Here is a 57,671-nt window from a genome sequence, read left to right on the forward strand (position 1 = left end):
ACATCTTGATTCCTCCTTTTGGATTGGTTCGCCAAATTAATTCTAAAGGATTTCAAGGTGTCTTTTCTATTGTTTTGGAAAATAAAAAAGATATTGGTGGAATTCCACCAACATCAAAAAGTATAGAGCCTCCTATACGAGTATATGTGTAGTTTGTCTCAAAGCTTTCATAAAAAATCACTAGGCAATCTGAACCGAACAACAGCACATCTCCCTTTTCAATCTGGACTATTCTTTGTGGAGCTGTCGGTAAGGCTTTTGATAGGTAGGCATATTTTTCATTTTGGTTTAGGTCTTCCAGCTCTAAAGAGAGAGGAAACTGAGCAGTCAACTCCTCTACAGTCTCATTTTCTTCCAGCTCAAGCTGAAAGTCTTGATTATCCAGCTTCAGTTTCACTATACGTAGACTTTCCTTTCCATCTATTTGATTGCTGCTTTTGGGAGCCGCTGACAACTGATCCTCTGATTCAATAGCTGAAATTGGCACAGCAGCTTCCTTGGGGGAACAGCCGGAAAGAAAAAACATTGCTAATCCTATCACATAAAACAGCCGGTAAACTCTTTTCAGCTTTCTATCAAGCATAGCATCTTCACCTTTCAACTTCTTTTCTTTTTCCATTCAAGAAGGAAGCTTCTTCATCACCCTTGCCGGACTGCCGGCTACAACGGTATTATCAGGAACATCTTTAGTAACTGTTGAATCAGCTGCCACAACTGCATTTTTTCCTACGGTTATTCCCGGCAGAATTGTAACATTCCCTCCAAGCCAGGCATTCTCCTTGATTAAAATGGGAGCCGCTCGGATTCCTCGCCTTTTTTCAGGCTCAATCAAATGATTGACTGTAATCAACCTTGAATCCGGACCAATCAAAACATGGTCTTCAATTGTAATACCCCCTAAATCTACAAAAGTGACGTTCTTATTGATGAAAACATCCTCTCCTAATTCAATGTGTCCCCCAAAGTCACTATAAAAGGGCTGCGAAACTGTTGTTGAAGGAGCTAAGCTGCGACCGGTTATTTTTTCAAGATACGAGAGCATTTCCATATTTGTATGGTAGCTTGTATTCATTTCTACTAGTAATTGTTCGTTTGCTTCCTTAACTAAATGAATCTCTTTAAATAATGGTGACCCAGCAACTATGTCTTGATTTTGGATTTTTTTCAGCAAATTTAATTTCTTCATCTTTCTTCTCCTTATTCTGAATTTCTTACCTTTATTGTACGCAAATGAGTTATACTTAACCAATACTTATATTGAATAGCTAATTATAACTATTTTCTATATGAAGGAGGAATAAAAATGGAATTAAGAGTACTGAATTATTTTTTAACTGTGGCTAAAGAAAAAACCATCAGTAAAGCAGCTGAAGTGCTGCATCTTTCTCAGCCGACCTTATCGAAGCAGCTTAAAGATTTAGAGGATGAGCTGGGTGTTACACTTTTTAAACGGGGCAACCGAGGGATCGTCTTAACCGAAGAAGGCCTCTATTTGGCTAATAAAGGCAAAGAAATTTTGTCCCTTGTTCATTCAACAACCTCAAATCTACTTCCTGATGGACAAATTAGCGGTGAAATCGCCATTGGCGGCGGGGAGACAAAAGCATTTGAATTCGTCGCTGTTCTTTTACAGGAGTTGAGAATACAGTATCCCAAGATAACCATCCGGTTATATAGTGGAAATGCGGACGATGTACTGGAAAAAGTTGATAAAGGGCTGTTAGATTTTGGTCTTGTTATTGATCCGGTTGAAAAACAAAAATATGAATATAAGCGCCTGCCGTTATCTGACCACTGGGGAATTTTGGTAAATCATACACATCCGTTAGCAAAAAAACAAACGGTCGCACCTAATGAAATTGCCGGTACGCCGTTATTAATTTCTAATCAGTCCTCTGTTGACAACCAGCTGGCCGATTGGCTGGGCAGCAATCTGGAACATTTCAATGTAGTGGGTACATATAACCTGCTTTACAATGCCTCACTCCTGGTAAAACAGAATATTGCAAGTGCACTGTGTATTGATGGTGTTCTTTCTACGGAAAATTCAGATTTAGCTTTTATTCCTTTTTCACCGCCATTAACTGCCTCTGTTAGTATTATCTGGAAAAAGGATCAGTTTTTTTCTAATGCAGCGAAAGCTTTTTTACAGCTGCTAAAAAATGTTGACTAACGACAAAAACTGCCAACGCCTCTGCTGAAAAGCTATATCGTGCCAAACAGCAGCAGGCACAGCAGCGCTCTCAGCAATCCTCTCTCGTGAATAAGACCAAGTGTGCGGTCGTTGCGATTTCGAAAAAACAGGGTTGGATGCAGCCCTGTTTTTCAAGTAGTCGGGGAGCAGCAGGACTTGAACTATAGCTATTTTCCTGTCACATTTCGTTTTTTCATAACAATCTTCTCCCTGATTCTGATGCTTAATCAGCTAGTCAAAAATTTCCTTCGCCATTGAAAAAGCAGTCCAAGCCTTAGGCCAGCCTGCATAAAAAGCCAGATGAGTAATCAGTGCCGTAATTTCCTGCTTAGTCACACCATTTTCCTTTGCGATTTTTAGATGAGCTTCAAGCTGAGGAGCGCCTAGCGCCAGTAAAGCAGAACAAGTAATCATACTTCTGTCATGCAGTGAAAGCTCTTCTTCCTTTGCCCATACCTCTCCAAATAACACATCATCATTCAAGGCCGCAAACTGCGGCGCAAATTCGCCCAATTGGTTTCTTCCTGCTGTCTGTTTTTTCATGTCATATGACCTCCCTATTGTTTTAAACTGTTGTACCAGTCATCATTTACTGCTTCCAGCCATTCAGGCGTTCCGGCGGTAATGGCCAGATGTTCAAACCAGCTGTCCTTCGCAGCGCCATGCCAATGCTTCACCCCATCATGAGTTACCACCACATCTCCTGTTTTGAGAAATCGAGCCGGCTGTCCTGCTTCCTGATACCAGCCTTCACCACCAGTAACAAGCAATAGCTGAAAACCGTCCCGATGAACATGCCAGTTATTCCGACAGCCAGGTTCAAAAGTGACATTACCAACTCCCACATTTATGGCTGTGTCAGCAACCAAGCTTTGTAAATAGCTTTGTCCAATAAAATATTGTGCAAATGCCTGATTCTTTTCACCCACGGGGAAAATCACTCCGTTTTTTACTTCTTCATGCTTCGTCATCCTCTATTCCTCCATTATTTTTTATTTATGCTACCTTCTAAAAAGAAAGCAGCCAGTTTTTTATCGCTGTATCCGACAGCTCAGTACGCGAACCGCGGATGGGTAAACCGGTTTTAATCTCTGCGCCGGCACAGGCTTTTTCTAAATCCTGCATACTTGATCCAAAAGCACTGCCTTCATGTGTGCAAAAAGGAAAAATAATCTTGTTTTCCCAATTCATATCCTCTAAAAATGTCCCGACTACTCTAGGAAAGCTGCCCCACCAGTTGGGAAATCCAAGAAAGACATGCGTTACATCCTTAAAATTAACGGGCAATTTCTCATAGCAAATTCGCAGCGACTGCTGTTTTTCCTCTGCGGCTAGCTGAACCACTTCCTCATAGTCTTTCGGGTAGGGTGTAACTGGCAGTAAAGGATACGCTGGAATCTTCAATTTAGCACTTATCTTTCTTGCGACAACCTCAGTGTGTCCGACTAAAATATATTGTTTTTTTCCTTTAACAAAATTTTCTCCAGCCCGTGAGAAAAAAATAATGACCGCTGTCATAAGCATCCCTCCAAAAAAATGAGCGGTACAATAAACACATGTTTATCGTACCGCTCATTTTATTCTATGTCTAATACCTATTATTACATAAGACTATAGTTGAAAAGCATAGTTAAACCGATTAATCAACTCTTGAACAGCAGGTGTCTGAACCCTTTTCTTCCATACTAGAACACAGCTCGTTTTGACTGATGGGCTCAGCGGAACAAATAGTGTCTCTGCTGAATTTCTATTGGAAACAGCCCCTTCAATTGTTAACGCTGCACCAACCTTATTTTCAACTAAAGAAAATACATTAAAAATCAAATTAAAATGACCGACAATATTTAAGTTGGTAATGGGTACGCCCGACCAGTCACTCAATAGACGCTGTACCTCTTCTCGATTGGAGCATAGAATAGGCAAACCAAGCATATCTTCTGGTGTCAGCTGCTTCTTTTGAGCGATAAACAGCTCTTTTGATAAAAGAAATCCCCAAGTTTCTTCTCTGGGTAGTCTTAGCATTTCAACTTCATGTAAAGAGACTGGCTCCAGCAAAATCGCTAAATCAAGAATTCCTTTTTCTAAGCGCTCGGCAATATCTTCACTTGTTCCAGTGACAAGATTAAATCGAATTTGCGGGTAGTCACTTATCAGCTCCTCCAGCAGCATAGCTAGGGTATCCGAGTTGTCTGCCTCGACACAGCCGATAGTAACACAGCCGCTTAAGGGCTTCTTCCGCTGCTCTGAGAAAGCATGTTCTAATTTCTCATCCAACAGCAATATTTCCTCAGCACGTTCTTTCAAAAAAAATCCGTCTTGAGTCAAAGTCAGCCTATTTTTTACTCTATGAAATAAAGGTACCCCTATGCTTTCTTCAAGCTCTTTTATTTGCCGGCTCAGTGTTGGCTGTGTAATATTCAATAACCTTGAAGCTTTCGAAATATTCCCTTCCTGAGCAACTGTCCAAAAATAACGTAAAAGTCTGATTTCCATAAGCATCCTCTTTGCTTTTTTCTTTAACTATACCAGATTTACAACTTTTCGTCCGAAAAATAAAGATTGCTTAGCCTCTCTGTCTACTTCATGTATTCGTCATTCCTTTGTATATCTACAGCAGTACGCTCTTAATCAACATCAATCATCAAATCTGCTTATAGAAAGGTCACTGTTAATTGGAAAGGTAATCACTGCGATTCCCCTGCCTTTAACAGTTCAAATGATTAGTGAAGTCTCATACGCTGGTAGAAAAAAGCTTAGAATAAAACCAGAAAGTTCCTGATTTTAATTCCAAGCTTTATGATTTTATTCAGTTTTTGTCCTACCAGCATAGCTTAACATAGCCTTAAAAAAAACTCCCCGCTTAAACCTTTTCATCAGGGTTTTGTCTCAACTTATGAAGCTTGCTGCTGTTCAAATAAATTAGTCCGCCCAAAATGGATGGAGCGAGTAAATACCCAAACTGTGGTTTCAAAAGCATAAAACCTAGGATAATTATCAGCAGTAAACTGTTGAGTCCAGTTACATACCATTTTCTAAGTGCATAGTAAAAACTGATTTTGTAAATCTCTTTTCTGCGAGCCAGTGGATTTTTAAGCTGAAAATAAACAGCATTCAGAAAGACCCCCAACCCCAGCACTCCGATAATAAAGAACAAAGGACTGATCCATTGAAACCATGAAGTTGCTGCAAAGAACCATAAATCTGCCCCAATGATAATCATGCAAATTAGTGCAGCCAGCCAATAGCCGGTTCCTTTTAACCAGCCTTTACGGACCTGACGAAAGAACACCTTGAAGGGCTCGCTTTCTTTTTCCTGAATAAACTGCTCCAGCGATCCCAACAGCGCAGCAAACGCGCCGCCAAAGGGTAGAGCTGCTATGAGAAAAAAGAACAGGTTGCGCAAATCAATGGCTAACAGATTGAACGCTAAGAATAAAGGCAGGTTCAACAATGTAAATAAGAGATTGAACGTCAGTAAACAATACGCCCAGTGAAATGCTTTCATATAGATATTATTTTCAAATGTACGCATCGACTTCATCCTGCTCACCTAGCCTTTCATTCCTGAAGTTGCAATTCCTTCCACAAAGTATTTCTGCATAGCAAGGAACACAATAGCTACCGGTAAAATAGATAGAACCGATGCTGCCATAATCAGCGCATATTCTGCATCGTACAGACCAACAAACATTTTCAGTCCCAATTGAATCGTTTTATTCTCAGTCGAGGTCAAATAGATGAACGGTCCCATATAGTCATTCCATGTATTAACAAATGTAATAATTGTCAAGCTGGCAATGGCTGGCTTGGTTAACGGCAGAATAATTTTTCGGTAAATGCCCCATTCAGATAATCCGTCAATTCGAGCGCTTTCACACAACTCATCCGGGATACTGCTGTAATATTGCTTAAGCAGAAAGACACCGAATGCACTAAAGGCCTGCAACAGAACTAACGACCATAAAGTATCAGTTAATCCCAGCTTACGCATCATAATAAACTGCGGAATCATGTAAGATTGCCACGGAACAGCAATCGTTGCAATATACGCTAGAAACAGTACATCTCTGCCCTTAAAGTACATCTTGGAAAAACCATAAGCAGCAAAGCTGCTGGTAAACAGTTGGATCAAAGTAATCAGTACGCTTAAAATACCTGTATTCTTAAAGAAAGTCATTAAAGGGACCCGCTCCCAAATGGTTGCATAGTTTTCCGGATGCCATTCCTTAGGAATCCATTGGATTGGAACGGTATAAACATCATTATTCGCCTTAAAGGATGCTGAAACCATCCAGATAAACGGAACCAGCGTTATTAATCCCAAAATAGTCAGGATTACGATTAAAACTCCTCGTTTGACCGCGCCGCTTTTCTTTTTCATTTTTTTCTCTGGTGCATCCAATAGTTTGGTTTTTGCAGTCATCTGCATCTCGCTCTTCTCCTTTCGCTAAGCTCTTTCCTGAATCTGATTCCATTTAAATTGAACAACCGTAATCATCAGAACGATAATAAACAGTACCAGTGCAATTGCTGAAGCATAGCCGAAATTAAATTTAACAAAGGCTTCATTATAAATGGTATAAACCAGTACGTTTGTAGACCTGCCTGGACCGCCGGCTGTCATAACCTGAACTAAATCAAAGATTTTAAAGCAGTTGATTACCAGCATAATTGTGACAAAAAAGGTGGTCGGCTTTAGCGAAGGCAACGTAACATTCATAAACTGCTGCCACTTATTGGCTCCATCCATAGATGCTGCCTCATACAATTCTTTAGGAATACTTTGTAGACCAGCTAAATATAAAATCATATAATAACCCATACCACGCCAAACACTAACAATAATAATTGCGAATAATGCCCATTGAGAACTGGATGTCCAGCCCGGTGGATTATCAATAATCACTTTCAGAAACTGATTAATTGGTCCCATGGTTGGATGAAACAGCATATTCCAGACAACTGCGATAGCTACCAGCGACGTTACATAAGGGAAAAAGAATGCTGTTCGAAAGAATTTCATCCCTTTAACTTTCTGATTTAACAAAATGGCTAAGCCCAATGAAAAAATCAGCGTCAGCGGCACCACGCCAACTGTATACAATATGGTATTTTTAAAAGAAATCCAGAACGTTTCATTATTCATCATTTTGATAAAATTATTTAATCCGACAAACTTTGGTGTTGAGAACGAATCCCATTCCATAAATGCTAGAATTAGCGAAAAAACAACCGGAATTAATGTAAAGATGAAAAATCCGATAAAGTTTGGTGCGATAAATGAATAAGCAGTCAATAAATTTTTTCTTTTCAAGCTTTTTGAACGACGCTGTTTAACAGACTCCATTATTTCCCATGCCCGAGCCAAGTACTCAAGACATGTCCCCCCTTACTAAAGTTCATTTTTTATTTGTTCAGCTTTGATAAACCCATAGTATTCTCCATAAACTGTTACCTGTTCCGCCAGCTGCCATTCACTGTCAGAATAATTAATTACCTGATACCGCTGTCCTTCTGCTTCTAGAATAAAGCGGTCATTTTTTTTGACTGACTGTCCATCACCATTATCTGTGACCGTAATGAAACCGCTGAGCTGAATAAGAGTATTCGGAGGTACATCGCCATTTTGAAAAGCCTCCGCAGAATAGTGCTTATAGATTGCCGCTGTTTCTTCTTCCACCTGCCGGTCAAAAGAATGCAGGCGCTCCTGCTCTCCACAGGAAGAGAGGAAAATAATAGTAAAAAAAAGCAAGAATAGCAGATATTTTTTCATCGTATTTTCCCCCTCATCTGTAGACTAAGACACGATTACCAAAGATCCATTTCAGCTTCCTTTAGCTTCAGCAAAGCTTCAATCAAAAAGTAATCTGCATAAACCAAGCCAACGTTTTTACCTTCTTTCCCGTGGTAGTCAACTGCTCCACCGCTTACTAAACCATCCGTTTCAATTGAAAAATCCGTATAGCCTTCCAACACTGCTGTCAGCATTTTTTCTGCTGCAGCTTTATAGATTTTCCCTTGTTCCTTCGGCAATAACCGGCTTAGCTCCAGCAAACCGCAGGCGGCAATCATTCCTGCACTCGTATCTGTGTCTTCTTCAATCGCTGGCGCCTTAAAGTCGACTGCTGGTACATCATTCGTTTGCGAAATATTTGCTAAAAAGTAATTGGCAACCTGAATCGCTGTATTTAAATAGTCATCATTATTCGTATGCCTATAGCTCAACGCAAAGCCATAGATTGCCCATGCCTGTCCTCGTGACCAGGCAGAATCACTGCTAAAGCCCTGTCCGCCAATCCATTCAATGAAATCTCCGCTTTCCGGATTAAAGCTGCCAATGTGAGCTGATGAGCCATCCTTGCGAATAAGATACTGTTGAACCGTATCCGCATGAGCAATAGCAAACTGCTTAAAGCGCGGATCATTGAGTTCTGCGGATGCCCAATGCAGCAACGGAATATTCATCATGCTGTCAATGATAATCCAGCCGGTTTTATCTTCATTCCATGCTCGAATGAACTGCCCCTTACTATTAAAACGACTAGCCAAAACAGAAGCTGCCTTTAACCCTCGAACTCTGGATTTCTCATTCCCAGTTGCACGATAGTTAGCTACCGCTGTGTGAAGCCACATAAAACCTACATCGTGATGCAGCTCAACGAACTCATCCAATGCCTGATCCAGTCTCACTTCAATACGTTCTGCATGAGATTTGAAGGCTTCTTTCCCAGTATGGTGATAGAGCTGCCAGAGCAGTCCTCCAAAAAAGCCATTGGTCCACCAGGCAATATCTTCCTGCCCCATATCTGTATAGCGCCCATTTTCCGGAATATAAGGAATGCCCTCTGCTATTCTGGCTGATTCGCTTAAAACCTTCGTTGCGATTTTATCCAAGTAGTCATCAATTTTTTCCATCGTCTTCTCCTCTACTCCTTAAATGAACGGTAAATCGATTGTTTTTTGCTCTTGTCCCACAGTTAGAACTGCCTTGTTATCAGAAACAACGGCCTTCGGTAAGTCTTGGATCTCGCTGCTCTTCTTTTGACCATCTCCTAAGAAAGCATTACAGATGATTGTCTCTCCTTTAGAAATATCCTGATTCAGATAAGGAAATACAACGTTGTTGTATAAAACATTGACATTCGCTAAACGAGCTGAAATGCCTGTCTGTCCTTGACCAGAGAGATTAACGACACCAGAGACCCCGATGGCTGAATCTAAAAAGCTGCGTGTTTCTGTCTGTTGGATTTGTACAGTTTCTGCCCCATCATAAGGAACCGAAAATCCGCCGTCACGAATATTCAATGCCCTTTCGCTATTGATTTTGTGGATGCGGAAATGCCATTGTCCAAACGGAATAATACAGGATTGAATAACCACATCAGCCCAAGGCTGCCAAGTAACAGCCACATGTGTATTTTCCGTATGGTAGCTTTCAAAGGCTGTACGGACACGATAAAAGTTGTCGCGTTCTGAAACAGCCAGCACATTGTCAAAGCCGCCTTTTTCATAACCAACCAGCCCTTTAGATACATTGAAGCCGAATAATGTAGAGTATACGAACTTTCCATATTTTGCTTCCCCATGTGTATGCAGCTCGACAAACTGACCCACAGGAAAGGCTTGAACCTCTTTGCCGTCAGAGCTTTTTTTCAACAGCATTCTGGCTTCCTTTATCAGGGTTGGCGCTGTGTCCGCTGATGATTCTGAACAAGCAGCAGGCAATGACCAAGTTGAATCATCTTCCGGCAACGCCAGAACCAGAAACGCCTTTAATGACCAGTAGGGAGAGCCGGGAGCATTATACTCCTCCGACATCACCAGATCATCATAGCAGTAGCCGACTCGCAGCAAGCCTTCTGGAGAAAAGATATCCTGTGAAAGCCAGAAAGCCAAATTTTTACTTAATAAGCTTTTGGATTTCTCCGGAGCGAATCCCTCCACCTTAGCAAACAGCATCGCTGACCAGAAAGAGCTTTGGGCAAAACGGTAGGTTAAGCTCCTTCCAAAAGGAATTCCCCGTCCCTCATCATCAAACCAGTGCTGAAATGTCTGCGCGAATTCTGCAGCCCGTTCCTTCAAAATTCTGCTGCGTTGAGGATCTTCTGCTTCAAATAGAACGGAATACAGTAAAGAATAATAATGAATTGCAAAGGAAATGTAGTAATCAATCTGAACCTTCACCCCATCGTAATACCAGCCGTTTCCTAAATAGAAGGTCTCAATCTTGGCGAAATCCTTTTCAATTTGAACGAAGGTATCCATTCCGTAATTTTTATGAAGGCAAACATTCACCAGAACCCTGAAGAACAACCAGTTATTTTGCGCCGTATCAAATGAATTAATTTGGTTCATCCATTCAACTAAGTAGTGGTGCTGTCTTTCCGACAGCCGTGAGTCAACCTTTTCTTTATTCATCACAAGAAAAACTGCCAAAGGAGCCATCTCCACCATTAGCTGATCTACGTGACCAATTTTTCCCCAGTAATCTGGAGAGTCTGGATTGACTCCCTCACAGATGCCCTTCAACAGCTTATCAAAGGTTTCATCTGCCGGCTGCTGACTATAGAAGGGGCTGTAGCCCCACAGTAGCCGTAAAAAACCTTCTGCCTCTCTTGTTTTTTTACTGTAAATTGCTCCAGCAGAACCGATATCCAGCAGCCCTGGATGCCGTTCATCCAATGCTTGCACAGCCGGCTGTGCAATTTTTTGAAAAGCTGTAGTAAATTCTTCTTTCGTTTTCATGACTGAGTAGCTAACTGAATTCATCATTTCCTCCTCAATTATCTTCTTCCAACACTTCCTTCGCACGCTTATTCAATGCGTCAATTCCTTTTTTCACAGAGTTATCTTCTACCATAATTAAATCGTATTCTTCATTAATGATTGAGTTAATTTCTGCACTCTTTGGATCCGGCAGCATTTCCCAGCCGTTTTTATCTGGATTCAAAGCACGCTTACTTTCTTCATCCTGCGGCATGCCTTCAAGATTATAAAGGACATCCATCACTTCCTCTGACTGATAAGCTGGCGTCATCCCAATCCCGGCAACTGCTTTCGCACCTTCCTCACCTGAACAGAAGCTAACGAATTTTTTAGCTAGCTCCGGATTTTTCGATCCTTTGTTAACAGCAAATCCAGAAGGGCCGCCATACGTACTAACACTTCCTTTTTCGTTCTGCGGCATCGAAGTAATTCCCCATTCAACAGTCGTACGGTTTTCTTTGGCAGCGTTCAACAGTTTGCCTAGATAAAAACTGCCCATCGGCATCATAGCAGTCTTCTCTGTTTCAAATTGCGAAGCATAAGTTACACTCGCTGTTTTTATGGATGAATAGTCCATTGCATACCCTTCATCCTGCATGCGGATCCAGCGATCCAGGTATTCTTTTGTAAAGCCATAATCTCCATCCAGCAGTGAGCTGTCCGTTTGATTAGCTGCTGTACATAACAGAATCGGATACCAAGTATGATGATACGTGCCATAGATTTTTTCTCCGTCTTTATCAGTTGTCAGCTGTTTCGCCAGTTCTTCATACTCATCCCAAGTCAGTTCCTCTGGATAAGCGACATTGTTGTCATCAAAGATTTTTTTATTATAAAAAAGCATATAAATATCTTTTCTAAATGGTAATGCATAATATTTACCGTCCAGTTTGTATCCTTCCAAATTGCCCTTGAAATTGTCCGGATTTTTGATATTGTCTGCATCCTCTGAAAGATCCAGCAGCTGTCCTTTAGTTGCATAGTTGACGTAGCTTCCTACTCCTTTAATTGCCAGCACATCTGTCGAATCACCAGCTGAAAGCATCGTTGTTACTTTGTCTTCATATTGATCAGCAGCAATATCAACGATTTTAATTTTTACACCATCGTTCTCCTTTTCAAAGGCTTCCACCATCGCTTTGAATTCAGGGTTGGCATCATATGCCCAGGCTGCGACAGACAATTCATTCGACTCTTTTCCCCCGCTTTCTTCCCCGCCTTTACCACAGGCAGCTAATCCAGATAAGATGCCGACAAACAAGGTAGACAATACTGCGAGCTTTAGAAATTTTTTCATCTTAATAATCCCCTTCTTGATCAAAGAGCTGGTGAAAAACTCTTTGACTTTTCTTTTTTTTACCTTACAATGTGATTATAATATGAATTAAAAGCGCTTTCTTTGCGTTTGTAAACATAAAAACATGCAAAAACAAACTTATAGAGGAGTGTTACTCATGGAATATCTTATTGAGCATTTCCACAAAAAGATTGACTGCTATTACAATATTAATATCCCGAAAATCAAATTGCATCTTCATAATCACTTGGAGCTATTTCTTTTTATCAGAGGAGACGTCCGCTATTTCATCGATGGAAAAGCGATTGAGCTGAAGCCAGGGCACCTGCTTTTTATCAACAATAACCAAATTCATGGTCCAAAGCTTTTATCTGATGCCTTGTACGAACGAATTTCCGTTCACTTTTCCAATAAATTTGCTGAAGTGCTGTCCACAGAAAAAACATCTCTTTTGAAGACCTTTAATGAACGGGTCTCATTAATCCAGCTTTCTGACAACCAACTTCAGCATATGATTAATCTAATGAAGGAACTAACCAATGAATACAACGCTCCTTCTGCTTATGGTCATGATTTAGAGATGTCCTCTATGCTGATTCGAATCCTACTCTATGCCAACCGCTGCGCAGCGAACAGCGAAGAAGCAGTCTTGGACAGTCATTTACCAGAGCTGGTTAAAAATATGCTGATTTTCATTCAGGAAAATTTGGATTCTTCAGAGCTGTCTGTTGATATGCTGGCTCAAAAGTTTTCTCACAACGGCATCTATCTAAACCGTATTTTCAAAAAAGAACTCAGCAGCAGCATCTATCACTATATTTTGCTGAGCCGGATTTCCGCAGCCAAAAAGCATTTGGAAAACGGCAAGGATGTTTTAAACACCTGCTACCTTTCCGGTTTCAATGACTACTCCAACTTCATTCGTACCTTTAAGAAAATTACCGGCGTTACACCCAAACAATATGCCAAGAAATTCAGGGAGCATAATTAAAAAAGCGAGACAATCAGCTGAAATACTCTTTGCTGATTGTCTCGCTCTCTTCTTGATAAACTGCAAAACGAAATTCGTTTTGAATCCTGAATCAAAGCTATTCTTTTTCTAGTCAACATTATTTTCTCTATCTTAATAATGCTCCATGATAATTTGCAGCGACATATTTTTGTTGTCTGTATCAACTACCTGCTACAAAAAAACTATTGGTTATATCAAACGGTCCTTAATTTTTTCCTGACGCTTTTGGTGAAGATAACCGATGGCTACAACAATTAAGGTTCCAGCCAGATTGACCATGATGTCTTCCATCGTATCGCCTAACGCTTCATGACCCGAAAGAATCTCTCCCTCTACTGTCATAAATTTCTGCATGTTGGTCTGTAGAATATGATCTGCTAAATATTCATAAACTTCCCAAAGCACACCACAGGTTGTCGCAAAACAAAAAGCAAACAGACTAACGAAGAACGGACTGAGATGGACATTGGTTCTTTTACTTCTACTGATTAAATCAACAATTAGAAAACCTAGTGCACTGAGCATACCAGCACTAAAGCCGTGTAGAATCATATCCCAAAATGGAATCTTGTAGTAAAAATTCTGAACCTCACCTAAATAAATCGCGCAAAAAAGAAAAATAAAGTAGATGATTTCCATCAAATCGGGAATATCAATTCCGTATATTTTTTCTACTCGATAGGGAATAAAAATGACGATCATTCCAACAACACATTGCAGAATCATTAGAACATAATCACTTTTAACTAGTTCATACTCTTTATTTGAACTGCCTGAAGGGGCACTTTGCAGCATTATCACTGCATAAACAACAGATGCTGCCAATAAACAAAAGACAATAATAAAGATTAGATTCTTCCGTTTATCCAACTTTGATTTCTTCTCGATGATTCGTTCACTCCTTTTTAGCTGTCTTTTCTTAGCGGAACATAGATAGCCTTGAATCTTTTTCCAAGTATCCCTCAAAAACGGCTGCTATTCCGTTTTTTTCTGCTGCAGCTGATTAATAATCTCTAACGCCTCTTGATAGTCTTCATTTTTACTGCCGTCTATATTTTCAGGAACTATTTTATAACCCAATCGTTCATACAGCTTGACCGCTGGATGGCTCCACGTTTGTGTATGTAAATAAATATCTTCATTTGGCTCAAGCTCAGCCAAACGCACTGTCACCCCTGCTGCTAAAGCCGCTGCCAGCCCTCTCTTTTGAAACTTCGGCTTAACCGCTAACCAATGAAGCAACGGTTTCGTTTTACCATCCACTTCTTTCCACCACGCTGTACAGGTTGCGGTTTTTTCTCCGGTTTCATCTTCAATAAACAGCATTCGTTGCGAAAGCGCCTGCGGAAATGGTGCGAAAGCTCGGCTAAAATAATCCAGGGCTTCCTCCTCATCTGAAAATTCGAATACTGAGGTTTCAATTTTTGCCCATTCAGCCTCATCTCCCTCTTGATAGAAAGCAAAATGAAACCCTTCCGGTAAATTGATTGCCGGCACTGGTTCTTCCTTTGACCGAACCATCCATATTTCACGGTAAGGTATACTCTTATCCAGCATCTTATATTCTCTCCTCATCTGTAAGCTTTGCAATTCAGTTCATGCTTATTATACCATTGATTTCTAACTTTATAGAGAATTTCCCTAACCGCCTAAATTAAAAATGAACTGAAGCCCTTTAATTCCCAAGGGTTTCAGTCCATTTAATGTTGCTGTTATAAATTGTTTGATTTTAAACTTATACAGTCAACGAGCAATTTTATTTTGCTGCTTTCATTGCATCGATGATTGCTTGTAGATAACCTGCTGTATCAGAGAATGTTGCTCCTGTTACTACATCTGCTGGACTATCATCTTCTCCTAGACCATCTAATTCCTTAACTGTGTCTTCCAATTCAGAAGTTGTTTTGCCTAAAGCAAATTTGATTACTGCAGACATATTATCTGCGTAAGGATTAGTTGCTCCGCCTTTGTCTGCCATCATTGCTGAATAGGCATCATTATTAGCTTCTTTTGAAGATAATACTAGGCCTTCTTGAACATCTGCTCCGAAATCAGCATTAGAATTTGGTACACCACCAAAATCAGCTGGATCAACATATTGGAACTCATCTAATGAAGCTGCTGCTAATTTATCTCCATCTAAAGCAACTGTTGTAACAGAGAATGATTTATCTCCATGAGGTGCGCCTAATACTTGTGTTTCCTTCAAGTCTTCTGTAGAGGTTTTGATGCCTTCTGAAATCATACCAGTGTTTGCTGTATCGATGATTGACTGCAGGTAGCCGCTAGTATCAGAGAATGTTGCTCCTGTTACTACATCAGCCGGATTGCCGTCTTCACCTAAGTCGTCTAATTCTTTAACAGTGTCTTCCAGTTCTTTCGCTGTTTTGCCTACAGCAAAAGCTGCGATTGCATCCATGCTGTCAGCCCAGCCTTGAGAAGCGCCGCCTTTATCTGCCATCATTGCCGAATAGGCTTTGTCGTTGCCGCGTTTGCTGGATAATACTGTATCGGTTGGATAGTTTTCACCAAATGCACCATCAGAATTCGGTACGCCTGTGAAGTCATCAGGAGACACATATTGGAATTCATCCAATTGCACTGCTAAAATCTTATCTCCGTTCATTGTTACATTGACTACAGCAAATGATTTTGTTCCATGAGGTGCTGTAAGCAGTTGTCTCATGTACACAGTTCCTTCAGCAGGTGCTGAATCTTTGGTACTGCCGTCCGCAATTGTGATATCTGCTGCTGCCGCTGAACTGCTGCTTTCTGTAGTTACTGAGCTGCTTTGTGCAGTAGAAGAACTTTCTGCAGTTTTCTTGTCATCAGAAGAACATCCTGTAGCTGCTAGTAATGCCAATAAAATAGCCGTTGTTAATGTAATCTTTTTCATATAATTGCCCCCTAAAATAATTGTTTTACCCGTTGCTCATTATATCACATTAATATGGCTGGCTCTACCTTATTTAAAGCGTTTTCGTTCATTAAAAAGAGTTTTCTGTTAACAGAATAATTAACTGAATTTTCTGTTATTTTTACTTTCTTTATAGGTGTGCTTGTTGTTCTTCTTTTTATCTTTGAAAGTTGATTAACTTTCTGAATACTCTCTGCTTTTTTTATAAATGAAAAGCTGCACAAACAGAATATCAGCAAGCTGTTGGTACCGTATAAAATTTCCCTTCATTCCTCATATAAAAAAGCGAGCGGCACTGCTTGTTTCGCAGTTGCCGCTCGCTTTTTTTCCTTTACCAACTAACTGCCTCGTATCATTGATAATGTTCTTCCAAATATTGAACAACTCCGCCAGCTTTTTCTGTAGCTGTACCGTTTTCTCTTGAGTTTTCAGACATAATAAGCCCCATGAAATTACGATTATCCACATCGAAAAACAATAAAAAGCTGTTCTCTGTACCTAATGTATCCTGCTTTTCTTTTATTTCAGCAGTTCCTGTTTTAGCAGCCAATGTAAAATTGGGATTGTTTAAGCTATATACATATCCTTCCGGCGAGGCAACACTGTCAATTAAATCATTTAATACAGTATTAGCCGCGTTAGCACTGACAACTTCGTTTTTACTTTTTATTTCTTGATCCTTAACAATTTGAGGATACACAAGAGCCCCGTCATTCATAAATACACTGTACATTGTCAGTTGAGAAATCGGTGAAATCATTAATTCACCTTGTCCATAAGCTGTATCGGCCAAAAGAATTTCAGAGTGAAAAGTTTCTTCATTAGAAATACTTGCAGGTTCAATATAGATGGGTAAATCCAATTCTTCACCAAAAATGAACTTATTCAACCCGCTGCGAAAAACCTCCTCCCCCATTTCCAAACTCTTTTGCGCAAAGAAAATATTATCTGAAAAGACCAATGCTTTTTTTAAATCAACCGCAGGTGTTTCTTTCACCCGTGTCGTCCAAAAACCGCCCCAGCTTGCATCCTTTTGCCATTTCAAACCATTAATTTCCCGTTCTTCTGTTGTATTAATGTGCCCTGAATCCAAACCAATAGCTGCAGTAATTGTTTTAAAAGTTGAACCTGGTGCATAGCGATTGGCATAGCGAGCCATGAATGGCAGATTTGTATCATCTGCATAGACTTTATACTCTTCTTCAGAAATTCCCAAAACCATTTTATTGGGATTATAAGATGGCGCACCTGTCGCCACCAGCAGTTCACCTGTTTTAGGACTTGAAATAACAGCCGTAGACGGCTTACCTGCTAAAGACTCGTAGGCAATTTTCTGTGCGCCGCTATCAATTGTCAATGTGATATCTGCTGGCTGAATCTTTTCAACCGCTAGCAAGTTCTTCTTAACTTGTCCATTCTTATCTAAGATATCAACACTTACACCGTTTTTACCTCTTAGCTTCTCGTCGAAAGCCGCCTCTAAACCAGCTTTTCCGATATAGTCATTTTCCGATAACGCAGGATTTTCCTCAATATCCTCTGCACTGACTTTACCCACATAACCTAATAAATGTGCTGTCGCTTCCCCATAAGGATAATGTCTCTGATTGATTTTACCAATCGATGCTCCCTGAGGAAGCGCTGCTATTTCCTCAAAGCTGATACTGCTTTCCAGTGTTTTAAGAGGGACAAACAAATCATCCTTCACCCATGTTTGATTTAATTTTTCATTGATTATTTCTGTCGAAATAGCGAACTTCTCACTAATCGCCTGTATGTGCTGGGCCCGTTGTTCGCCCTCACCTAATTGACCAGGAGTTATTCCCAGCTGCTGATAATCATAGTTCTCTGCGATTTTCTTGCCATTTCTGTCGAGGATTTCCCCTCGTGTTACCTCATCATTAGCCACACTGACTGTATCCTCAGCACTCATTTCCGGAAATAGTAAAGAAGGCTGCCACTCAAATGAATAAGCTTCGTCTGTTTTTTTCATCGTTACTTGATATTTTTCTGTAGAGATTTCACCAAACTCTGTGTCCAGCTTTAAGGTATAGGATAGTTGATAATGATTCTTTTCCTTCTCGGTTGTTGAGAGATTCTCCACCTTAACATTTTTTACACCAATCCCCGAAAAGATTGACTCATACCTTTGGATCGTTTTATCCTTAGAGGTTGAATATTCAGCAAAGGATTTTTCTGTAAATAATTCATTGTATTTTGAAAAATCCTGCTTTGCTAGTGCCTCTGTGTACTTATTAACCGCATTAGCAACATCCTTTTTTTCCTGTTGATTTTTTAAAATGAAAAAACCTGCTGCCGAACAAACCACCACGCCAGCAGCCAGCGCACCAACAAGCAGCCTATTCCTCTTTTGCTTAGTCATTGTTTCCCTCCCAAACTGTTGTTATACCGATAGTAAAAATAAAATCGTTCTTACTGCATTTTATAATGTCGTTTCAAGTAAGCATAGATACTTTTGTAAAAGTTATTATTTATTTATCAGATTCTTAATAGTTTATCTTCATAAAATTTAGCAACAAGTATAGCCCGTCAATGAAAGAGAGCATCGTTAAAAAAGAGATACCCTTTCATTACTATACTCTTCATAAACCATTAAATCCTCAAAAATCTCAAAGACAGCTAAACCTATTTCAGTTAGCATCCAGCAAATTTTATGCCGCAAACTTAATAAGATTTTCATACAAAACTTAGCTACTTCCAACTATCACATGATGATTGATCTTTGACGCCTACCAAACTAGTCCGGTTCTTTATGAGGTTCTCTTTAAATCAAAAACTTTAGTTTTTCTTTTGAAATATTTAAGGATTCACTAGCGACTAAGGTAAAAAAATAACTCTACCTCATAAGAAGTAGAGTATATCAATAAAGGGTCTAACACTGTGGGTTGTTAAACACGATATAATAATATAATATACATATTTCCAAAATAAATCAAAACAAATGTTGTACAATCAAACAATTAAACTAGCTTCATCAACCTTTATTCGTTAGAATGATTTAGTTTTATCTTTTTCATCAATAAATTAGCAACCTATCATGCTTGATTAAAGTTTCTTTTACTCATCTAATTTTCTTATATCTGAGCAGAAAAATAGAATATTTTTATCAAATTTATTGTAAAAAATCTTTATACGCAGTTACAACTGCTTCAGTAGTAAAGCCATATTCTTCAATAATTTTATCTCCAGGAGCACTGGCTCCAAAACAATCGATTGATATTGCCTTCCCAGCCTTGCCTACATAGCGATCCCAGCCAAAACTTGAACCAAGCTCTATAGAAATACGTCTTTTTACAGCTTCAGGCAGTACCTGTTCTTTATATTCCTCTGATTGTTCTTCAAACAAATCAAAACTAGGCATTGAAACAACGGAAACCTCAATTCCTTCTTTTGATAACTCCTGTTGTGACTGAACTGCCAATTGCACTTCTGATCCCGAAGCAATCAGAATCCCATCTAAAGACTCGCCATTTTGCGGGGAAATAACATAGCCGCCTTTCGCAACTTTCTCATCAGCCAATTGCTTCGTCCCCTTAATAACAGGCAGATTTTGACGGCTCAATACTAGAACCGTTGGCTTATCTTTTGTTTCCATTGCAATTTTCCATGCAGCTCTCATTTCATTTCCATCAGCTGGACGAATAACTTGGACATTTGGCATACAACGCAAGCTTGCTAGATGTTCAACCGGTTCGTGGGTAGGTCCGTCTTCACCCACAGCAACAGAATCATGTGTAAGTATATAAATTACTGGTGTTTTTTGGATAGCTGCTAAGCGAATCGCTGGACGTAAGTAATCTGCAAATACAAAGAAGGTACCACCATATACTTTTGTCCCGCCATGTAATTGAATACCATTCATAGCAGCTGCCATCGCAAACTCGCGAACGCCAAACCAAATATTGCGCCCTTCATATTGATTAGGTTCAAAGTCCAGCTCATCCGCTATCATTGTATTGTTAGAGCCAGATAAATCAGCTGAACCACCCCAAAGATAAGGAACTGTTCTAGATGATGCCTGAATCATCTCTTGACTCGATACCCGGCTTGCCTGACTTGAACCAACATCATAAGAAGGTAATTCAGCAGCCCAATTTTCTGGTAATTCTCCTGTAAATGCTTGCTTGAATTGCTCAGCCAATACAGGATAAGTACTCGCATATGTTGAAAATAAGCGGTTCCATTCATCTTCTGCTTTTTGACCATCTTCAATCATTGTTTTTCTAAATCGACGGCTTACTTCGACTGGTACTGTAAATTCAGGATAGTCCCAGCCATATACAGCTCTAGCTGCTGAAATACCAGCTTTCCCTAAAGGTGCACCATGAACAGCTGATGTTCCTTGATTAGGAGCTCCATAGCCAATAACCGTTTTTACCTCAATCAATGTTGGTTTTGTTGTTTCTAATTTTGCTTGCTCTATTGCTTTAGCAACGTCATCCAAATCATTTCCATCATTAACTAGGATATGCTGCCAGCCGTAAGCTTCAAATCTTTGCCCCACGTTTTCTGTAAAAGCCTTTGCTGTGGGTCCGTCTAAAGAAATATCATTTGAATCATACAGCACAATTAACTTTCCTAATTTCATATGTCCAGCCATTGAGGCCGCTTCTTGTGATACACCCTCCATTAAATCGCCGTCTCCGCAAAGCGAATAAGTATAATGGTCAATTACATTGTATTCCGCTCTATTAAATGTTGCCGAAAGGTGGGCTTCTGCCATCGCCATTCCTACTGCCATCGCAATCCCTTGACCCAAAGGACCCGTAGTCGCCTCTACCCCATCGGTATGATGGACTTCCGGATGTCCGGGAGTTTTACTTTGCCACTGACGGAAATTTTTCAAATCATTAATGCTTACCTCATATCCAGAACAATGCAGCAAGCTGTATAGCAGTGCCGATCCATGCCCGGCAGATAAAATAAACCGATCACGATTAATCCACTTTGTTGAAGTTTTTGGGTTTACTTTCAAATACTTTGTCCATAGGACATAAGCCATTGGAGCAGCGCCCAGAGGTAATCCAGGATGACCTGAATTGGCCGATTGAATAGATTCAATACTTAATGTCCGCAGTGTGTTAACTCCTAATTCATCAATTTTATCAAACATTCTTTTCCCTCCAAGAAAGGGTTCGGGACAACGTAATATGCCCAAACCCTTTTTCTCTAAAATCTAAATAAACGGTGAGACATCAGAACAAGAACTTTTTTGTCATCGTAGTGACTTACAACCTCCGGCTACACAAGGAGGTCGGGATATGAATCAATTTCCAGATTTTTAGTACACCTAAATCCGAATAATCGTTGGAACAGAAACAATTAGCTCATATTAATAAACCCTAATTTACCCAAATGATTAAATAAGTTCTTTTGAATTTTATCTTACAGCCGAGGAAATAGCTGCTGTCTTAACTTTAAATTTCTGATGGCATTTTCTTTCCAGTCATCTCTTCGTAATCAGTACTCATAATTTTCCAGGCTTTTTCAATATCTTCATCTAGTCCAAATAACCCGCTTCTTCCGACAATATAAATGTCTGGTCCTGCTGCATCAATCCGTTTAAATGATTTACGATTTGACGATCCATCCATTTCGATTACATAATTATAGCCCTTTTCTTTACGTAATTTGCGTAAATCAACAATTTTATCAAGGGTACTTTCAATAAATCTTTGTCCCGCAAAGCCTGGGTCAATTGTCATGATTGTGATTTTATCCAGTAAATCAATATAAGGGAAAATTGATTCAATTGGTGTTTCAGGATTAATGACAATTCCCGCTTTGAGGCCTGCATCATGAATCTGATCAATTAAACGAAAAGCCAAACCATCTAAAACCTCTGCATGCATACATATCCATTCACATTTAATATCCACAAGCTGCTGAACCCAAAAGCTTGGGTCTGTCACCATTAGATGAGCAGACATTGGCAAATCTGAAATTTTTCTTAACTCCTCAATAAACCATGGGGATAAGGTAATGTTTGGTACGTAATGACCGTCCATTATGTCTATATGATAGGAAGCAACACGAGTATTCAAAAAAGTAATCTGCTGCTTAAACTTGTCCAAATCCATCGTCATTAATGATGGAGAAAATTCAACTTTACTCACTCTAGCTCTCAACTCTTTCTTTATACTATTTTATAACTTTGCTATTCTTTCATAACTAGCCATTCTTCTGTGTGTGAATGGCGTCTAAAAAAAATCGGGACAGCTAAAAGTACCCAATCTGTGCCTCCGCTAACCCAGCCCTTTTACAATGTTTACGTTTGATTGTCTCAAGATTGCTGTTTTTTTAGCTTGCCTATTTGCTTTCTAGAAAATTTGAATATCATCCAAACTAATTTCATCTTCTTCCTTTTCTACTAGTGAGGCTGCATCTTTTTCAGATACATCTTTCTTAATAACCGCTAAGACTAAACCAGTGACTACTGCATTTACAACGATTGCAATGACACCAGCCAGCGGTTTACTCATCGTCGGAATCATCAAGACTCCGCCAAATGGTACTGTGGCATCTGCGCCTAAAATCATTGTTGTTGCCCCACCGACAAAACCACCGATTGCTGTGGCTATAACTCCCCGGACAATGTCATTCATGACTAAAGGAATGACTCCTTCAACGATATTAATAACCCCCATTGGAACAGCTGATTTTAACGTTTCAACCTCTAATTTTGTATAGATATTTTTTCTCAATAACTTGGCAAAAAAGAAAGCCAGACCAAATCCTATAGGTGTTGCTGTGTTAACCAATTGTAACGCCGTAATCGGGCCGTTTAAACCTTCTGCCTGCATCGTTAAAACAAATGCAAAAACTGTTTTGTTAATCGGTCCGCCATAATCTACACCACTCAATAAGCCAATTACGCCGCCAAAAATCAAAAGAGAAGAGTTGCCTAGACTATCTAAAAAGTTGGTTAATAGTGAAGTTAATGCGGTAATTGGCGTACCGATAATATACACCATGATTAATCCGCCTATAATCGAAGTCAAAAATGGAATAATTAAAGTCGGCATTAATCCTTTCGCCCAATTCGGTAATTTTACATAGTTCAAAATTGCAACTACGAGATATCCTGCTAAGTAGCCGCCCAAGATACCACCGATAAAGCCGGCGCCGATTGCATTCGCCGTTAACCCGATAATGAAGCCCGGAGCAATTCCTGGTTTCCCAGCGATTGAAAAAGAAATGCCTGTGGCTATAACAACAGGCAGTAAGCCTAATCCAGCGCCCCCCATAGTTGCTAAAGCGTCCCAAATAGAAAATTCTCCTGGAACAAGGGTCCCTTGACTTGATCCGCCAAAGCCCATACCAATCGCTATCAAAAAGCCGGCGCCGCAAACAATCGGGATTAAATACGAGATGGCAGTTAATAAATGACCTTTAAGATTGAGTTCTTTTATTTTCTTCATTTTTATCCTCCTAAACAATACTTTTATTTTTTTGAAGCTTCTCTGCTCCAACCCTTAAGAAGTTTTTGCAGCAAGTTATTTTTGTGGTTGTATTAAGAGAAAGCTTTTACTACATCCTCTGCTGATTTAGACTGAATAAGTTCTGCAACTATTTCATCATTTCCAAGTTTTCTAGCAAACAAAGACAATAGTTTGAGATGGCTGGTTGCTCCATCATTGTCGTCCCCAACTGCAAAAAGAATAATTCCTTTTACACCATTTCCATCCAAAGATTCCCAGGGTATTTCGTTGTTGTTAATGCCAATAGCTACACCAATCGTATTTACATACGAGCTTTTTCCGTGTGGAATAGCTATATAGTTTCCTATACCAGTTTGCCCTTCTGCTTCTCTGGCATAAATATCTTTTATAAATCCATCAATCTCGGAAATATTTCCATTTTTAAGCAAAAGATCAGCTAATTCCCTTAATGCTTCATCTTTCGTTTTTGCATTCATATTTGTTTTTACTGTGTTCAAATCAACAATATCTTTTACTTCCATCATAATTCCTCCTAAGAGTTTACTTATCCTGCGCAATAACTTCCTGCGCTTTTTCAATCAATTTATTAGGTGATTTTACAGCAACCTCTGTGGGAACCTGAATGATTCTTTTTCCTTCAAAACGCTCTCTTCCCGAAATTTTTACATCAATTGCTAAAATCACAATATCCGCTTCCTTAATCTGCTCTTCGGTTAACTCATTTTCAATTCCGATAGTGCCTTGCGTTTCCACGTAAATGTCATGCCCTGCTTTTTTGGCAGCATTCTCCAATTTTTCTTGTGCAATATAGGTATGGGCAATCCCAACAGTACATGCTGCTACGCCTACTATTTTCATCTTTTTTCCTCCTAAAATTCTTGAATTTCTTTATAAAAATCGGTTTCTGTTTCCATAATCAGCAACTTTTCCAAAAATTGCTCATCTGCCAATTTCTTAGTAAATTCGCTGATTTTCTTTTTTTCTTCAATCGTTTCATCTTTCTTTAGTAAGATGGCAATGATTAATTTTATATTTCGAATATCTTCCGTCCATTCGGTAATTTCTTCTTTTAAACGAATTAAATAGACTTCACTTTTTCCTAACAGAGAACTTTCCAAATGCGGCAATACAACCTGTTCCGCAATCTGGGTATTTCCAACCTTTTCTCTCTCAACTAAAGAATGAACAATCTGCTGCTGCTCTTCAATTCCTAAAAATGGAACAGCTGTATCAGCAATGAATTGATAGACTTGCTCTTTAGAAATTGATGCTTGATTTAGGAAAACCTGATATAAAGGGTTAGCGTTCATGGTATATCTCCTCGATCTTCCTCTGAAGTCTGTGCTGATCGTCCACAGTAAACATTGCACTCACTAATAAAGATTTAATAGATAGGCTGTCCTGCAAGTGAATGGTTGTGAGAATCAATTCAATATCAGAATGTTTTTTTAAAGACTTTGCTACATTTCGAGTAGCAACAACATCGACAATTTGTAGTTCAGGAAATTTTTTCTCAACTTTTACTCTGAGTAACTCAGAAGTACCTACCCCAGTTGTACACATAATCAACGTTCGAATAGGCAGCTGGTTGGTTTCAATAATTCGAGCAAAGTATAGCGTAATGAAGCCATTTTCATCTTCATTGATGACTGGTAATTGATATTTTTCACTCACTGCATCCGATACATCTGTTATTTTGCTAAAAATCATTTCATAAGTCATTTTTATTTGGTCCAGCAAACTATTTTTTACTCGTATGCCATTTTCAAGTCGATTCAGCATTGGCTTAATATGATTAGCCAGCTCTAGAAAAATCGTATCATTGGCAATTAAAATCTTAAGGTGCGTACTCATCTCATCTAAATAAAACTGAGTAATTTGCATAACTCTAGGAGAAAAGTTGGTTGCTTTACTGAATGAGCCCTGCATTCTGGAAGAAACTAAGTATTGATATAGATAGTACGCTTCTATTTTGGGAAGTTGTTTATTCAAATAATTTTCGATATTTTGAATGGTTGCTTGAGCAACTTCCTTAAGTGCTAAATCCTTTTTTAGTTCTGTTTTTTCCTCGTTAGATAATTTTGATTTTTCAGAAACAACAACTTTTCGCGAACGGCTAATTAAGATATACAAATGCGAAAATATATTTACGTTGTATGGATGTGGAATCATAATATCCAACTTCTTTTCGATAATTCTTAATTGATCCAATACGAAAAGTACATCATAGTTATTAAAATTCAGCTCTTTATTGGTTCGAAGATCATCAATATCAATAATATTCAACATCTGGATTCTGTCAGATATAGCTTTTCTAATAGCCCCTTCTTCGCCAATAACAGCCAATGTCCGGTTTTTACGCCTGAGGGCCAAATCATACCTTTTTAATTCTTCCGCTAACCGTTGTTCATCACTGAAAATCACTGAATCTCCAACATAATATTCTTCAAACAACTCATAAACATTTTTAGGTTTGGGAGCAGACAACAATAATTCCTCTAAAATTCGACTACGCCGTTCTTTTGGTGAAAAACTGCTTTTTTTATCAAATGACTGATGGTTTTGCTTCATATATCTTTCGTAGTCTAACTTGTATCCCCGTCCTTTCTCAGATAATATGAGAGAACCCTCTAAGACTTCATCGTTAATCTTTTTTATTAAACGATAAACAGTCTTAGAAGAGGCATTTAGCGCTGCTGCCAATTCTTCTGCGGTCATATAATCTTGTTTTTTCGAGAGAAGCAACAATAACTTTTGCTCACGTTCTTTTTTCGAACTCATAGCAACCCCTCCTTGATATATTTATCATAACTCATTTAATAGAAAACGCTTCCCTAATTTTTGTCCCTTACAATGGTCACTTTTGTGAACCATTAGAACTGTTACGGAAAATCATTTAGGCTTCCAGCTAAAGTGTATCTGAAAAGTAGAGCGGCAGCTAAATTTTTCAAGGATTATTGTGAAAATCAAGAAAAACATAGCTTGTGTGGTGCATCAGCGAGCCGCCAGTTCTGTTTACTTTAGTATCTTAACAGAATGATAAGCGCTGTTTCGATAAATTTTCTTTGAAATAAACAAGTACCACTTATCTTCGAGAGATAGTTATATAAAGATTCACTGTTAAAATTTTCGGACACGCTCTAAATATAACAGGCTGCTTTTATATGTTGTTGTAATAAATAACTAATCTTAGTATGTTTTCATATCTATAAGTAACCTGTCCGCCCTGGTGTGCTTCTCCTATAAATTTCGTTCTGTCTTCCCTTCTCAGCCACGCTTCACGGAACATAATGAAATCATTGTTCTGCACATCAAACTCGCTTATCTCACCAATCCTAAGCTTTTCTAACAGTTCATCATATTGATTAATCACCTTTTAGCAAATGCTGTCACTTTTCTTGTTGTCTCTATTAATATTTAGAAATTTTGATATATATATAAATCGTCTCATGAATTAATTAACAACATTTATTCATGTATTACAGACTAAATATAACATTTAAGCTTGACTTAATTTGATACTTCAATTACTATAAAACGACATAGTGTGTGATTTATTTTATATCAAGGAGGACTTATTAAAAAGTTATTAATAACAATGTTTGTTGCTATGCTATTACTATTTGCTTTTCCAGTAAAAGGGGAAGCATATGCATTATGGAATTATTGGTTAGGGGGATCCAATAAAACTTTAAGGTATAATCAGCCAGGCACTAAACATAGTTTACAAGTTGCTCATGCTGATATTCACTGGAACAATCAAGCTCCAGGAACTATTCAACGAATGGATAATGCCGCTAATGTAAGACTTTATGATGTTAATAAGGGCGCTAATAAAGTTGGAGGGGTTACATCAGCAACTAGTAGAACGATAGAATTTAACGATTATTATATGATTCGAAGTAATCACCCTTATACAGAGGAATTTAGCTTTATGATTGCGACTCATGAGTTTGGGCATGCGCTAGGAATTTGGCATTCAAGTGGTCCTAAAATTGTTATGTATGGCAGTTTTGGACCTGGTATAGTGAATAATGTACCAACCGCGGACGATAAAGCAGGCTTAATTGCTTCTAAAAAAAGATGGTAGAGGTGAAATAATGAGAATAACTAAATTAAATTCATTTATAATTTTAAGTTTAGTTGTCTTCTCTCTTTCTGCATGTGGAAATGAGAAAAAAGAAGGAGCTCCAACAACGGATGAAAGTACGACAACTGACACTTCAGAGAAAAAAGATATTTTGGCATCTCTGGGATTGGAAAACCAAAATGATGTAAACACTCGAGACGAATCACTTTCAATCAGTGTTCTAGAAAGTTCTTATATGGGAGCACCTACTTATGAAGGAAAAGTTTTAGAAGCTGACAATGTTTTTGTTGCAACAGTAGAAAATATGGAAACAGTTTATCCTGATCCACTATACGATGAAAAAGGTGAACTAATTGCCAGTACACCGAAAACTATTTTTGAACTGAAAGTGCTAGAAAATCTGAGAGGAGAACTTCCAATAAACGAAACGATTAAAGCATCTAGAGATTTCTTCGGATTTGGTGATGGACCAGAAAAAGGTAAATTTATCACACTCATTGAAGATGATATCATTCCTGAAAATGGAAAAACCTATGTTTTTCTTACTTTTGTTTTGGATGGGGAACTTGCTATCTTGCCAGGAGGAGAAACTCCTAGTAATCTACCACTTGAAAATGCACCTATGGATTTAGATACTCAGTCAGAAGAAGTGATTCAAGAAATCGTTGACTCTTCATCAAAAATCCATGAAGTTGAAGAACAAATTGAAAATGAAGAAACAGTTTTTGCTGAAATAGGAGATACACTTCTCAGCAAACCGGAGATTGAATCTCGTATTGCGGGCCAAGGAAATGAACCTGACTTAGACAAGGTCGTAGTGGAATAAAATCTATTTTCCAGAAAATTTTATAGAATAAGAAACCCTATCTTTTATTGAGACAGGGTTTCCTTATTGTCTATTTAGGTATTGTTAAATACCATTCATTGAAACGCAAATCAGATGAGCCTTTTCGGGTATTACCTGTAGCGTCGTTTGTGCAACGAGCCATGATGTAGATAGTTCTCCCTTTAAACTTTTTGGCATCAAAAGAAACATCAAATCCAGTTCCTGACGATGTACTGTACATTTTAGCAACATCTGGTCGATTCTTACTAGGTGCTTTAACTCTAGCTAGCTCTTTCCCTGTTTTATAATCCATCACGAAAATATATTCATAATCATAGTTTCCGATATGCCAGCCAGTTGCTACTAACTTGCCCCCAGACAGTCCGAATTTATCAAGATGACCTTTTGACAGTCCTACATCTTTTACTGGATAATAAGCACCAGCAGTCAATGGATTGGAAGGTTTTGGTTCGCTGCTACCAGACATATATTTTTTTATTTCCTGAATATAATAGTTTTTGACACCTGCCAGAGCTGCTCCATGAAGCTCCCAACTTCTGTGAGGACAGGAAGTTGCTACAAACTCTCTATGTAACATGACCGTTGTTTGATTGGCTTCCAGTCCATATCGTTGTAAAATCTCAGCAGCAAGCTTAAAACAAGCTTGTTCATTCGCCATGAATATATCTTTATTTCCCATCGATTGACATGCTTCAATACCAATATAATTCACATTTCCTACAGCATTTGCCGTATGCCACGCCATATTTCCTTCGTTCTCGGCCTGAAAAACACCATCATTGGCAATATAATAATGCGCAAATCCATTTACTGCATTGTGTGTTGGCAACCAGTTGCGATAGAAGGCAACATTAGCTGCCTGACTCCCTGCATCGTTATGAATGACAACGCCGACAGGATTCTTTCCTCGTGCTCCTGATACACCTGAATAAAAATTAACCATTTATGTTACCTCCTGTAGTTTATGATTTGGAATGGATAACACTTGACCTTCGACATCAATTTTAGAGAATATTTCATTTGCTCGGACCACAGAATACTCACCAGAAAACTTGAAAAAGTCTCCAATAGAAAAACCATCGAACACTTTTTTATTTCCTTCACTATCTAATTCTGTAAATCCAGAGGTTTGATAACTTTCTACTGCCTCTGCTGTACCTTTCTCCCATGAATCCATTTCTATAAATTCATCTGCTATTGTTAATGGAACTATGTTGTATAGAGAGCGCTCTGTTACCGAAATGAAAAAATCTAGTTCAACTAAAACTGCTGCTGGGATGAGAGAAGTTGACCTCCCTAGCAAAGCAATAGCAATTTATAACCAGTTGCTGCAATTAAACCCTACCGGAGATTTTTTATTTCAAACATCTAATGGTATGCCATTTCATATAACTGCAATAAATATGTACCTCAGAAATCACAAGAAAGATTTTGAAATAGAAAAGACTTTGAGTTCTCATATTTTTAGACATACACATATTTCTAAACTAGCAGAGTTAGGCGCTCCTATTTACGCAATACAAGATAGAGTAGGTCATGAGAATAGCGATATCACTGAAAAGATATATTTACACGTAACTAAGAATGTAAAAGACAAAATTAGAAATGACATTGAAAAATTATAAAAGCCTGCCCCTTTTGTGCCCCTTTACAAATTTCCTAAAAATAATCCTTTACTTATTTCAGTAGAATAAATAACTGATAAAAACAAAAAAACCTCTTGATAATCAAGAGGTTTTCGTATAGACAATAACAAATTATTATCTTCTGATTTCTTTGATACGAGCTGCTTTTCCGTGTAATGCACGTAAGTAATACAGTTTTGCACGACGTACTTTACCGTAACGAACAACTTCAATTTGAGCGACACGTGGTGTATGTACAGGGAATGTACGTTCCACACCTACACCGTTAGAAATTTTACGTACTGTGTAAGTTTCGCTGATTCCAGCTCCGCGGCGTTTGATTACTACACCTTCAAAAATCTGGATACGTTCGCGTGTTCCTTCGACTACTTTCGCGTGAACACGAACTGTGTCCCCAGGGCGAAATGCAGGAATATCTGCACGCAGTTGTTCTTTTGTTAATTCTTCGATCAATGGATTCATTTTATCCTTCTCCTTATACCGAATATTCTTATGAGCATACTCGTCACAGCGGAATACCGTAATAGTTGAGCACTTTTGCACTCACCAATGAATTTTACCACAGCACCTAATGTCTGTAAAGATTTTTTTCTTTACAAGTATCAAGGAAACCCGCCAACTCAAAGATAGTTTCTTTTCTGATAGCTGCAGCTTTATTTAAAATCACTAGTGTTTCAAAGAAAATAAGGCAGTTCATCATGTTTCAGACTAATAGAATAAGCAGTGAGCCGGAAGCAACTCGGTAGAAGATCATGGCCGATTTCATTCCTAAATGAAGTCAAACAAGCTGTAGCTGAACTTGAAAAACAGCTTGTAATTCCTCATTTGCTTTTAACACTGCTTGTTCTTGGTTCTGAAGCATAGCTATCCATAGACAAAAAAGTCCTTTATGCTACTCTTGGCAGAATCTAACCATAAAACAGCTGTATTTTCGTAGCGAGCATGGGGCAAAGAATCAAGTAATTATTGCACTGATCCCCTCACTATTAACCTACTTGATCAAGAGAGAACTGCGAACAAGAGCCAGCTTGTTTCAGCTAAAGCGCTCCTTTCATTATCTGAAGTTTGAGCCAGCAGAAAATTGGTTGGAGAGAAACAGGCCTGATGGCTAAACATTTCAAGTGAAGGATATCGCACTTGGTTTTAGTTAAATAGTTCGTACAAATTCTAAAAAAGAGTCATCCATTGCTTAAGCATTCGAATTTTCACCTTGTTCACAGATTAATATTTTCAGATTATATCTCTACAACTCTAATGATTTAAAATACCTTGAATCAATTCAACAGTAAGAAAATCAATGCTAAAGCGGCAATTGTTTGAAAGCCGCCCACTGAAATACCGTAAATCATAAAACGCGGGCCTTCCTTCAAGAACTTTTTCAAATTTAGTCTAAGCCCAATCGCTGCTAGAGCAGTTGTTTCAAACCAGGTGCTGACAAAGTGGGCAGAGTCAGAGATCAATGTGGGCAGCTGAAATAGACTATTTATAATACAGACAACTAAAAATCCTGTAACATACCAAGGCAGCGATTGTTTCTTTTTTTTCACTGAAACAGATGCTTCCGCTGTTGATAATACGCTTCCTCGATTAGCCCATTTTTCAAAAACAAATACAACCACCACCAGCATCATAATACGCAAAATCTTGAACAGCATTGCAAACTGAACCACATCCTGATTGATTAGACTGGCACCAGCTACGACCTGACCTACGGATTGAAGGGTACCGCCCAGCAGAGCGCTTTTAGGAATCAGCTCTGAAAAGAGCTGCTGACCAAGAAAGGGCAGTGTCAGCATCATTACTGTTCCTAATAGATTAACCAAAGTGATAATTTGTCCCTTTTCTTCATCCTTTGCACCAATTGCTGGTGCAATTGAGGCGATGGCAGAAGAACCACAAACTGCATTGCCTCCTGCCATCATTAAAGACATTGATTGATTAAAGCCTAGTTTTTTTCCTATCCAGTAGGTAAAAACGATTGTTCCAGCCATTAGTAGTAGAACAAATAGGACTCCCATAACGCCCATTTCTGCGATGGTTTGGAAAGTTACAGTTGCTCCTAATAATACGACAGAGAACTCCAACAGCTTGCTTTCAGCGAATTTTGTACCTGCATCCAACTGGTCTTGATGTCCTATTGTATTGCCCAAAACGATTCCTAAGAGAATCGCAATTGTGGCACCACCCAGCTGCGGTAAAAAAACAGCCAAGCCTTTACTAATCACAGCAACAATTACTGCCAATGACAGTCCCAGTAGAATAGGACTTTTTCTCAAATTATTAATCCATTGTTTTATCTTCATGTTATTTTCCCCTCACATTTCTTCATCATTATACCTCGTCTTTATCATTCATATGATGAATTATCATGATAGGTACTATTACGAAACTCAATGAAAACTATTACATATAAATAAAATCAACATTTTCATTATACGAAAGAAAATGTTGATTTAGAAAAATTCTGTTCTTGAAAATTCTCTTTTCAGGAAGCAGATAGTTATTTAAATTTTTGACCGTAATGCAAATTGATTATTTTCAGGATCTATAAACAGTGCATTGCGGTATCCCATGGCTGATCTCGAGGCGGAGCAATGACTGGCACATCCATTTTTATTAGCCGTTGAAACTCCTGATCCACATTCTCTACACCAAATACCAATGCAACAACTGGCGACGGTACAGCTGCTTTATCTGGATTTTTTAGAATCGCCAAGGTCATTCCTTCATATAGAATATCCTGATGAATGTCATCTACCTAGCTTGCAACTTTAAGTACCTGACAATAAAAATCACTTAACGCCGGCACATCCTCTGCCAAAAGACAGATACCGCTAAATTTCATTCCTCAATCTCCTTTGCAGCCTCACGCGTCTCTTTTTCAATCTCATCAAGCAGCTTTTTCATTTGTTCCGTCAATTCTAGTTTGTCCAACATGTCCGGCCGTCTTAAAAAAGTTCTCCGCAGTGATTCTTTTAGCTGCCATTCCTCAATCAGTTTATGGTTGCCGTTCATCAGTACTTCAGGAACCATCATCCCTTGGAATTCAGCAGGACGTGTATATTGAGGATGCTCAAGCAAACCTGTTGAATGAGAATCCGTTTGAGCGGATAAATTATTGCCCAGCACTTCTGGAAGCAAACGTACCGTGGCATCCACCATAACCATTGCGCCCAGCTCACCGCCAGTCAGCACATAATCCCCTAGAGAAACTTCGTCGGTTACCAAGGTTCGAATCCGTTCATCGTACCCTTCGTAATGACCACAGATAAATACCAAATGTTCTTCTCCAGCAAATTCTTCCGCCGTTTTCTGATCAAACTGCTTGCCAGCCGGATCCAACAGAATCACTCTTTTTTTTGTCTCCGGTGTCCGTTCATTGATAGCAGCAATTGTGGAAAAAATAGGCTGTGCTTTTAACAGCATTCCTGCGCCGCCGCCATAGGGATAGTCGTCCACCATTTGGTGCTTATTATCAGAGTAATCTCTAAAATTATGCACTTGAATCTGCAGCAGTTCTTTTTCCACTGCTTTGCCAATAATCGATTCTCCCAGTGGCCCTTCAAACATCCTAGGAAACAAAGTTAAGATATCAATCTTCATCGTCAATCAAACCTTCCGGAATCTCAACTGTGATTTCACCCTTCTCAATATCAACCTTCTTAACAACCGATTCAATATAGGGAATCAAGGCATCTTTTTTCTTCACACGCTGTACTACCCAGACATCATTCGCTCCAGGAGATAGAATTTCTTTTACCTTACCGATTTCTGTTCCGGCTTCATCAATGACCTTCAAGCCAATAATCTCATGGTAATAGAATTCGTCTTCATTTAACGTGTTTAATTGATCCTTAGCAACTTTCAAAATACCATCCCGATATTTTTCTACATCATTAATCGATGGATGTCCCTCAAAGCTTACAATATCGAAATTTTTATGCTTGCGATGGCTTTTAATCGTCAATTCTACCGGATTTTTTCTTTCCTGAAATAACAGTAAGACTGCCCCTTTTTTATAGCGAAGCTCTGGAAAATCCGTCTGAGAAATCACACGAACCTCTCCTTTAAGTCCTTGAGTATTTACAATTTTGCCAACGTTTAGATAGTCTGTCACTCGTAGCCCTCTTTTCATTCATAATCCTTTATAGTTTATCACTTTTAGCGATTGAATACCACGAACAATTATATGCCAGGGTAAATAACCAAGTCCTTCTGCCGCTTCTATTCTACATCTCAGGATGTAGGCGATAATCGGACCATAACTTTTTATTCTTTCGGGCTAAAGTTTGATGTACATCCTTTTAAAATACACTATAATAATTATAGAAATGCTTCCTTACAACTTTGTTATTCAATTTTGTTATGGATTGATGTTAAAATAGAAATATCTTAAAAAGCTTAACTAGCAAAACCATTACAAGGAGCTGAGAAAAATGAGTATTGCCCTTTCCAGAAAAATTATCCAGATGATCTCATTCATTGGCATCATCGCTACTATAATCGTGACTATTTACTTTTTAAAACTGGGTGTTTTCCAGGATACTAATGCCTTGAGAGGATTAGTGGGCGATTCCGTCATTCTCGGTCCTGTAATTTTTATGCTCATTCAGATTATTCAGGTAGTTATTCCAGTTATTCCAGGTGGAATTAGCTGTGCGGCAGGCGTTTTAATCTTTGGTCCAGTTGCCGGCTTCATCTATAACTATGTGGGAATTGCAATAGGTTCAGTCATTATTTTCATCTTGAGTCAAAAATATGGAAAACCGCTGATTCTTAGTCTGATTAGCGACAAGACTTATAATAAATACATTGGCTGGCTGGATAATGAAAAACGCTTTGAACGATTGTTTGCCTTCGCCATTTTCTTCCCGGTTGCTCCTGATGATGCACTTTGTCTGATGGCTGGTCTGACAAAAATGTCTTTAAGAAAATTTACGATGATTATTATTCTTGCGAAGCCATTCTCTATTGCAGTATACAGCTTAGCGCTGATGTATGGAGGAACGTTCCTGAACTCTTTATTAGGCTTTTAAGCAGAAAAATTTTATACTATAATTACAGAGGACGAGGGAGAAGTATTCAGCTGCTTTAAAAGAGCTGCTTCTGTCTCGTTCTTTTATGCTAATGATTTATTTTCCAGACAGCACTTAGCTGCAACTCGGAAAGATGCTAACACAGATAGGATGACGAACAATGAACTATTTAAAAAACAGTCTAATTAATATTGTTGATTTTCTAAAAAGCACGACCGCCTATTTCCGGGATGTTCTTCTTCTTCACGGATTTATGCTTTTTATTCTGCTCCCTTCTTTATCAAGCTTGACCAAATTTATCCTGCGTCGGGGCAATATTGATTATCTGTCCTACGACTCTATCGGAATTATTCTAAAAGAGCATCCGGCTGTTTTAATCTCTCTCCTGCTGGTACTAACCGCCATCGTGATCAGTGTCTTTTTTGAATTTACGTTCTTATTGTTAAGTGTATTTTTTATCAAAAAGAAAGAACCGATTTCTTTAAAACAGCTCTTAGCTGGTACCTTTAGCCAAATCAAAAAGATTAAGCCCAGCACATTCTTATTCTTTTTATTCTACTTCTTTCTTATTTTGCCTGTTAGCGGTTTAAATTTTAACTCTGATTTACTTGCTAAGATTAAAATTCCAGCGTTCATTTTGGACTATATTTTTGCTAATCGGGTGATTATTATCGCCGCAGTAATTATTGCTTATCTGCTGTTGATTTACCTATCTATCCGTTTAATATTTGCACTGCCGGAAATGATTTTAAGAGATCGGAAATTCAAAGAAGCTGTTGCAGAAAGCTGGCAGCTGACCAAAAACCGTTTCTTTAAAATTATTGGTCAATTTATTGCCATCGGCGGAACGATTCTTCTGATCTCTATCATTGGCTATGCAGTCATTTTCATTTTTCAATCCTTTATGGAAGCTCAGTTTCCCACTTATGCGCTGCAAAGTGCGGTAGCAGCTATGACGCTGCTGCAGCTAATGTTTCTGCTGAACATTGTCTTTTCCACTGTAGGTATTTTCTATATCACGATTGATTTTATGGATGATGAGGGCTTCCTGCCGACACTACCTTCGTGGTTTGAAAGGGAAGAGAATGCACCTGCTGCCCCCTGGACCTTTACTAAAGTAATGCTGTTTGCTATCGCTGCGGCTCTTTTCGGTATGGGTGTAGGGACATATAATACCAATTATCTAAGTAATTACTCAATCAAAGAACCTTTGACCATTTCCCATCGAGGCGTTGATGGCACAAACGGTGTTCAGAACAGTCTGGAAGCTATGAGAAAAACCAGTCAGCTTAAGCCTTCTTATATCGAAATGGATATTCAGGAAACCAAAGATCACCAGTTTGTGGTGATGCATGATTTTAATCTTAAAAATCTGACTGGTGTGAATAAACGGCCGAATCAGCTGACCTTAGCTGAATTGGAGAAACTGAAAGCGAAAGAAAACGGGCAGGAAGCTTCGGTTGTATCCTTTGATGCTTATCTGGCAGAAGCGAAAAAACTGAACCAGCCGCTGCTCATCGAAATAAAAGCCACTCCTCAGGATAGTCCAGATATGCTGAACAACTTTATTAAACGCTATAAGGATATCATCATAAAGGAAAAGCATATTATTCATACACTAACCTTTGATATTGCAGAAAACCTAAAGGAAAAAGAACCAGATTTTCAAGTGGGCTACATTTTACCATTTAATATTATCGGTCCGCCTATTTCTAAGGTAGATTTTTTTACAATGGAGTACACCACCTTGAACCGAAACTTTATCGATGCCGCTCATAATGACGGCAAAAAGGTCTATGCCTGGACAGTCAACGATGAAGATACAATGACTCGGATGATGTTCTACGGCGTAGACGGACTTATCACAGACCAGATGGAGCTTTTAAAAGAGACTATCAAGACAGATTTAAAAGAACCCACCTACTCTGATAAGCTTTTCTATTTCGTTACAGGGATTGGTTAAAAAAGAAGCCCGAAAGCCTGAGAGATTCTCTCACGCGCTTTCGGGCTTCTTTCGTTTACTAACACTCTTTAGCTTCAGACTTTGCTTAAATATTAAGCTTTTGCTCTCATTCGCTCTTTCCCATCCTGACACATGTACAACAATGGGCATACCTCACATTTGGGATTTCTAGCCAGACAATGGTAGCGGCCAAAAAAGATCATTGTATGATGGGTTTTGACCCACAGCTCCTTGGGAACCTTCTTCATCAATGTTTCTTCAACCTCAGTCACGTTTGCATCCAGCTTGCAAATCCGCAGCCGCTTGGATACACGTTCGACATGAGTATCCACCGCAATCGCCGGTTCTCCAAACGCATCTCCTATGACGACATTTGCTGTCTTTCTGCCAACTCCCGGAAGAGAAATCAATTCTTCTCTTGTTTTAGGCACTGTGCCGTTAAAGCGCTCCAGCAGTTGAGCTGCACAGGCTTTGATGTTTTTGGCTTTATTTCTGTACAAGCCAATCGTTTTAATCTTGCTGATAATATCATCCACCGGCGCTTCTGCCAACGCTTCAGGAGTTGGATATGCAGCAAATAAAGCAGGAGTTGCCTTATTTACCGATACATCGGTTGCTTGTGCACTAAGAATAACCGCTATCAACAGCTCAAAAGGATTCTTATGCTGAAGCTCCCCAACTGCTTCCGGGAACATGTCATACATAATCTGAATGGCTTCCATTGTTTTTGCTTTTGAAATCATTACCTTCCTCCTATTCGCTGTCTTCAGGATTCAGCCAATTGTGCAGTGTTACCTTAGGCAGCGGCTCCTGTACGCTGCTCTCTGCTTCAATTTCTTTTTGCTGCAGCGCCTGCTTGCGCCGCTTCTGATCTTCGGCTATCTGTTCCTTTGTAGTTAAATTCTTTCTTTCCCATGCCAGTAATATCCGATCAATATATTTTAAGCTATATGCCTGATTCAAAACGGCTTCTCTAAGGGCTAATCGGATGACCTCCGGTTTATAACCATCTGTTTCCAGCCACTGCCCAATCATTTCCAGTTCAATAGGCGAGAGCGGACGTGAAAATTCTTTTTCAAAATCCTGATAAAGTGTTTTCACTGCATTTTCCTCTGACTGCTGTTCCTTTTGAATCAATTGTTTCTTCTTCAAACCGGCAATCTTATCAAATATCGGCAGTAAATCGTAGGTATCCATCATCTGACCCTGCTCATTTTGCTTTGTATCAATTCGAATATATCCTCTGGAAACCAGCTCGTTCAACAGCTGATAAACCTTCTCCTTCGGCTTTTCAAGCATCTCGCTAATTGCCAGCAGGTCGGGGAAAAGGTCCCCTTTTTTTTGGGAACGGTAAAGCTGCAGCCAAAACAGAAATTCTTCATCACTCAATCCGATTTTTCGATAATTTTCGATAACAAGATTAGAAACGACGGTTTCCCCGGCTTGTAAATAATCATTAATGGATAACACAGCTGTCCATCCCCTTCTTATCTATAAAAATAGTTCTAAGCAGCTCTCAGCAGCATTCAAAATGAGCTTGTTTTATCTATTTTAGCATAAAATAGTTTAGAACAAACACTCTCTATGACCTATTTTTCAACTTGATAAACATCAAAATAAACAGACTTCATATAATCAAGTAAATAAGAGGCCTTCAGCTCTTCTCCAGTAGCACCGACAATCAGCTCATTCGGTTTTTTCGAAGCCCCGTAACGATGAATTTTCTCTGTCATCCAGTTATAAATTGGTGAATAATCATCTGAAAGAAGGACTTCATCAATGGCAACCTCCTGCTGCAGCGCATGGTTCAGCTGGGCAGCGTACATATAGCCTAACGCATACGATGGAAAATAGCCAAAGCTCCCGCCAGACCAGTGAACATCCTGCAAGACTCCTTCCAAATCATTCTGCGGGCGAATTCCTAAATATTCTTCATACTTGTCTGCCCAAATAGCAGGCAGCTGTTCCAAATCAACAGCATCATTGAAAATCATTTTTTCTATTTCATAGCGAATAATGATATGCAGCGGATACGTAAGACTGTCCGCTTCAATCCGAATTAGGCTGGACTTAGTTTCTTTTAACCCTTTATAGAATGTATCAAAATCAATATCGTCAAAGGTTCCCTCTGTACATTTCTGGAACAGCGGATATTGTTTCTGCCAAAAATTCCGATTGCTGCCTAAAATGATTTCATTAAACAAAGACTGTGACTCATGAATACCCATTGAAGCCCCTGTTGACAATGGCGTGTAATCATATTTTGAATCGATGTTTTGCTCGTAAATACCATGTCCGGCTTCATGAATAACACCAAACACAGCCATTGAGAAGTTTTGCTCATCCCAGCGGGTAGTAATCCGTGCATCGTTGCGGTTCAAATCAAGCATGAAGGGATGAACAGTATCATCCAAACGTCCTTTAGAAAAATCGTAGCCCAGCTGTTCAGCAACCCTTGTTACAAATGTCCGCTGCTGTTCCTTTGAAACCTTTCTATTCAGAAAATCTGTCCGCGGCGGTGTTCCTTTTTCTGCCAATTCTTTTCTTAGTTCAATAATGCCGGTTTTCAGCTCAGCAAAAAGCTGATCCAGTTTTTCCACTGTTAACCCCGGTTCATACTGATTTAAAAGAACATCATAGGGGGTCTTTTCATCCTTTTGCCAATAGGGAATAAATTCTCTTAAATAGGAAACAAGACGGCTGATAGATGGTTTCATGCCCGCAAAATCCTGATCTGCTCTAGCCTGCAGCCAGGCAGCATGAGCGTTAGAAATCTCGCCGTGATACGCCTGCATGCGCTCAGCGGGGATGCGGTGGTTTCGCTCGAATTCTTCCTTAATCTCCTTGAAAACCTCCACGCCAACCTCTGAAAGCTTCTCAGGATGCTCAGAAAAAAAGGTTACTGCTTCCTGAATAATTGGTCCTGTACTTTTTTCAAATGCCAGCTTGTTAATATAACCGACAACTTCTCCACGAAATTCATTGGAGCCTTCCGGCATACCAGTCTGGCTATCCCATTCAAGCAAGCCTAATGACTGGTTCAGTAAATCAATTTCTTTTACTTCCTTCAGAAACTGTTGTTCATTCATGCCTATCCCTCTTTCTCCTCATTTCTTGGCTTCCTAGGCGGACGTTCTCCCCAAAATTGAAACAGATCCGTTCTCAATGCACCATTATACAGTTTTCTTTTCTTCGTCGCCTTCGCTCCATAATATTGCTCAAAGGTTAAATCACTAGTCAGAATGTATTTACTCCAAGTTTTTAATGGACGGAAGACTTCGCCCATTTCTTTATAAAGCTCCCGAACCGTCTCCTCTTCGCCCAAACGCTCACCGTACGGAGGATTGGCAACAATTACTCCATACTCTTTATCTGTAGAAAAATCCTTCACTGCCAGTTGCTTAAACTGGATAGAATCACCTAAACCAATCTCTGCCGCATTTGCCTTAGCTATCTCAATCATCCGCCCGTTGATATCTGAACCGGCAATATCAAGCACTGCATCATAGTCAGCTTGCGCTTCTGCCTCTGCTCTCACTTTTTCAGTTACTGCTGAATCAAACCAATCCCAAGCTTCAAAAGCAAATTCCCGGTTAAAGCCTGGAGCAATATTGTGGCCAATCAAAGCAGCCTCAATACACAAGGTCCCTGAACCGCAAACAGGATCATAAAATGGCCGGTCCTTGCGCCAGTTCGTCAGCATCACCAAAGCCGCCGCCATATTTTCTTTCAGCGGTGCGCCGCCCTTATCCAAGCGGTACCCCCGTTTAAATAAGCTAGGACCTGTTGTATCCAATGTCACAATCACATGATCCTTCAACAGTGCAACCTCTAGCTGAAAAAATGCGCCTGTCTCTGGCAGCGGTACACTAGCAGGACGATGGTATACCTCTCTTAAACGGTTAACAATCGCCCGTTTCGTAATTGCCTGACAGTCTGGTGTACTGTAAAGCTTGGATTTTATTGATTTACCTGCTACTGGAAACTCTGCATCAAAGGGTAAAAAATCTTCCCAGGGTAAAGCTTTCACCTGTTCAAAAAGCTCATCGAATGTAAAAGCATCAAACTCACCCACGATGATTTTCACCCGGTCTGCTGTACGCAGCCAAAGATTAGCCGTAGCAATCGTCTCCATCGTTCCTTCAAACCTTGCCCGTCCATTTTCAACTTCACAAGGAATCCCTAAGTCTCTCAGTTCTTTTCCTACTAATGCTTCTAGACCGCTGGCTGCTGTTGCTACCAGCTGATATGTTTTATTTGCCATGTTATGCGCCTTCTTTCTATTATAGTGCTGCTTTGTTTACTGTTCATGCTCCAAATCAACCGTAATTTGCTCTTTCTTCTGCAAATCTGCTGTTTGTCATCGGATTTTTTTAATCAACCCAGAATCTGGATGAAAAATTCGTTTCTGCTGCATTTTTCAAACAAGTCCTAGTCTTTTTCGAAAAAAAAGCCTTCACAACAACGTTGGAAGGTCAGCCTGATTGCCTGTAATTTTCTGTAAGCCATGTTCTGTATCAAATCCTCTCAGGTAAAAGAATCTGATGGTTACCATCTATCTGCAGATATTTCTGCCTCTTCTACTCGTTCATTTCCTTTAGAAGAGTGCCCCTACCATTGTTTGGGTTGCTCGCTCGAGGGGTTTACCGCGTTCCACCAGCGTCGTTTCCCACGCTGCTTCGTCACTGTGGCACTTTCAAGGATACTCAGGCGTAGCCGAAGCCTTAGCCCTTTTTCCTGCCGTTATTCTCAAAAGAATACCTTAGCTTATGGTTTCGCTAAGCACGAACACTACAGACATCTCAGCCTGTGCGAGCATGGACTTTCCTCAGTCTGATTTAATCAAACCGCGGTAACCCGAAAATTACAGGATCATGATTGTTTTAGAATTGACGTGTTTCTGTGTTGTCGACTGGTGCTTGCGGTGCTGGTTCGTAAACTGGCGCAGCATGGTGTGTCGGCGCTGCAGCTGGTGTATCATCCAGCTTCTTGCCAAAAACCTCACGCTCTAAATTAGAGAGACGTTTCAGAATATCAAAGTTAGTTACGGCTGCACTCTTAGGCGCATCTGGAACTACTGAGCTTCTGCCCGGCATAGACGGCTGCACTTTAGCTGCCTGATCAGCCTTTGCGGAAAGTCTGCTGTTTTCTTCCTGTAAAGCAAGGATTTCTTTGTTGTATGCTTCATAATCCTTGATGACGTTATCCAAAAATTCATCCACTTCAATCGGATCATAACCACGCATTTTTGATTTAAACTCTTTTTGTAAAATTTCCTTTGGGCTGTATATCAAGTTTGCCATATCTACACCTCATATTTATATTTCTGTACTCGAATTCACAATTCAACATTTTCATTGTATCTAAAAACAGGCGGAAAATCAAACAGATTCTCTATTCTAATGCAAAATTTTGTAAATCATCCATGGAAATCATCCGTTTTTCATAGAAATGGGTTTCGGAAAACTGTTCTGCTTCCTTCTCAAAAAACAACGTCTTCCCTGGATATTCTTTATCATATATAAGCAGACAGCCTTGTGTATGATCTAAAATGAATGCAGTATGACTCTTGAGCTGTGCCGGCGATTGATACGGCTGCCGGCTGACATAATCAACGTAGTCGGCATTTGCCTCGATTTTTTCAAGCAGCTCTTTATTTTTTTCATTCCAGTTTTCACCGAACCCCATAAATGGATAAATCACACCAAGATTGACTTCATATTCTTCTTTCAGCTCCAGCACAATTTCTCCTGCCCAAAGCTCTACACCCAAATTTCCGGCAATTAAAAACCACTGAACTCCCTCTTCCAGAAAGTTAATCAGTTCACTTTTTAACACTTTTTTAATAACCCCGACTTTCGGGTCATTTTCCTGAAATACATTGAGTTCAAAGCTTCTATAGCCCGTAACAAAGACAGTTTTTATTACTTCCATAAGAGTTTCCTTTTCTTTCGTTCACATTTTTTGCTATAATATTCGCTAGGAGTGTGATATAAATGGTTTTCCATTATCCAAATGGTACTCCCTTCAATAATAATGAAGCAAACAATCAAAAAAAACAAGAGAAAAAGAAATCTGTCGACTTTGCTAAACGGGGCATGAATTTTGAAGACGAGATTAATCTAAGTAATACTTATTACCTAAACCGTCGTCTTGCTGTGATTCATAAGAAACCCACCCCTATTCAAATCGTTAAGGTTGACTATCCTCGGAGAAGTGCTGCTGTCATCAAGGAAGCTTACTTCAGACAAGCTTCCACCACAGATTATAATGGTGTATATAAAGGGTATTATCTAGATTTTGAAGCAAAAGAAACCAAGAACAAAACATCTTTTCCTTTTAAAAACTTTCACCAGCATCAGATTGATCATATGGCACAATGCCTTGAGCAACAAGGAATCTGCTTCGTGCTATTATGGTTTTCTTCACTGAACCGCTGCTTTTTTCTAAGTGCTGAAACGCTCATCCATTATTGGACAGAACAGCAGACAGGAAAAAAATCCCTGCCACTGAAAGTACTTGAAACCGAAGGAATAGAAATCAAGCTGGGGCTAGCACCCAGAGTGCCGTATTTAGATGCAGTCGCGCGCTATCTTGAAAAGAAGACTGACTGATTTTTGTTAAGATAAAGGAGTAGGTAGTATATGTCAAGCGAATTAGGGACACGTTCACAGAAACATTCCCATTTCTCAGCTGGTTCAGCCCCGACTGGTTCAGGGTCAAACGGCCAGCCGAAAAAAAAGAAAAATATTTTTATTCGAATATTAATTGTTTTAGTTTCATTAGGCTTTACAGCACTTTTAGGCGGTGCCATTCTTTTTTGGTCCTACGCAAAGGATGCGCCGGATTTAGATGACGACCGGCTAAGCGATACAGTTTCTTCAAAGCTTTATGATATCAATAATAACGTTTTTGAAGAACTAGGGTCTGAAAAGCGGGAGCTGATTCAGCCGAATGACGTGCCTCAGCTGCTGAAAGACGCAGTTGTCTCTGTAGAGGACAAGCGCTTTTATAAGCACAACGGGGTTGATCCTATTCGGATTATTGGTTCTGCCTTTTCAAATTTCAAAACCGGCGGACTCCAAGGAGGTAGTACCTTGACTCAGCAGCTGATTAAGCTTTCCTTCTTTTCAACAAAGGAATCTGATCAGACATTGAAACGGAAGGCTCAGGAAGCCTGGATGGCCGTCAAGCTGGAAAGAGAAAAATCAAAAGACGAGATTCTTACCTATTATATCAACAAGGTATACATGGCAAACGGTCTTTACGGGATGCAAACGGCAGCTGAAACTTATTTTGGCAAACCTTTGTCAGAACTGAACCTGCCGCAGACAGCGATGCTTGCTGGGATGCCCCAAGCACCTAATGACTATGACCCTTATGTCCATCCTGATTTAGCGAAAGAACGGCGCGATGTTGTTCTTTATACGATGAAAGAAAATGATAAAATTACCACTGCTGAATATGAACAGGCGAAAGCAGCGCCGATTGAAGATGGTCTGCTGCCTCAAAGTGAATCAAGCGATGAAAGAAAAATCGTTGATAATTACGTTACAGCAGTAATTGCTGAAGTAGAAGAAAAAACTGGTAAAAATGTTTATACTGACGGCCTTGATATCTACACAAATCTTGATATGGAGGCGCAAAAGAAATTATTCGACATCATTAACACTGATGAATACGTTGCTTACCCAGATGAGAATATGCAGGTTGCTTCTACTGTCGTTGATGTTCAGACTGGCCAGGTACGCGCTCAGATTGGCCGACGGAATGTCCCTGATGATGTTCAGCGGGCGGAAAATCTAGCGACAAATAATCGGCGAGACATGGCGTCTACGATGAAACCATTGATTGACTATGGACCAGCGATTGAATACTTGGATTATTCTACTGGTAAAATTATGTACGATCAGCCAACGACTTATACAGATAAAACACCTGTTTATAACGCCGATTTACAATATTATGGCGCACTCACTATGAGACGGGCGATTATGGGTTCACGAAATACCACAGCTGTTCAAACATTTAACGCAGTTGGAAAAGATAAGGCTGGAGAATTTCTTAAAAATCTAGGCATTGAATTCAAGACCTTAAATGAAGCAAATGCGATTTCCAGTAATATGAACGAGGGCGAAGATGCTAAAGAATATGGCGTTTCTTCCTTAAAACTGGCTTCTGCTTATGCCGCTTTTGCAAATGGCGGAATGTACAACAAGCCTTCGTATATTCACAAGGTGGTCTATCAAGACGATTCTGAAGAAGAATTTGCTCCTGAAAGTAAACGGGCAATGAAAGAATCAACTGCCTATATGATGACAGATATGCTTAAGGATGTTATTAACGGCGGAACAGCATTTAACGCCGGCATTGACGGCTTGATTCAAGCTGGTAAAACTGGAACAGCCAACTATACAGATGCTGACCTTGAAAAAATTGGTATTTATTCAAATATTGCACCAGACAGCACATTTGTTGGCTACACTACGCATTATGCTGTTTCAGTATGGACCGGCTACGACGACCGTTTGACACCGATTCATTCAGAATACTGGGGAACTGCATCAGATGTATACCGTGAAATGATGACTTACCTATCTCAGAATGTTTCAAACGATGACTGGGTTATGCCGGACGATGTTGTTCGAATTGGTGCTGAGCTTTATGTTAAAGGTGCAACCAATCAACAGGCTCCTGTATACACCTCCAGCTATTCGACTGAAAGCAGCACGACAAGTGAATCCAGCAGTACAACGGATTCTACTTCAAGTACATCTACATCAGAAGCACCTGTCGTTCCGCCAACAGAAACATCGACACAAGAACCACCAACTCAAACGTCAGAACCAACGCCGCCAACAACTGACAGCAGCGACGTCACACCACCTGTTACTCCTGGCGGCGGTGATGGCGAAAATGCCGAGAATGATAACCCCGCTGCACCAGGCTGATTACAATTAGGAAAGTGAGTGGGACATAAGTACATGCCTGAACTCTTATTTCTCTAAAATCCGAATAAACGGCGTTCCAGTCTTTGTATGCTTCGAGGATTGCAACAGAGTGAGAACCGTAGACGCAAAAGTAGCTCTCTCAAACAATAAGGCGAGTCAGAAACATGATGTTCTTTATCATGAGACTGACTCGCCTTACTGCTGAAGTAAGCTTGCTCGTAAAGCCAAACATTAGCAAAATACTTTTCTGTGTAGCCTTTACAGGATACCTAGATAGCTTATTCCCCTTTATCAATAAAAAAGCATCTGAGCCAAAAAACTCAGATGCTTTTCTCTATTTTTAAGTACTAATTACTTTGACTATTTTTAAGAGCCGCTCCGACAAATCCCTGAATCAATTTTTGCGGACGGTTCGGACGGGAAATCAATTCCGGATGGAACTGACAGCCCACAAAGAATTTCTTCTCTGGAATTTCAACAATTTCAACCAGACGGTTATCTGGAGATACACCAGAAAAGACTAGACCGTTTTCTTCGAAAATCTGACGGTATTTATTGTTAAATTCATAGCGGTGACGATGGCGTTCCTGAACAACCTCTTGATTGTCATAGGCCGCTGCCGTCACGCTGCCTTTTTTTAGTTTGCAAGGGTACAGTCCTAAGCGGAGAGTTCCACCCAGATTCTCTACATTTTCCTGATCTGCCATTAAATCAATAATATTATTGGTAATATCCGGATTGGTTTCTGCTGATCCGGCATCTTCTAAGCCAACCACATTACGGGCAAATTCCACGCAAGCCATCTGCATACCAAGACAGATTCCTAAAAATGGTACATCACTTTCACGAGCATAGCGAATTGCTTCAATTTTCCCTTCAATCCCGCGATCACCAAAGCCTCCTGGAACCAAAATCCCATCTGCTCCGCTAAGTAATTCACCAACATTTTCAGCCGTTACTGCTTGTGAATCTACCCAGTCAATTTCAATTTCTGAATCAAATGAAAAGCCTGCATGCTTCAAGGACTCTACTACTGAAATATACGCATCTGGTAGTTCAACATATTTTCCAACAAGAGCAATTTTGGTTTTCTTTTTCAGGTTTAATACTTTTTCTTCCAATGCACGCCATTCGGTCATATCTGCAGCAGGAGCATCAATCTTCAAATGGTCACAGACAATCTGATCCATGTTTTGTGCTTGTAAAGCCAATGGAATTGAGTAAAGCGTTTCTACATCTCTTGATTCAATAACTGCTTCCGGTTCTACATCGCAGAATTGCGCCAATTTATTTTTAGTTCCTTGAGAAACAGGTAATTCCGTTCTAACGACTAAGATATTTGGCTGGATACCCAGACCACGCAGTTCTTTCACACTATGCTGTGTCGGCTTGGTTTTCATTTCTCCAGCAGCCTTTAGATAAGGAATTAGGGTTGTATGGATATACATCACATTGTCTGTTCCTACATCAGCTTTCATCTGACGCAAAGCTTCGAGAAACGGCAGAGACTCAATATCCCCTACTGTTCCGCCGACTTCTGTAATGATGATATCAGAATCGGTCATTTTCGCTGCACGCATAATCTTGTCTTTGATTTCATTGGTAATATGAGGAATAACCTGAACAGTTGCCCCTAGATACTCCCCCTTACGTTCTTTTCTAAGAACTTCGGAATAAATTTTTCCTGTGGTAACATTTGAATACTTGTTTAAATTGATATCAATAAAGCGTTCATAATGTCCTAAATCCAAATCTGTTTCGGCACCATCATCTGTAACGAATACTTCTCCATGCTGATAGGGACTCATTGTTCCCGGATCCACATTAATGTAAGGATCGAATTTTTGAATCGTCACCTTTAAACCGCGATTTTTAAGTAAGCGTCCGAGAGAGGCAGCTACAATTCCTTTTCCGATTGAGGAAACAACGCCGCCGGTAACAAAAATATATTTTGTCATAATTACAAAAACCCCTTCTTTTCTTATGATAATTTTGGAGAGGATATTGAACAGCTTTTATTCAGACATATCTAGCTAGGAAAGTAACGAATCTTCACTGACATACCAAATAAAAAAAGAAAACGCCCCTATCCAAAAAGAATAGGGAGCGGATAATGTTCAATTTCTGACCTTCTCAAAGGTGCCCAAGTAGTATAATACAAGCAAAATCGCTCAAGGTCAAGTATTAATGAACAGATCTTATATTGGCTCTTTAAAACATAAAGAATTCAAGTTTATGTCAACAATGTGTTTAGATTAAAATAATGACATTGATGCTTCCCAGCAGGCGACAATGGGCTTTACATTACAGTATGTTTAGATTAAAACGAGGGCTAGTCTTTTGACTAGTCTTCTTTTTTGAAGGATTCACATTACACTATGTTTAGATTAAAACCGGATCTTGTTTAGCCCTTGCTATGACTGAACTGAACAGGGCATTTCTGTCGACCTCGCTTTTTTTTGCTCTTTATTTATAGATTTTAGAGCACTTTTAACAAGAAGTCAATAATATCAAGGTTTTCGTCTGCTGTCGATCCCCCGTTCTTTTTACAGTATTGACGGTCGACAGATAAAAAACTCGCTGAAATCTTCTATCGAGTAGAAGTTCAACGAGTTTTCTTCATTCATATATCTTACATCAGGCTTTGATAAAGAGAAATAATCTCTTCCACTGAAGCATCTCTTGGATTGCCTGGTGTACAGACATCTTTAAAGGCATCAGCAGCAATCTGTGGAATGTCTTCAGCTTTCACGCCCAGTTCAGAAATGGTAGCTGGGATTCCTACATCCTTGCTCAACTGATCAATCCCTTCACAGGCTGCATCACGCACCGCTTCGATGGACAATGTTTCTGCGTCTTTAATCCCTAATGCTAGGGCGATATCCCGATACTTTTCTCCGGTAAAATCCTTATTAAATTTCATAACCGTTGGCAATAAAGAAGCGCAGGCCACACCATGAGGAATGTTATACCAAGCACTCAATGGATGGGCCATCCCGTGAACCAGTCCCAATCCTACATTGGAAAAGCCCATACCGGCAATATATTGTCCCAGCGCCATAGCTTCCCGTCCAGCCTGATGACCAGCGACAGAATCTCTTAGCGAACGACCGATGATTTCAATCGCTTTGATATGAAGCATGTCCGTCATTTCCCAGGCACCTTTGGTAATATAGCCTTCAATCGCATGCGTCATGGCGTCCATGCCTGTAGCGGCAGCCAGTGCCTTCGGCATTCCCATCATCATATCACTGTCTACAAAAGCCACAATTGGAATATCATGAGGATCAACACAAACAAACTTACGATGGTTCTCTTCGTCTGTTATTACGTAGTTAATTGTTACTTCCGCTGCAGTACCTGAAGTGGTTGGCACGGCTAAGATAGGCAAGCAAGGCTGCTTGGTTGCCGCCACGCCCTCCAAGCTGCGGACATCAGCGAACTCTGGATTGTTTACAATAATCCCGATTGCTTTCGCTGTATCAATAGGAGAGCCGCCGCCAATCGCAATAATGCAGTCTGCTCCGGCCTCCTTGACTGCCTCTACGCCATCTTTGACATTCTGAATTGTAGGATTTGGAACAATTCCGTCATAGACACTATAGCTAATACTTGCTTCATCCAACAGAGCCGTAACCTTTGTTGCAACTTCAAACTGCACCAAGTCCTTGTCGGTAATCACAACCGCTTTTTTAAAGCCTCTTTTTTGGAATTCTCCCGGCACTTCTGCAATTGCCCCTTTTCCAAAATACGATGTTTCGTTTAATACCATTCTGTTTGCCATTTCCTATTTCCTCCTCATGTGTTATTTTTCACAAGTTTATCTAAAAGAGAGACGGTTCCAAGCCGCAGCTCTTCATTTCTGCGCAAAAGTAAACGTTTCCCAATTACCCTTACCATGCCTTCCGCTGCAAAAAATCCTTGAAGAAAAAGAAGCTGAAACAGAATCCTCTTTTTCTTCAATCTATTCCATTATAATTCAAATACTGGCAACAGGTCCTCTGCAACTGGCGAGTTATCTGGATTGGTTTCCATAATATCTGCCATGTAATCCCACCATTTGCGGTTAATAGCTGTTGCTGCTGTTTTTCCCCACAGCAGTTCATCTTTTATCTCCAGATAAGCAAAAAGTGTACTTGTTTCCGAATCCAAAAAGATTGAATAGCTCACTGCGCCGTATTCTTTAAGCATTTGTTTCATTTCCGGCCATAGCTCATCGTGCCGTTGCTTATATTCTTCATGCTTATCAGGATATACTTTCATTTTCACTGCTTTTTTAATCATCTAAGCACTCCTATTTTTCTTTCAAATAACCTGCTTTTGGTTCTACACCAAAGGCATCAGCTAACGCCCAGAGATTTTCATCGGTAATTGTCTGTCTCACTCCACCTTGCGCGCAGACGTACGTATAGATTTCCGCTGCTTTTTCCGCTGTTTCAATCAATCCAAAAACCTCATCCATATCTTTACCAGCTCCATAAATCCCATGCTGCGGCCATAAAACAAGGCGCGTTTCTTTCATTTTTGCTGCAGTTGCTTCACCGATTTCATTGGTTCCAGGTACTAGCCAAGGAATAATAGAAACGCCTTCCGGGAAAACAACTAAGCATTCTGTACACATTTGCCATAAGGTGCGGGTAAATGCTTTTTCATCCAGCTCATGTGTAAAGCTCATAGCCAACAAATGGCTGGCATGGTTGTGCATGATAATCCGATTGTCAGGATCAACTTCCAAACGAGCGATATGGCTCATGAAATGGCTGGGAAGCTCACTGGTTGGTACAGCATTGTTCTCTAAACCCCATAAGAGCTCTACAGCACTTCCGTCCTTGCTTACGCGCACCACACCTAAGTTTTCAGCAGGAGCATCGCAAACATTCTTGAAGTATTTCCCTGAACCTGTCACGATAAAATATTTGCCCGCCAGCTTACTGCCGTCAAAAATCATTGGGATTGTTCTAAGCACATTTTCCGGATTAAGAAAGGGTAGGATTTCTTCTTCTGTTAGCAGATAAGAAATATTTCCTCCGTTCCGTTCATCCCAGCCTAAGCGGTAAAGATTTGCCGTAGTTTTTGTCATTTCCTGCACAAAAGGTGCATGTAGCATATCCATTTTTTTCATCATTCTGTTTGTCTCTCCTTCGATTTTCCATTAATAAGCTTTTTTCTACGAAAAACGGCAGCTTTCTTTACCATTACCAGTCATTCTTTGACTCAATACGTCTTTTTCATACTGCTTAACTTCAGCAAGCCAGTCTAAATTTACAGGTACTCCATTTATTTCACAGTAATAATTCCAGACATCAGCGAATGGAAAATCCTTTAGTTCTTCAATCATCGCTAAACGAGTTGTATAATCTCCTGAATTTTCGATAGCCTTCAGCTCTTCGGTTGGTTCAAGCATTGCCTTCATAATCGCTTTTTGAGTATTTCTTGTACCAATCACCCAAGCTGCTATCCGGTTAATCGTTGCATCAAAGAAATCCAAGCCAATATTTGTTATTGGCAGCAAGTCGTTGCGAACCAGCTCTCTACCGATTTCCTGTAACTCGTCGTCCATAATGACCACATGATCACTGTCCCAGCGAATCGGACGGCTCACATGTAGAAGAATCCCTTTACTAAATAGAGACAAGGAAGACAGTTTATTGGAAATCACTTCCGTTGGATGGAAATGACCAGCATCCAAACAGACAAGCTTGTTTCTAGTTAACCCATAGCCCATATAAAATTCATGAGAACCAACCGTATAGGCTTCTGAACCAATCCCGAACAGTTTGCTTTCAACCGCATCCAGCGTATACTCTGTGCTTAGCTCTTCTGAAAAAATCTCATCAAGAGACTCCATCAATCTTCTTCTTGGCGCCAAACGGTCGATAGGGTTGTCTTTAAAGCCATCAGGAACCCAGAAATTATTTACACAAACCTGTCCCAGCTCTTTTCCAAAATATTCAGCAACCCTTCTTGAACGTTTTCCATGTTCAATCCAAAAATCGCGAACTTCCTTATCTGGTGATGCTAGAGTAAATCCATCCTTGTACATTGGATGAGAGAAAAAGGTCGGGTTAAAGTCCAATCCCAGCTTTTGCTCTTTAGCCCAAGAGACCCATTTTTCAAAATGCTTCGGCTCAATTTCATTTAAATCAACTGCTTCATCTGTATCAAGATAAATCGCATGCAGGTTTAGTTTATGATTCCCCGGAATCAGTCCATAGGCTTTTTCCAAATCCTGTCTCAGCTCATCCGGTGTACGTGCTGCCCCGGGATAGTTGCCGGTAACAGATATTCCTCCGGAAAGCTCCTCGTCACTTAGAAACCCTTTAACATCATCCCCCTGCCAAACATGCATGGAAATTTTTACGTCGTCCATTTTCTTCATTACTGCATCCGTGTCCACACCAACAGCAGCATATCGTTTTTTAGCATCTTCGTAGCGTTGTTTTACATCAGTCATTTACTTTTTTGCTCCTTCTATCATAGATTTATATGCTTCAATAATTTGATTATCAAATGGCTCCGGCTGATGAATAGAAAAATCAAAGGATTTTTGAATCACCTTGCGGGCTTCTTCAAGATTGCTAAAAATTCCAGTAGCAATCATCTGCATTAGAATATTGCCAATGGCAGTTGCTTCACCAGGGCCTGCTTCAACTGGAATGCCCGCTGCATTAGCAGTCAGCTGATTAAGAAATAGATTATTTGCACCGCCCCCGACAATATGAAGCTTATTGATTTTTTCTCCAGTTCCAGTCAAGCCTTCCATTTTTTCCAGCTCTACAGCATAGCAAAGGGCTAGATTATCGTAGATACATCTGGCCAATTCGCCGGCTGTTTCTGGAACCTTTTGATTCGTATTGCGGCAATAGCTTTGTAATGCTTCAATCATATTATCTGGATTTAGAAATACTGGGTCATTCACATCAATGAACTGCTGAAATCCAGGAGCCGCAGCAGCCTGCTCGGCAAGCTCCGCATAGCTATACTGATATTTCTGCATTCTTGCAACCTCCTGAATCAGCCACATTCCCATAATATTTTTCAAAAAGCGAATCGTGTTATGGGCGCCCCATTCATTTGTGTAGTTTTCAAAAAATGCTTGTCGAGAAACATTAAACAACGTTGTCTCGATTCCTAGAAGAGACCAGGTACCGCTGCTAATATATGCCCAGTTTTCCCCGCAGCCTGGAGTTCCGATGACTGCAGAAGCTGTGTCGTGTGTTGCTACAGTAATAAATGTGGCTTCCGGCAAATCCCTTGTTGGGAATTTTTCTTGCAAAAGAGTACCCAGTACTGTCCCAGCTTCTACTAATGGGGGCAGCTGTTCTTCTCTAAGACCAACCAGCTTTAACAATTCACCATCCCAATTTTTGCTTTCCGGATTTAAGAGCTGCATGGTTGAAGCGTTTGTCTTTTCTGTTACTGCCTTCCCAGTAAACACGTAGCCTATATAATCAGGAATCAGCAGCAGCTGGTGTGCCTCCCTCAGTTTTTGCTGGTCTTCTGCCAGCAGCTGAAAAATAGTGTTGAAGGGCTGAATCTGAATGCCGGTTTTCTCATAAAGCTTTTCTAAGGAATAGTGTCTGGTAAATTCCTGTACAGCGCCTTTCGTCCGATCATCCCGATAAGAAATAGGCGCCTCTTTTAAGCAGCCGTGCTTATCAATTAAACAATAATCAACCGCCCAAGTATCAATTCCCACATAGCATTTCTCTATACCGGATTGTTTGACTTTTTCCAACCCGTTAATTATTTCCTCTATCAGACGGTTGATTTCCCAGCGATCATGCCCATCTTTTTGGGAAAAGCCATTTTTAAAGCGATGAACCTCTTCTAAAGTAATCCGACCATCTAGCTCATAATTACTTTTCATCAGCCGACCGCTGGAAGCACCAATATCGACGGCAATATATGCTTCTTTCATTCTTCCACCTTCTATTACACTTTTTTGATATAAAAATAAAGCGATGTCATTTTTAGCAAAAATAGTTTATTTATTTGTTTACAAAGTAATAATAGTATCAAATCAATCCTTTTACATCACACAATTTTGATATATAATTGCACTATCTTGGTATATACATTTAAAGGAGGGAAATTAGCTATGTCCTATTGGGAAAATGCGAATCATTCATGGAGCCCTGACTCTACTCGATACATTAATACACCTGATCAGAAAAGCCGCGAGCTCTTCTATTATATTCAGGAAATCGGTCACTTTAAGGCTCATCAGCCCTACTTTACTGAACGAGCAAATCTCCCGTCTTTTTTAGTCAAATTTACACATTCTGGGGAAGGAAAACTAATCTATAAGAATCAACATTATATTTTGAAAAAGGGTGACGTTTTCTTTATCGACTGCCGTGAGTATCAGCACTATCAGACAACCAGCGACGAGCCTTGGGAAATGGATTGGATTCATTTTTTTGGCGGAAATGCAGAGGCCTTCTATCAGGAATTTATGAAAAATGGCACAAATGTTTTTCACACAGAAATGAACACACTAGCTAATCCTATTCATTTGATTATCAATCAGATGCTGCTAATACAAGAAAATCAGCACGCCCAGACGGATTATCAGGTTTCGGTTTTACTTCATCAGCTGTTAAACGAGCTTTTGCTTCAGAAAAATCAGCTGGATTTTACCTATGAAGAAATTCCTGATCACGTACTTGCTATGAAGGATTTTCTGGATCAGTATTTTAAAGAGGTCATTTCCATGGAACAGCTGGAAAAGCTATTTCATGTCAACAAATACCAGTTGAACAAAGATTTTTCCCGCTATATTGGCCAACCGCCTATTAGCTATCAGATTAATAAGAAAATCTCTTATGCGAAAGATTTACTTCGCTATTCCAAGCAGTCCATCAAAGAAATTGCAATGGAAGTTGGTTTGGAAAACTTTGCTTATTTCAGTCGTTTGTTTAAAAAAAGAACTGGTCTTTCCCCCAGCAGCTACAGAAAAATCGGCTAGCGTTAAAGGCTTTACCAGTTTCTCTATTATTTAAGGTTCTTATTTTTCGCAGTATTAGAGGAAGGTATCTTTCCAGTCACACCGGCAAGGTAGAAAGAATCAGTTACTTTCAATCAGCCACCTAGATGACTCATATCGTTTCTTTTAATCAAAAAAGAGCTTAAAACAAAATCGGATTTTTGTTTTAAGCTCTACGCTGTTATTTAATTTTTAGTCTTACAAGCAGCTTTGATGTAAAACAGTTATTCAAACTAATACACTTATTTTCTTTCATTCATTAAAGCCTTTAAGGTCATTCCTCCACCAGCACCTATCAATACCATAATCAAGATATAAACATAAAGCGGTGTTGCCATTAAGCGAATATGCACGCTAGTAATAATACTAAAGACGATTAGAACAACACCTAAACCCATCAATAGCTTAGCTATCACCGATTTCATATTATAGAAAAACAAAACAATCCCGGCAATTAGCGGAATAACTACCAATCCGTTAGAAAAACCATACCGGCCAAATCTGAAAAAGTTCGTGCTATACCAAGAAGAACTTACATAGACTCGGTTAAACAGCATAAACAAACCAATCCCTAAAAGAATATTTCCGAAAAAAAAATTGCCGGTTTCATCTTTTTTTCTTTTTCCCACACTATTTTTCTTTTTCATTTTTACTCCTCCAACTCGATAACAAGAACCTCTTTATAAAATTAATATAGCATAGGCTATTTTTAAAGTAAACGAGGTTCCAGTTGGAAGTACGACAAAAGTATGAAACTAACTCTCTTGATTATAGATACTTAGTCAAGGGCAAAACAGAAATCCGGAGACCGCACTAATGAATTGAAACAGCTAGCCGGAAGCGACTCAGCTAAAATCGTGCCTATTCCATTCCTAAATAGCGTCAAACTCGCTGTATTCCTTATACTAACAGCGAGTAATTCCCTATTGCTTCTACAGCTGCTTCAATTCTTTACTGGCTCCTTCCTATTGGAGACAATCCTGTACTCGATAGAGATAAATCATTCCCATGACTCGACAAATGGTGTCTTTTGAAGGAACACCATTTTCCAAACTAATAAAGTGTTTCAAAATCGTTTTATTACGCAAAGCGAAAAAATGACTTTCTTCCCATTCGTTACAATTTACCAAGTAGCAAAAAAACAATCATCACACTAGCTGATAATGAATGAACCACCTTGCGTGCTTGACGAGAATCAGTGACTTGAGATGAAAAACAAAGAGGACCTTCATGAAAAAAGTGCCCTTCTACATTGAATTGATAGTTTCAGTCTAGTTCATTACTACCAACAGGAAAACAGATTCTTTCAATTTTCTCACTTTCTTTTTCCTTCATGCGTTTGTCCTGGGTCGGAAGTTCGTTCGTCTAATGCTGAGCTATAATTTTTTACATTAGACTTCTCTATGAACTTTCTTTTTTGCCAAAATAAATCGACTACTATTAAAAACGTTTATCTGATCTAGTCCCTAGATATTTTTGAAGAGACTTTATTACTTGATTACACTGTAATTTATTTAAATTTGGCTATTAATTCTCTAGCTCTACTGATTTTCTCATTTTTTGTTTCTTCCAAAACAATATTTATCAAAGGTTTATGAGTATTAATAATCTCCAACATCCCTTCGATGTCCATCAAGCCTTCTCCTACAGCTGCTGGAATAACCTTTCCAGCTTCAATAACAAAATCTTTCAGGTGAATTGCAGCAATTTTTTCACCAAACAGCTCAAATGCCTGTTTTAAAATAGTGGTTTGCTGCTGATAGTTTGCAGCGGTAATCAAATTGGTCGCATCCAAAACAACACCCAAATAATCAGAATCAATTCGTTGTATCAGCTGATTCATACGCTCAACAGAGTAAATCGGATGGTTTAAACCCGGCTCGATTCCTACTAAAATACCGTACTTTTCTCCACACTTCACCAGCCGCTGAATCGATTCAACGGCTAATTCAAAAGCTCCTTCTGTAAAATTCTGTTCCGTAAAGACAATTTCTGGTAAGACATTCCCAGTTTCAGAAGCTACCATAGAAGCACCAAAGTATTTTGCATACTGTACGTAAGCTTCAAATTTCTGCAGAAGCTCCTCCCTTGTATCTTGATTAGGATGAATCATATTGATATAGCAGCTCAAAATGGCAATTTGAACACCACTTTTCATAAATTCATTTTTTATAAATGTTCCAAATCCTGGAGATAAGTTTTCCTTGCCGCTTGCTAATTTCGGAAACGACATACCTAATGCCAGTTGAACATTTTCTATGCCAGCTTCTTTAATTTTTGCCGGCAAATCTGTTATAGAGTACCCTCCTGTTAAATCATGGCCTCGAACTGTTAAATTATACAAATTAGTACCCTCACTTTATTAGTAAATTCTTTTATTGATTGCTTCATATACTTGAAAGCCTTGCATCACACGTAAAATAAAATTCGTGTTACCCAGAAAATAACCAGCGGGCATCATTTTAAATTGTCCACTGCTATAAATAAGAAACAGAGGATG

The 57,671-nt window shown here is 39.5% G+C and carries 56 protein-coding genes and 1 other RNA gene; 10 read left to right on the forward strand and 47 right to left on the reverse strand.

The window, feature by feature from the left end:
- Positions 1 to 52: 52 nt before the first annotated feature.
- Both AC1Z3K_RS00005 and AC1Z3K_RS00010 read right to left on the reverse strand, forming a co-directional pair.
- Positions 53 to 619, reverse strand: a complete 567-nt coding sequence (locus tag AC1Z3K_RS00005) for a cyclophilin-like fold protein (RefSeq protein WP_461731413.1) — start codon at positions 617 to 619, stop codon at positions 53 to 55.
- Positions 620 to 1,186 carry a DapH/DapD/GlmU-related protein gene (locus tag AC1Z3K_RS00010; protein WP_426081675.1) on the reverse strand — a complete coding sequence of 189 codons (567 nt, stop codon included), beginning with the start codon at positions 1,184 to 1,186 and terminating at the stop codon, positions 620 to 622.
- 117 nt (positions 1,187 to 1,303) lie between these two features.
- Here AC1Z3K_RS00010 and AC1Z3K_RS00015 point away from each other — a divergent pair, with 117 nt between their 5' ends.
- On the forward strand, positions 1,304 to 2,173 hold the full coding sequence (locus AC1Z3K_RS00015) for a LysR family transcriptional regulator (RefSeq protein ID WP_461731414.1): 870 nt from the start codon (positions 1,304 to 1,306) through the stop codon (positions 2,171 to 2,173).
- Positions 2,174 to 2,425: 252 nt separating this feature from the next.
- On the opposite strand, the gene AC1Z3K_RS00020 is transcribed toward AC1Z3K_RS00015, so the two are convergent.
- The 11 genes from AC1Z3K_RS00020 to AC1Z3K_RS00070 all read right to left on the reverse strand — a co-directional run bounded on the left by AC1Z3K_RS00020 (position 2,426) and on the right by AC1Z3K_RS00070 (position 12,257).
- Positions 2,426 to 2,737, reverse strand: a complete 312-nt coding sequence (locus AC1Z3K_RS00020; protein ID WP_461731415.1) for a carboxymuconolactone decarboxylase family protein — start codon at positions 2,735 to 2,737, stop codon at positions 2,426 to 2,428.
- 14 nt (positions 2,738 to 2,751) lie between these two features.
- On the reverse strand, positions 2,752 to 3,165 hold the full coding sequence (locus AC1Z3K_RS00025; RefSeq protein WP_461731416.1) for a cupin domain-containing protein: 414 nt from the start codon (positions 3,163 to 3,165) through the stop codon (positions 2,752 to 2,754).
- 37 nt (positions 3,166 to 3,202) lie between these two features.
- Positions 3,203 to 3,712, reverse strand: coding sequence for a flavodoxin (locus tag AC1Z3K_RS00030; protein ID WP_461731417.1), 510 nt, complete (start codon positions 3,710 to 3,712; stop codon positions 3,203 to 3,205).
- Between the two features lie 93 nt (positions 3,713 to 3,805).
- Positions 3,806 to 4,687, reverse strand: a complete 882-nt coding sequence (locus AC1Z3K_RS00035; protein WP_426081681.1) for a LysR family transcriptional regulator — start codon at positions 4,685 to 4,687, stop codon at positions 3,806 to 3,808.
- Positions 4,688 to 5,054: 367 nt separating this feature from the next.
- Positions 5,055 to 5,726 (reverse strand): DUF624 domain-containing protein, encoded by a 672-nt coding sequence (locus AC1Z3K_RS00040; protein ID WP_461731418.1) that lies wholly within the window; start codon positions 5,724 to 5,726, stop codon positions 5,055 to 5,057.
- 18 nt (positions 5,727 to 5,744) lie between these two features.
- Positions 5,745 to 6,575 carry a carbohydrate ABC transporter permease gene (locus tag AC1Z3K_RS00045; protein WP_426081807.1) on the reverse strand — a complete coding sequence of 277 codons (831 nt, stop codon included), beginning with the start codon at positions 6,573 to 6,575 and terminating at the stop codon, positions 5,745 to 5,747.
- A 66-nt stretch (positions 6,576 to 6,641) separates the two neighbouring features.
- Positions 6,642 to 7,541 (reverse strand): carbohydrate ABC transporter permease, encoded by a 900-nt coding sequence (locus AC1Z3K_RS00050; protein WP_461731419.1) that lies wholly within the window; start codon positions 7,539 to 7,541, stop codon positions 6,642 to 6,644.
- Between the two features lie 45 nt (positions 7,542 to 7,586).
- Positions 7,587 to 7,967, reverse strand: a complete 381-nt coding sequence (locus AC1Z3K_RS00055) for a hypothetical protein (RefSeq protein ID WP_461731420.1) — start codon at positions 7,965 to 7,967, stop codon at positions 7,587 to 7,589.
- A 35-nt stretch (positions 7,968 to 8,002) separates the two neighbouring features.
- A complete protein-coding gene (locus tag AC1Z3K_RS00060; RefSeq protein ID WP_461731421.1) occupies positions 8,003 to 9,109 on the reverse strand; it encodes a glycoside hydrolase family 88 protein in 1,107 nt (368 codons plus the stop codon).
- 18 nt (positions 9,110 to 9,127) lie between these two features.
- Positions 9,128 to 10,963 carry a DUF2264 domain-containing protein gene (locus tag AC1Z3K_RS00065; RefSeq protein ID WP_461731422.1) on the reverse strand — a complete coding sequence of 612 codons (1,836 nt, stop codon included), beginning with the start codon at positions 10,961 to 10,963 and terminating at the stop codon, positions 9,128 to 9,130.
- A 10-nt stretch (positions 10,964 to 10,973) separates the two neighbouring features.
- Positions 10,974 to 12,257 carry an ABC transporter substrate-binding protein gene (locus AC1Z3K_RS00070; RefSeq protein WP_426081685.1) on the reverse strand — a complete coding sequence of 428 codons (1,284 nt, stop codon included), beginning with the start codon at positions 12,255 to 12,257 and terminating at the stop codon, positions 10,974 to 10,976.
- 157 nt (positions 12,258 to 12,414) lie between these two features.
- Between AC1Z3K_RS00070 and AC1Z3K_RS00075 the strand changes: the two genes are divergently transcribed.
- Positions 12,415 to 13,248 (forward strand): AraC family transcriptional regulator, encoded by an 834-nt coding sequence (locus tag AC1Z3K_RS00075; protein WP_461731423.1) that lies wholly within the window; start codon positions 12,415 to 12,417, stop codon positions 13,246 to 13,248.
- Positions 13,249 to 13,458: 210 nt separating this feature from the next.
- Here the strand turns inward: AC1Z3K_RS00075 and AC1Z3K_RS00080 are convergent, their stop codons facing one another.
- The 11 genes from AC1Z3K_RS00080 to AC1Z3K_RS00130 form a co-directional block, all read right to left on the reverse strand.
- Positions 13,459 to 14,139 (reverse strand): DUF2238 domain-containing protein, encoded by a 681-nt coding sequence (locus AC1Z3K_RS00080; protein WP_461731424.1) that lies wholly within the window; start codon positions 14,137 to 14,139, stop codon positions 13,459 to 13,461.
- A 105-nt stretch (positions 14,140 to 14,244) separates the two neighbouring features.
- Positions 14,245 to 14,826, reverse strand: a complete 582-nt coding sequence (locus tag AC1Z3K_RS00085; protein ID WP_461731425.1) for a GNAT family N-acetyltransferase — start codon at positions 14,824 to 14,826, stop codon at positions 14,245 to 14,247.
- A gap of 199 nt (positions 14,827 to 15,025) precedes the next feature.
- Positions 15,026 to 16,165 (reverse strand): peptidoglycan-binding protein, encoded by a 1,140-nt coding sequence (locus AC1Z3K_RS00090; RefSeq protein WP_461731426.1) that lies wholly within the window; start codon positions 16,163 to 16,165, stop codon positions 15,026 to 15,028.
- Between the two features lie 373 nt (positions 16,166 to 16,538).
- Positions 16,539 to 18,569: a penicillin-binding protein PBP4(5) gene (gene pbp4, locus AC1Z3K_RS00095; RefSeq protein ID WP_461731427.1), complete on the reverse strand. Its 2,031-nt coding sequence runs from the start codon at positions 18,567 to 18,569 to the stop codon at positions 16,539 to 16,541.
- A 750-nt stretch (positions 18,570 to 19,319) separates the two neighbouring features.
- Complete coding sequence (gene tkt / locus AC1Z3K_RS00100) at positions 19,320 to 21,320, reverse strand: transketolase (RefSeq protein WP_461731428.1); 2,001 nt, start codon at positions 21,318 to 21,320, stop codon at positions 19,320 to 19,322.
- 304 nt (positions 21,321 to 21,624) lie between these two features.
- A complete protein-coding gene (gene alsE / locus AC1Z3K_RS00105) occupies positions 21,625 to 22,323 on the reverse strand; it encodes a D-allulose 6-phosphate 3-epimerase (RefSeq protein WP_426081692.1) in 699 nt (232 codons plus the stop codon).
- Between the two features lie 204 nt (positions 22,324 to 22,527).
- The gene (locus tag AC1Z3K_RS00110; RefSeq protein ID WP_461731429.1) at positions 22,528 to 23,628 is read right to left on the reverse strand and encodes a PTS fructose transporter subunit IIC; all 1,101 of its coding nucleotides are present in this window, start codon (positions 23,626 to 23,628) and stop codon (positions 22,528 to 22,530) included.
- A 92-nt stretch (positions 23,629 to 23,720) separates the two neighbouring features.
- A complete protein-coding gene (locus AC1Z3K_RS00115) occupies positions 23,721 to 24,170 on the reverse strand; it encodes a PTS sugar transporter subunit IIA (protein WP_426081694.1) in 450 nt (149 codons plus the stop codon).
- Between the two features lie 19 nt (positions 24,171 to 24,189).
- Complete coding sequence (locus AC1Z3K_RS00120) at positions 24,190 to 24,507, reverse strand: PTS fructose transporter subunit IIB (RefSeq protein ID WP_461731430.1); 318 nt, start codon at positions 24,505 to 24,507, stop codon at positions 24,190 to 24,192.
- An 11-nt stretch (positions 24,508 to 24,518) separates the two neighbouring features.
- A complete protein-coding gene (locus tag AC1Z3K_RS00125; protein ID WP_461731431.1) occupies positions 24,519 to 24,959 on the reverse strand; it encodes a PTS sugar transporter subunit IIA in 441 nt (146 codons plus the stop codon).
- Positions 24,949 to 26,430, reverse strand: a complete 1,482-nt coding sequence (locus tag AC1Z3K_RS00130; RefSeq protein WP_461731432.1) for a BglG family transcription antiterminator — start codon at positions 26,428 to 26,430, stop codon at positions 24,949 to 24,951. Before AC1Z3K_RS00130 ends, AC1Z3K_RS00125 begins: the two co-directional genes overlap by 11 nt.
- Positions 26,431 to 27,247: 817 nt before the next feature.
- Between AC1Z3K_RS00130 and AC1Z3K_RS00135 the strand changes: the two genes are divergently transcribed.
- Together AC1Z3K_RS00135 and AC1Z3K_RS00140 are read left to right on the forward strand one after the other, a co-directional pair.
- Positions 27,248 to 27,739 carry a matrixin family metalloprotease gene (locus AC1Z3K_RS00135; RefSeq protein ID WP_461731433.1) on the forward strand — a complete coding sequence of 164 codons (492 nt, stop codon included), beginning with the start codon at positions 27,248 to 27,250 and terminating at the stop codon, positions 27,737 to 27,739.
- Positions 27,740 to 27,749: 10 nt separating this feature from the next.
- Positions 27,750 to 28,565: a hypothetical protein gene (locus AC1Z3K_RS00140; RefSeq protein WP_461731434.1), complete on the forward strand. Its 816-nt coding sequence runs from the start codon at positions 27,750 to 27,752 to the stop codon at positions 28,563 to 28,565.
- A 70-nt stretch (positions 28,566 to 28,635) separates the two neighbouring features.
- Here the strand turns inward: AC1Z3K_RS00140 and AC1Z3K_RS00145 are convergent, their stop codons facing one another.
- Entirely contained in the window at positions 28,636 to 29,529 is an 894-nt protein-coding gene (locus AC1Z3K_RS00145; protein WP_461731435.1) for a peptidoglycan recognition protein family protein, read from the reverse strand.
- A complete protein-coding gene (locus tag AC1Z3K_RS00150) occupies positions 29,530 to 29,763 on the reverse strand; it encodes a hypothetical protein (protein WP_461731436.1) in 234 nt (77 codons plus the stop codon).
- Between the two features lie 64 nt (positions 29,764 to 29,827).
- On the opposite strand from AC1Z3K_RS00150, the gene AC1Z3K_RS00155 reads away from it, so the two are divergent.
- Positions 29,828 to 30,211, forward strand: a complete 384-nt coding sequence (locus tag AC1Z3K_RS00155) for a tyrosine-type recombinase/integrase (RefSeq protein ID WP_461731437.1) — start codon at positions 29,828 to 29,830, stop codon at positions 30,209 to 30,211.
- Between the two features lie 135 nt (positions 30,212 to 30,346).
- On the opposite strand, the gene rplS is transcribed toward AC1Z3K_RS00155, so the two are convergent.
- From rplS to rimM, 5 genes are all read right to left on the reverse strand, one after another.
- On the reverse strand, positions 30,347 to 30,694 hold the full coding sequence (gene rplS, locus AC1Z3K_RS00160) for a 50S ribosomal protein L19 (RefSeq protein ID WP_426081698.1): 348 nt from the start codon (positions 30,692 to 30,694) through the stop codon (positions 30,347 to 30,349).
- Positions 30,695 to 31,506: 812 nt separating this feature from the next.
- Positions 31,507 to 32,535: a YeiH family protein gene (locus AC1Z3K_RS00165; protein ID WP_426081699.1), complete on the reverse strand. Its 1,029-nt coding sequence runs from the start codon at positions 32,533 to 32,535 to the stop codon at positions 31,507 to 31,509.
- Positions 32,536 to 32,777: 242 nt separating this feature from the next.
- Positions 32,778 to 32,948, reverse strand: coding sequence for a VOC family protein (locus AC1Z3K_RS00170; protein ID WP_461731438.1), 171 nt, complete (start codon positions 32,946 to 32,948; stop codon positions 32,778 to 32,780).
- Between the two features lie 125 nt (positions 32,949 to 33,073).
- Positions 33,074 to 33,835 (reverse strand): tRNA (guanosine(37)-N1)-methyltransferase TrmD, encoded by a 762-nt coding sequence (trmD, locus tag AC1Z3K_RS00175; protein WP_426081809.1) that lies wholly within the window; start codon positions 33,833 to 33,835, stop codon positions 33,074 to 33,076.
- Positions 33,825 to 34,349 carry a ribosome maturation factor RimM gene (rimM, locus tag AC1Z3K_RS00180; protein ID WP_461731782.1) on the reverse strand — a complete coding sequence of 175 codons (525 nt, stop codon included), beginning with the start codon at positions 34,347 to 34,349 and terminating at the stop codon, positions 33,825 to 33,827. The genes trmD and rimM overlap by 11 nt, the downstream gene beginning before the upstream one ends.
- Positions 34,350 to 34,668: 319 nt before the next feature.
- Here rimM and AC1Z3K_RS00185 point away from each other — a divergent pair, with 319 nt between their 5' ends.
- Positions 34,669 to 35,268, forward strand: a complete 600-nt coding sequence (locus AC1Z3K_RS00185; RefSeq protein WP_461731439.1) for a TVP38/TMEM64 family protein — start codon at positions 34,669 to 34,671, stop codon at positions 35,266 to 35,268.
- Positions 35,269 to 35,428: 160 nt separating this feature from the next.
- Positions 35,429 to 37,231, forward strand: coding sequence for a glycerophosphoryl diester phosphodiesterase membrane domain-containing protein (locus tag AC1Z3K_RS00190; protein WP_461731440.1), 1,803 nt, complete (start codon positions 35,429 to 35,431; stop codon positions 37,229 to 37,231).
- A gap of 92 nt (positions 37,232 to 37,323) precedes the next feature.
- Here AC1Z3K_RS00190 and nth read toward each other — a convergent pair whose 3' ends face one another.
- From nth to AC1Z3K_RS00225, 7 genes are all read right to left on the reverse strand, one after another.
- Positions 37,324 to 37,974 (reverse strand): endonuclease III, encoded by a 651-nt coding sequence (nth, locus tag AC1Z3K_RS00195; protein ID WP_461731441.1) that lies wholly within the window; start codon positions 37,972 to 37,974, stop codon positions 37,324 to 37,326.
- Positions 37,975 to 37,984: 10 nt separating this feature from the next.
- The gene (locus AC1Z3K_RS00200; protein WP_461731442.1) at positions 37,985 to 38,701 is read right to left on the reverse strand and encodes a DnaD domain protein; all 717 of its coding nucleotides are present in this window, start codon (positions 38,699 to 38,701) and stop codon (positions 37,985 to 37,987) included.
- A gap of 119 nt (positions 38,702 to 38,820) precedes the next feature.
- Positions 38,821 to 40,320, reverse strand: coding sequence for a carboxypeptidase M32 (locus tag AC1Z3K_RS00205; RefSeq protein WP_461731443.1), 1,500 nt, complete (start codon positions 40,318 to 40,320; stop codon positions 38,821 to 38,823).
- Positions 40,321 to 40,322: 2 nt separating this feature from the next.
- Positions 40,323 to 41,495 carry a THUMP domain-containing class I SAM-dependent RNA methyltransferase gene (locus AC1Z3K_RS00210; RefSeq protein WP_426081706.1) on the reverse strand — a complete coding sequence of 391 codons (1,173 nt, stop codon included), beginning with the start codon at positions 41,493 to 41,495 and terminating at the stop codon, positions 40,323 to 40,325.
- Positions 41,496 to 41,727: 232 nt separating this feature from the next.
- An RNA gene (gene rnpB, locus AC1Z3K_RS00215) (RNase P RNA component class B) lies at positions 41,728 to 42,096 on the reverse strand.
- A gap of 18 nt (positions 42,097 to 42,114) precedes the next feature.
- Positions 42,115 to 42,534 (reverse strand): cell division regulator GpsB, encoded by a 420-nt coding sequence (gene gpsB / locus AC1Z3K_RS00220; RefSeq protein ID WP_461731444.1) that lies wholly within the window; start codon positions 42,532 to 42,534, stop codon positions 42,115 to 42,117.
- A gap of 91 nt (positions 42,535 to 42,625) precedes the next feature.
- Positions 42,626 to 43,165 carry an SLOG family protein gene (locus AC1Z3K_RS00225; RefSeq protein WP_426081708.1) on the reverse strand — a complete coding sequence of 180 codons (540 nt, stop codon included), beginning with the start codon at positions 43,163 to 43,165 and terminating at the stop codon, positions 42,626 to 42,628.
- Between the two features lie 62 nt (positions 43,166 to 43,227).
- On the opposite strand from AC1Z3K_RS00225, the gene recU reads away from it, so the two are divergent.
- Both recU and AC1Z3K_RS00235 read left to right on the forward strand, forming a co-directional pair.
- On the forward strand, positions 43,228 to 43,845 hold the full coding sequence (gene recU, locus AC1Z3K_RS00230; RefSeq protein WP_461731445.1) for a Holliday junction resolvase RecU: 618 nt from the start codon (positions 43,228 to 43,230) through the stop codon (positions 43,843 to 43,845).
- A gap of 30 nt (positions 43,846 to 43,875) precedes the next feature.
- A complete protein-coding gene (locus AC1Z3K_RS00235; RefSeq protein ID WP_461731446.1) occupies positions 43,876 to 46,182 on the forward strand; it encodes a PBP1A family penicillin-binding protein in 2,307 nt (768 codons plus the stop codon).
- Between the two features lie 347 nt (positions 46,183 to 46,529).
- Here AC1Z3K_RS00235 and AC1Z3K_RS00240 read toward each other — a convergent pair whose 3' ends face one another.
- From AC1Z3K_RS00240 to rhaB, 6 genes are all read right to left on the reverse strand, one after another.
- Positions 46,530 to 48,140, reverse strand: a complete 1,611-nt coding sequence (locus tag AC1Z3K_RS00240; RefSeq protein ID WP_426081711.1) for a CTP synthase — start codon at positions 48,138 to 48,140, stop codon at positions 46,530 to 46,532.
- 674 nt (positions 48,141 to 48,814) lie between these two features.
- Positions 48,815 to 49,966, reverse strand: coding sequence for a lactaldehyde reductase (gene fucO, locus AC1Z3K_RS00245; RefSeq protein ID WP_461731447.1), 1,152 nt, complete (start codon positions 49,964 to 49,966; stop codon positions 48,815 to 48,817).
- Between the two features lie 188 nt (positions 49,967 to 50,154).
- Entirely contained in the window at positions 50,155 to 50,466 is a 312-nt protein-coding gene (gene rhaM, locus AC1Z3K_RS00250; RefSeq protein WP_426081713.1) for an L-rhamnose mutarotase, read from the reverse strand.
- Positions 50,467 to 50,476: 10 nt separating this feature from the next.
- Positions 50,477 to 51,304, reverse strand: coding sequence for a rhamnulose-1-phosphate aldolase (gene rhaD, locus AC1Z3K_RS00255; RefSeq protein ID WP_426081811.1), 828 nt, complete (start codon positions 51,302 to 51,304; stop codon positions 50,477 to 50,479).
- A gap of 45 nt (positions 51,305 to 51,349) precedes the next feature.
- Positions 51,350 to 52,636: an L-rhamnose isomerase gene (gene rhaA / locus AC1Z3K_RS00260; protein ID WP_461731448.1), complete on the reverse strand. Its 1,287-nt coding sequence runs from the start codon at positions 52,634 to 52,636 to the stop codon at positions 51,350 to 51,352.
- Positions 52,637 to 54,103, reverse strand: a complete 1,467-nt coding sequence (rhaB, locus tag AC1Z3K_RS00265) for a rhamnulokinase (RefSeq protein ID WP_461731449.1) — start codon at positions 54,101 to 54,103, stop codon at positions 52,637 to 52,639.
- 180 nt (positions 54,104 to 54,283) lie between these two features.
- Between rhaB and AC1Z3K_RS00270 the strand changes: the two genes are divergently transcribed.
- Positions 54,284 to 55,153, forward strand: coding sequence for a helix-turn-helix domain-containing protein (locus AC1Z3K_RS00270; RefSeq protein ID WP_461731450.1), 870 nt, complete (start codon positions 54,284 to 54,286; stop codon positions 55,151 to 55,153).
- A 260-nt stretch (positions 55,154 to 55,413) separates the two neighbouring features.
- Here AC1Z3K_RS00270 and AC1Z3K_RS00275 read toward each other — a convergent pair whose 3' ends face one another.
- From AC1Z3K_RS00275 to AC1Z3K_RS00285, 3 genes are all read right to left on the reverse strand, one after another.
- Entirely contained in the window at positions 55,414 to 55,818 is a 405-nt protein-coding gene (locus AC1Z3K_RS00275; RefSeq protein WP_461731451.1) for a hypothetical protein, read from the reverse strand.
- Positions 55,819 to 56,136: 318 nt separating this feature from the next.
- Positions 56,137 to 56,316 (reverse strand): transposase family protein, encoded by a 180-nt coding sequence (locus tag AC1Z3K_RS00280; protein ID WP_426081718.1) that lies wholly within the window; start codon positions 56,314 to 56,316, stop codon positions 56,137 to 56,139.
- A gap of 365 nt (positions 56,317 to 56,681) precedes the next feature.
- A complete protein-coding gene (locus tag AC1Z3K_RS00285; RefSeq protein WP_461731452.1) occupies positions 56,682 to 57,515 on the reverse strand; it encodes a sugar phosphate isomerase/epimerase family protein in 834 nt (277 codons plus the stop codon).
- Between the last annotated feature and the right edge of the window lie 156 nt (positions 57,516 to 57,671).

Source organism: Enterococcus sp. LJL128, assembly GCF_056924295.1.

Coding starts and splice junctions, on each gene's coding strand:
- AC1Z3K_RS00275 (WP_461731451.1), bottom strand. CDS start 55,818: ATGAAAAAGAAAAATAGTGTGGGAAAAAGAAAAAAAGATGAAACCGGC.
- AC1Z3K_RS00125 (WP_461731431.1), bottom strand. CDS start 24,959: ATGAACGCTAACCCTTTATATCAGGTTTTCCTAAATCAAGCATCAATT.
- AC1Z3K_RS00120 (WP_461731430.1), bottom strand. CDS start 24,507: ATGAAAATAGTAGGCGTAGCAGCATGTACTGTTGGGATTGCCCATACC.
- gpsB (WP_461731444.1), bottom strand. CDS start 42,534: ATGGCAAACTTGATATACAGCCCAAAGGAAATTTTACAAAAAGAGTTT.
- rhaA (WP_461731448.1), bottom strand. CDS start 52,636: ATGACTGATGTAAAACAACGCTACGAAGATGCTAAAAAACGATATGCT.
- trmD (WP_426081809.1), bottom strand. CDS start 33,835: ATGAAGATTGATATCTTAACTTTGTTTCCTAGGATGTTTGAAGGGCCA.
- AC1Z3K_RS00055 (WP_461731420.1), bottom strand. CDS start 7,967: ATGAAAAAATATCTGCTATTCTTGCTTTTTTTTACTATTATTTTCCTC.
- pbp4 (WP_461731427.1), bottom strand. CDS start 18,569: ATGACTAAGCAAAAGAGGAATAGGCTGCTTGTTGGTGCGCTGGCTGCT.
- AC1Z3K_RS00040 (WP_461731418.1), bottom strand. CDS start 5,726: ATGCGTACATTTGAAAATAATATCTATATGAAAGCATTTCACTGGGCG.
- AC1Z3K_RS00015 (WP_461731414.1), top strand. CDS start 1,304: ATGGAATTAAGAGTACTGAATTATTTTTTAACTGTGGCTAAAGAAAAA.
- fucO (WP_461731447.1), bottom strand. CDS start 49,966: ATGGCAAACAGAATGGTATTAAACGAAACATCGTATTTTGGAAAAGGG.
- AC1Z3K_RS00065 (WP_461731422.1), bottom strand. CDS start 10,963: ATGAATTCAGTTAGCTACTCAGTCATGAAAACGAAAGAAGAATTTACT.
- AC1Z3K_RS00165 (WP_426081699.1), bottom strand. CDS start 32,535: ATGAAGATAAAACAATGGATTAATAATTTGAGAAAAAGTCCTATTCTA.
- AC1Z3K_RS00050 (WP_461731419.1), bottom strand. CDS start 7,541: ATGGAGTCTGTTAAACAGCGTCGTTCAAAAAGCTTGAAAAGAAAAAAT.
- AC1Z3K_RS00035 (WP_426081681.1), bottom strand. CDS start 4,687: ATGGAAATCAGACTTTTACGTTATTTTTGGACAGTTGCTCAGGAAGGG.
- AC1Z3K_RS00020 (WP_461731415.1), bottom strand. CDS start 2,737: ATGAAAAAACAGACAGCAGGAAGAAACCAATTGGGCGAATTTGCGCCG.
- recU (WP_461731445.1), top strand. CDS start 43,228: ATGGTTTTCCATTATCCAAATGGTACTCCCTTCAATAATAATGAAGCA.
- AC1Z3K_RS00005 (WP_461731413.1), bottom strand. CDS start 619: ATGGAAAAAGAAAAGAAGTTGAAAGGTGAAGATGCTATGCTTGATAGA.
- AC1Z3K_RS00110 (WP_461731429.1), bottom strand. CDS start 23,628: ATGAAGAAAATAAAAGAACTCAATCTTAAAGGTCATTTATTAACTGCC.
- AC1Z3K_RS00075 (WP_461731423.1), top strand. CDS start 12,415: ATGGAATATCTTATTGAGCATTTCCACAAAAAGATTGACTGCTATTAC.
- AC1Z3K_RS00060 (WP_461731421.1), bottom strand. CDS start 9,109: ATGGAAAAAATTGATGACTACTTGGATAAAATCGCAACGAAGGTTTTA.
- AC1Z3K_RS00130 (WP_461731432.1), bottom strand. CDS start 26,430: ATGAGTTCGAAAAAAGAACGTGAGCAAAAGTTATTGTTGCTTCTCTCG.
- AC1Z3K_RS00205 (WP_461731443.1), bottom strand. CDS start 40,320: ATGAATGAACAACAGTTTCTGAAGGAAGTAAAAGAAATTGATTTACTG.
- AC1Z3K_RS00140 (WP_461731434.1), top strand. CDS start 27,750: ATGAGAATAACTAAATTAAATTCATTTATAATTTTAAGTTTAGTTGTC.
- rhaD (WP_426081811.1), bottom strand. CDS start 51,304: ATGAAAAAAATGGATATGCTACATGCACCTTTTGTGCAGGAAATGACA.
- AC1Z3K_RS00210 (WP_426081706.1), bottom strand. CDS start 41,495: ATGGCAAATAAAACATATCAGCTGGTAGCAACAGCAGCCAGCGGTCTA.
- nth (WP_461731441.1), bottom strand. CDS start 37,974: ATGATTTCAAAAGCAAAAACAATGGAAGCCATTCAGATTATGTATGAC.
- AC1Z3K_RS00145 (WP_461731435.1), bottom strand. CDS start 29,529: ATGGTTAATTTTTATTCAGGTGTATCAGGAGCACGAGGAAAGAATCCT.
- AC1Z3K_RS00270 (WP_461731450.1), top strand. CDS start 54,284: ATGTCCTATTGGGAAAATGCGAATCATTCATGGAGCCCTGACTCTACT.
- AC1Z3K_RS00045 (WP_426081807.1), bottom strand. CDS start 6,575: ATGAAAAAGAAAAGCGGCGCGGTCAAACGAGGAGTTTTAATCGTAATC.
- AC1Z3K_RS00030 (WP_461731417.1), bottom strand. CDS start 3,712: ATGACAGCGGTCATTATTTTTTTCTCACGGGCTGGAGAAAATTTTGTT.
- AC1Z3K_RS00225 (WP_426081708.1), bottom strand. CDS start 43,165: ATGGAAGTAATAAAAACTGTCTTTGTTACGGGCTATAGAAGCTTTGAA.
- AC1Z3K_RS00235 (WP_461731446.1), top strand. CDS start 43,876: ATGTCAAGCGAATTAGGGACACGTTCACAGAAACATTCCCATTTCTCA.
- AC1Z3K_RS00185 (WP_461731439.1), top strand. CDS start 34,669: ATGAGTATTGCCCTTTCCAGAAAAATTATCCAGATGATCTCATTCATT.
- AC1Z3K_RS00240 (WP_426081711.1), bottom strand. CDS start 48,140: ATGACAAAATATATTTTTGTTACCGGCGGCGTTGTTTCCTCAATCGGA.
- AC1Z3K_RS00025 (WP_461731416.1), bottom strand. CDS start 3,165: ATGACGAAGCATGAAGAAGTAAAAAACGGAGTGATTTTCCCCGTGGGT.
- AC1Z3K_RS00190 (WP_461731440.1), top strand. CDS start 35,429: ATGAACTATTTAAAAAACAGTCTAATTAATATTGTTGATTTTCTAAAA.
- rhaM (WP_426081713.1), bottom strand. CDS start 50,466: ATGATTAAAAAAGCAGTGAAAATGAAAGTATATCCTGATAAGCATGAA.
- tkt (WP_461731428.1), bottom strand. CDS start 21,320: ATGTTTGATAAAATTGATGAATTAGGAGTTAACACACTGCGGACATTA.
- AC1Z3K_RS00115 (WP_426081694.1), bottom strand. CDS start 24,170: ATGGAAGTAAAAGATATTGTTGATTTGAACACAGTAAAAACAAATATG.
- AC1Z3K_RS00070 (WP_426081685.1), bottom strand. CDS start 12,257: ATGAAAAAATTTCTAAAGCTCGCAGTATTGTCTACCTTGTTTGTCGGC.
- rplS (WP_426081698.1), bottom strand. CDS start 30,694: ATGAATCCATTGATCGAAGAATTAACAAAAGAACAACTGCGTGCAGAT.
- AC1Z3K_RS00010 (WP_426081675.1), bottom strand. CDS start 1,186: ATGAAGAAATTAAATTTGCTGAAAAAAATCCAAAATCAAGACATAGTT.
- AC1Z3K_RS00150 (WP_461731436.1), bottom strand. CDS start 29,763: ATGGATTCATGGGAGAAAGGTACAGCAGAGGCAGTAGAAAGTTATCAA.
- AC1Z3K_RS00155 (WP_461731437.1), top strand. CDS start 29,828: ATGAAAAAATCTAGTTCAACTAAAACTGCTGCTGGGATGAGAGAAGTT.
- AC1Z3K_RS00090 (WP_461731426.1), bottom strand. CDS start 16,165: ATGAAAAAGATTACATTAACAACGGCTATTTTATTGGCATTACTAGCA.
- rhaB (WP_461731449.1), bottom strand. CDS start 54,103: ATGAAAGAAGCATATATTGCCGTCGATATTGGTGCTTCCAGCGGTCGG.
- AC1Z3K_RS00135 (WP_461731433.1), top strand. CDS start 27,248: ATGTTTGTTGCTATGCTATTACTATTTGCTTTTCCAGTAAAAGGGGAA.
- AC1Z3K_RS00085 (WP_461731425.1), bottom strand. CDS start 14,826: ATGCTGGATAAGAGTATACCTTACCGTGAAATATGGATGGTTCGGTCA.